Raw genomic sequence first — 57671 nt, 5'->3', positions numbered from 1 at the left:
GCGCGCAGGCCGTCATCGTCACTACCGGAACTTTCCTCAATGGGCTGATCCATTGCGGCGAGCAAACATATCCTGCCGGACGCAGTGGTGAACCACCATCGCAGCTTCTGGGCGAATCGCTCAAGCTGTTGGGTCTGCGCGGATGCAGGCTTAAGACCGGGACGCCGCCGCGCCTCGATGGCCGTAGCATTGACTGGGCGCGCTTTGAAGTGCAACCGGGCGACGCCGATCCCACGCCTTTCAGCTTCCGCACAAAGAGAATCACGCAGAAGCAGGTGCCCTGTTATATCGCGTTCACCACGGCGGAGACGCACCGCATCATCGCTGAGAACGTTCATCGCTCGCCCATGTATTCCGGACAGATCCAGAGCATTGGCCCACGGTATTGTCCAAGCATTGAAGACAAGATCGTCAAATTTCCGGACAAGACCACGCACCAACTTTTTCTAGAGCCGGAAGGCCTGAACACACATGAGATTTATGTCAACGGCATGAGCACATCCCTGCCGATTGACGTGCAACTTGCGATTGTCAAATCAATTCCCGGTCTGGAAAAGGCGGAGATGCTGCGGCCGGGATATGCCATCGAATACGACTCTATTGATCCAACCGAGCTTGAGCGCACGCTGGAAACCAAGAAGATCGATCGCCTATTCCTTGCCGGACAGATCAATGGGACCTCCGGCTATGAGGAAGCGGCCTGCCAGGGGCTGATGGCAGGTATCAATGCACCGTTGAAGATCAAAGGCGAGCCGCCGCTGGTGCTGGACCGCACAGAAGCCTACACGGCCATCCTGATTGACGACCTCATCAGCAAAGGGACCAACGAGCCTTACCGGATGTTCACTTCACGCGCAGAGTTCCGGCTGCATTTGCGCATTGATAATGCTGACCGTCGCCTCACGCCGCATGGCCGCCGCATCGGCCTGATCAACGACCAGGCATGGGCAGATTATCAGGCCAAGGAGAATCGCGCACAAAAGCTTGCGGCGTTGCTTGAAAAGACGCGCGTCAGCGGCGAGATGCTGGAGAAGATCGGCCGGACGCAGCAGGAGAGGGTGGCCGTGCTTGCATCGAAATTGAATGAGATTGAGGGTGAGGCCGAATCAATGGAGGTCTCTCCAACTGCTGCAAACGGAAATAATCTTTCTAGCGCGCTCGGGTCGACGCTGGCGCAATTGCTGAAACGGCCAGAGATTGTGATTGAAGACCTGGCGGGCGTAGTGGCGGAAGTCTATACGGAGTATTTTGTCGAGATCGCGTTGTTAACTGAAACCGAAAATCCATCACGGAGACACGGAGACACGGAGGAAAACCGGTCTGAAAATGGTCCTGATTCACGGCCGAAACTCTCCACGGCCGCGCGCAATGAAATGAAGACCGTCGAGACGGAAATCAAATACGCCGGTTATCTTGACCAGCAACGTAAGTCCATTGAGCGACTGAAGAAGGCCGAGCAGCGGGTCATTCCTGACTGGTTCGATTACGGCAAGGTGAGCGGCCTTTCGCGAGAGATGAATGAGAAACTCCAGCGCGTCCGTCCCCGCACACTGGGCCACGCCTCGCGCATTCCCGGGGTAACCCCGGCTGCGGTTTCGCTCATTCATGTCTATATTGAAATTCAGGGCAAGCGGTTTGCGCAGGCCCAACAGAACCCCAGCTAAGTTATGGCGACGGGAAAGAAAAGCAATCCGATCGATCCTGAAGTGCGCATTGGCCATGTGCACTTGAAAGTCGCTAACCTGGAACGCGCCATAGGATTTTACAGGGACGTGCTTGGGTTTGAGCTGATGCAACGTATGGGCGACCAGGCTGCATTCCTCTCGGCCGGCGGCTATCACCATCACATTGCTCTCAACACGTGGGAGAGCCTCGATGGTCCGCCTCCTCCGTTCGGCACAACCGGCCTTTACCATCACGCCATCGTCTATCCCAGTCGGGCGGCATTGGCAGACGCGCTGCGGCGCTTGATCGCAGCCGGAATCGGCCTTGAAGGCGCTGCCGATCACGGCGTAAGCCAATCGCTTTACCTGCGCGATCCTGACGGGAATGGAGTGGAATTGTACGTTGATCGTCCTAGAGAGACATGGCCACGCACGCCGGATGGCAAGCTGGCCATGTACACGCGACACCTGGATCTGAGAGGGCTGCTGGCGGAATTGCCGGCCAACGAGGCAAACGAGCTTCCAACAACCAGAGACCTTTAACCAAGTTGCCGGTCTACGACTGCGAATCCCATCCCGCATTCTGGAAAAATCCGGCGCGGTTCAGAACATCCTTTGAGTAGTTCCTACCGGTGGTGAAAAAATCCACGTCATGGCTTTCACTTATCGCGGTGAGAACGTTTCCTGCGCCGCAGTTATAAGCAGCAATCGCTGCCTGAAGCAGGTCGCGCCCGGTAAGGGACGTTTTTCTTCCCAGCAGATCCAGATTTGATTTCAACACGCTACAGCCAGTATTGATATTGGCTTCAGGGTCTTGCCAGTTGCCGTTGCGGGCAAAGGGAAAAGCATCAAAATCAATCTGCATCAACCCGCGGCCATATCCTCCCCCGTCGGGTGGTAATGCGCCTGTCCGGAATGCGGTAGGAAACCTGCGCGGCCCAAAGTCTCCCGTGCCCGCCGGCCCGGGTGAGCGATTGATAAGGCCCCACCTTGATTCACGCGAACCAATACCGCCGATCACAACCGGATCGACACGGTATTCTGCTGGCGCACAATGAAATGAAGACCGATTCCTGATTGGTTTGACTACGGCAAAGTCAGCGGTCTTTCGCGCGAGATGAATGAAAAGTTGCAACGAGTCCGCCCACGCACGCTCGGCCACGCGTCGCGCATTCCAGGCGTAACGCCGGCTGCGGTTTCGCTGATCAACGTCTACATTGAGATACAGGCGAAGCGCTTTGCTTCTTCGCAAAGCCTGGGATAATTCAAGTTAGTCCATCGAAAAGCTCACTGACTTGACTTTATTATTACAGCATCACTCATCGTCGTGACATGCATCACTTTCGGGACCACTCCACAGTACGAAGATAAGTAAGCCGCCAGCTGAGCAATCACTGAAGCGCGGCGGAACACAATGAAACGTTGGCCAAACGTTGAAAACTAGAACCCCATGGATCCCCGATGCTCCCATTCTCATCTCACAAGCGGCGACGGCCGCACCTCTAGCGTCGCATTCCGACGCCGGTCCGGCCAATATTGAAGACGCAATTGCCGAGGTGTTGAAATGGGATTACACCGTGCAGTTCGCGCACAATTTTGCGTTGCGGGACGAGTTGTATTTAGACGTTATCTTCAACGCAGATCCAGCCGGGCCCAACATGGAACAGCTGGCGGCGAACAGCGGGCTTCTACTGGAGCACTTTTTTATCGAGCTGCCCGACGAGATAGAAATGATGCGGCTGTCCGGGCGAAACCAATCCGGTGGTCCCCCGTCGCAATGGCCAGTTGTCACCGTGCAGGATCAAGTCTGGGATCACCAAAGCGACTCGCCGGCTGACCACGTTCTCAAGGATGAGAAAGAATGGTGGCAAGTCAGCCACTGCTTTGAGAATGTCGAGGATCCTCTCTCGTTTTTTGGCCACATGACCTTGATATGGCGCAACCTGGACTTCCGCCAGAGGCGGACCGCCAATTTGAGCTTGTTTGTAAAACAGATCGTGAAGATCGTTGCTGACGGCGAGACCAAGGAGTCTATCTATCAATCACATGTAAGTCGTTTTTTAAGTCCGGTAGCTCCACTGTTGCAATGCGGACAGACCCGAGCGCTGACACCAGCTGCCACTCTCGCGCAAACGCTGCAAGACATATTCAAGGTTATTGCACCGACTCAGGAGTTAGACTGCCATCTGAGAGTTGTACTTCTGTATGAGCACCAACTGGCCGGTCCCGTACTTCCAGTCGTGATGCCGGTGTCGCTGGTGGACTGGATTCCAATCGATCCCAGTTCAGTACCGGCAATAGCGTCGATGATCGCACAGAAAGCGGCAGCTTGGTACAAGGTGACTGCGCCTTCAACTGCCGGTGCGGCGTTGACCATGCGACTGACGCTGTTCGGAACCTTCGGGCACCAGCAGCTTCCACTTGTCCAAATAGATGCGATATCCATCCTCGGCGTCCCCAAGGAGCCAGAGTGGTGGAACGGCCCGGCCTAGGAAGGCACTTGACTACGAGGAGTTGAGGAATGCGATTTGGGGAAAGTCGCACTCCCAAAGTTTATCGAGATTTCTTTTGCTTCAGGGTTCAATAAAAATCCGAGTTATTCCGCGTAATCCGCGATAAGCGTCCCGCTGCTATAGGAGTTCCTTGCGCTCAGGGGACAAAACATGAGAGCTCACAGCGGAATATTCGCATGCTTCTTCGGCGGATTCTTGTCGCGCTTGTTCTGGAGCATTTCCAGCGCGTCAATCAGCTTTTTACGCGTTTCCTGCGGACGAATCACGGCGTCAATATAGCCGCGTTCGGCGGCAACGTAAGGGCTGGCAAAGCGGTCGCGGAATTCTTCAATCTTTTCATTGCGCGCCCTGGCAATGACTTCAGCTTTTTCTTTCTCTGATTTCGCTGAAAGCGCCGCGCGCTCCAGCTCGCGCTTGTACACAATGTTGACCGCTCCTTCTGCTCCCATCACCGCGATTTCCGCCGTGGGCCACGCATAATTCACGTCCGTACGGATGTGCTTGGATGACATGACGCAATATGCGCCGCCATAAGCTTTGCGCGTGATTATGGTGATCTTGGGGACCGTGGCTTCAGCAAAGGCAAACAACAACTTTGCGCCGTGGCGGATGATGCCGCCGTACTCCTGCTGCGTCCCGGGGAGAAATCCGGGGACATCTTCAAATGTGATCAGCGGAATGTTAAAGGCATCGCAAAAGCGCACAAACCGCGCGCCTTTTACTGACGCATTGATATCGAGCACGCCAGCCAGAAACGCGGGTTGATTGGCTACGATCCCCACGGAACGGCCATTCAGGCGGGCGAATCCCACGACGATGTTTTTTGCGTAGTGCTCATGCACTTCAAAGAAGTAACCGTCATCCACCACGCGCGTGATCACATCTTTCATGTCATAAGGCTGGCTGGATTCAACCGGGACCACGGTCTGCAGCTCGGAATCCGCACGGTCAATGGGATCGGTGCATTCGCGGCGGGGCGGATCGTCGAGATTATTGGAAGGAATAAACCCGAACAGTTCGCGCACCATCGAGAGACATTCGGCATCGTCATGCGCCATAAAATGCGCCACGCCGGAAGTTTCATTGTGCGTTCCCGCGCCGCCAAGCTCGTCTTTAGTGACCTCTTCATGCGTCACGGTCTTAATCACGTCCGGGCCGGTCACGAACATATAAGAAGTTTTGTCCACCATCAGGATGAAATCTGTAATGGCAGGCGAATACACCGCTCCGCCTGCGCACGGGCCCATGATGGCGGAAATTTGCGGGATCACGCCGCTGGCCAGCGTGTTGCGCAGAAAAATATCGGCATAGCCGGCCAGAGACATCACACCTTCCTGAATGCGCGCGCCGCCGGAATCATTCAGCCCGATCACCGGCGCGCCAACCTTCATCGCGGTGTCCATGATCTTTACGATCTTGCCGGCATTGGCCGCTGAAAGCGATCCGCCGAACACGGTGAAATCCTGGGCAAAAACAAATACCAGCCGGCCTTCAATGCGGCCATAGCCGGTAACAAAGCCGTCACCATACACTTTGTTCTGCTCCATGCCAAAGTCCGTGCAGCTGTGCGTGACCATCTTGTCGAATTCCTCAAAGGTGCCTTCATCCAGCAGGAATTCAATGCGCTCACGCGCGGACATCTTGCCTTCTTTGTGCTGGCGCTCCTGTCGTTCCTTGCCGCCCCCGGCTTCAGCCAGCGAATCACGGCGCTTAAGCTCTTCAATCTTCTGTTCCAGGTCCATGAGATGGAATTATAGGGGAAACCCCAACCTTGAAGTATTTCTGATCATGCGACATCCAATGAATTAGCGAAAAAGTTACTGATCGGTTCCGGAACAAAGCAGAGTAGAATCGCGAAGATCAGGAGGGCCGTCCATGCCTTCATCGCAGAAGCCTTCACCCACATTTCGGCTTGGGCCGGGAATTGTTTTGACCATTCTTGCAATGATCGCCGTTCCCGCGGCCATAACGCTCAACAGAGTTCGCGATGCGGGTTCCATCACGATCACCAGCGCTGATCCTACACCGCAAGGGTATACATGGAGTTTGCTGCTGTTTGTTGTTCCGATTATCGTGATCGCCGGCTGGCTCTTTCCACAGGAACGCATCAGGCTTCCCAAGAGTGCTTTTTGGAGAACGATTTCAATCCTGGTTCCGCTTGGCTTCGCTCTGGATTTTTTCTTTGCTCATAAGTTCTTTGTGTTTCCCAATCGCCATGCCACGCTGGGAATTGGCGCACCCGCATTGGGCGGTCCGGTACCGATTGAAGAATACCTGTTCTACTTCTCAGGTTTCATCGCCATCCTTCTGATCTACATTTGGCTCGACGAGTTCTGGCTTGCTGCTTACAACATTCCCGACTACGCGGAGGAAGCAAAAGGGAAATCGAGGCTGCTGGTGTTTCATCCAACCTCGGCTGTATTGGGTGCGCTGCTGGTGGGGACTGCCATTCTTTACAAAAAGATGTTTTCACCGGAACCTGTCGGTTTCCCTGGTTATCTGACCGTGCTGATTGCAGGCGGGCTCATTCCGGCAGTAGGTTTCTATCCGACGGTGAAAGCATCCATCAACTGGCGCGCTTTTAGTCTGGTGCTGTTATACGTTCTGCTGGTTAGCCTGGTTTGGGAAGCCACGCTGGCTCTGCCATACGGTTGGTGGGGATATCAACCGAAGCAGATGCTTGGCTTGTCGGTAAAGGCGTGGTCGAACCTGCCTCTTGAAGCCGTTTGCGTCTGGATTGCGGTGACTTACGGCACCACAATTACGTTTGAAGTAGTAAAACTCTGGTTGGCTTCCCAAAAGCCAGCCAGGGAAGCGTTCTTCGGCGCCAGAAAAATCCGGCCAAAAGCAGAAGCCGCATCAGCCAGATAGGTGGCACATAGATTGGCGGTTCACAGGTAAAGGCAGCCATCACAAGAGCGCATCGCGCCATTACTACAGTGTGTTGCCTGGCTCCCAGCGCCAGCGTTTCTTCTTGGCTTCCCACCACAAGGCGGAATCCATTATTTGCGACTCCAGGGCCTTGATGACAAAGATGGGCGGCTTCTTTTTGCTGATGAGCATTCGCCCGACTTCAAACGTATCAAACGGAACGTTGATCAGGACGAACTTTGCTTTTGGCGTTGCAGCATGCCAGGCTTCTTTGCCGCTGCCAAATATCACCAGGAAATGATGCGTGTGCCCCGGATCAGCGCTAAACGTGGATGTAATTTTGGGATTTCCAAAGCCGAAATAAGCGTGGTAAGGGTCGGCCACATCGTATTTGAAAGCAAAAGAATCGGGCAGCGGATCTTTGCTATCGGCCACGATCGCGACATCTTCGACGCCATCGCCGTCAAAATCCGCCGTGATCAGCGGCGGAGAAAACTTTGCCGGAAGCGTAAACGTATCGCCGAACTGCTGCTTTACGATCGCGGCAAGCTGCGTTTGATCGGCGCTGGCTGCCGGGGCCTTCGGTGCAGCCGGCTGGCTGGTCTGCGGCGATTGCGCAGCCGCGACGCACGCGGCCAGCAGCAGGAATTTGCCCAGAAACTTCATGAGCAAAGTCTATCGCTTTTCAGCACCGAATGCGCCGCGAATTAGCTGTTTGAATCCTGCTCGCCAATAGCTGCCAGGCGCTGTTTGCGGCTCATCCACGCCTGCCAGATGGTCATTGTGGTTCCAGTCGCCAGCGCGGCAAAGAGCAGCACCACTACCGGTAGAGGAAGGTAAAAGTACATGCTAAGAATCCAGAGAACGAGTAATGCCAATGTGATTAACATGATTTTCCAGGTTCCTAAGATGCGCCATTTGAGGACGGCGCATCTTTCCAGCTATGTAGGATGGAGAATGCAAGCTGCGAGTTAGCCCGCAACTCCGGTCTTATTCGATTTTTATCTGCAAACGCACGTTGACTATCTTTTGCGGATCTCAATCTGTTCAATCATCTTCCACGCCCGCTTGTGTCCAAGGACCTTCACCACCGTATCGGCAATAAACTGATGGACAGGCCTCAAAGAGCATCTTCCTACCCAAACAACCTAGTCTAGGTCGTTAAGACCACGTCCTAAGGTTGGCCGGCATCTAAAAACGGGTGCTCCACAGGAGATTCAATTTGATGCGCTGCAAAATTACACCTCTTTTCCTCTTGGTTTTTCTTGCGGTAATGGTTGGATGCGGAGGTGTAAACCACGTAGGCGGCCCACCCACACCCACGCCCAGCACGACGGCCATCCCTGCGGCAGACCATGTTTTTCTGGTTGTGCTGGAGAACCACGCAGCTGCCCAGGTGATCGGCAATTCATCAATGCCGTTCCTGAATTCTTTGGCCACAGCGCATTCGCATGCGGCAAATTATTTTGCCAACACGCATCCTTCAATCGGCAATTACTTCATGCTGACCACGGGAAATGTTGAGACCAACGACGATTCCTTTCCCGGCGCCATTAGCTCAGACAATGTTGCACAAGCTCTGACCAGCGCGGGCAAGACCTGGAAGGCCTACATGCAGAGCCTGCCTTCACCCGGCTATACCGGTGGTGACGTATATCCCTATTTCAAGCACCACAATCCATTTGCGTACATGCAGAGCGTCCTGGGATCCCAGACCGCTAACCTTGTTCCTGTCACCCAGCTTTCAGCAGACGCCGCTGCGGGCACGCTTCCAAGTTTTGCTTTCATCGCGCCCAACGCGGAAAACGACGCACATGATTGCCCAAGCGGTGGCCCGCTTTGTACCGATGATGCGAAGCTTTCCGCCGCCGATAGCTGGCTCAGCAACAACATCGGCCCTTTGATCAATTCACCCGCTCTGGCTAACAGCGTGTTCATTATTGTCTTTGATGAATCGCTGGCCATTGACGTGATCAATGGCGGCGGCAACGTGGCCTGGGTAATAGCGGGTTCGCATGTAAAAACGGGCTTTAAGTCCACCAGGTTCTATCAACACCAAAGCACTTTGCGGCTGGTCCTGGATCTTTTGCGCGTAACGGACCATCCCGGCAATTCGGCCACGGCGGCCACGATGGAGGAATTCTTCCAGTAAAAACTCATTCCACCCCCTTCCGGCTTCGCCCTTCTGGGCTGGGCAGGCCACGGTTTCACCCTCGATTGTTTGCAGCAACGCCAAAGAACTGTTCTCTGCACCTCGGCTTTACCGATGCGGCTTTGGCTGTTCACAAATTTTCAAAGATCGTATCTTGACCTGCCGCCTCGGCGGCTTTCACTTGACACTTTTGGGCGGTTTCAGCCTGGTGCAATCCGAAAAGGTCTGATCCGAGAAGCCGGAACCCAAAAAGCAAAAAGTTACTTTCTGGTTAACTTTCCATCCTCCCCTACCCCCTCCCCTGATATCCCACCCCATCGGCACTAACATACTTGACACAGTGCCGAATTTTGTCACAAGATATTTCCAGCCGTGACAGGGTTTTCGCTATTTTTTTGTTGCTGACTCTCTGTGGGTGCGCTACAAGAGAGACGGGCCACGCCGATGTTATCAGCATCGACGCAGCCCTAACCACAAATCACCTTCCTAGAAAGGCGAATCCATGGCTGTCTCTAAGCGTACCAAAAAGCAAGCCTACAGGCGCGTTCTGGCCTTCCCGCAAGCCAAAGGCAAGATCATTGAGCGCGTCGAACTGGACGTTACCCCCGAATACTTCCTCATTGACATCCGTTTCAAGGACAAGACCGCTCTTACCTTCGATCTTGAGCCGTATGTCATGGTCTACCCTGAATTTGCGAATTGGGGCACCGGAGAATACAAACCGCTCAAACGCTGGCGACCTGTTCACAGCAGATCGTCGCGCTGAAAATCTGTCCAACATCAAACCAGAACCCGCCGAAAGGCGGGTTTCTCCGTCTGCGCTTGCTTATGGAGGCAATGGCGGGGATGATTATGGCCGCAGAGTGTGGAGCCTCTGGGACATTATGAATGAATTTAATGTTGCTGATCTAGTGGATTTGTTTGAGCGTATGCTGCTCCTCGAAACCGACTTTGTTAGATATGGTGAGGTTGTAGGAGCGGAGCCGGATGAAGGAGAGGTAAACACGGCGCTTTCGATATTGACAGAAGCACAAAAATATTGCGAAGCCGAAAGATTTGAAGCTGCGCATGAAATTATCAATCGAACAGTGGTCGGCTTTGAGTTCCGCAAGAGAGATTATTCCGCTATGTCTACGGAATTGAGACACGCGCGAGAAGCGATTGTGGATGAAATAACAAAGATCACCTTTGTTATGGTGGATACAAAGCGCGCACCGTGCCCTGGATACACCGAATTGCTGGGGCTGGAAGTCATTAACGCATTCCCGCACACGATAGAGGACATCATGGAAGCGTCAAGCTGTTTGATTGCCGATTGCAATACTGCCGCCGTGTTTCATTTGATGCGGGTAGTCGAATGGGGATTAAGGGCACTCTGTGTTCATCTAGGTCTGCGTCGAGTGCGCCGACACACAAAAACGGGCCGGATAAAATACACTCCAATCCCCTATACCGACTGGGAAACGATGCTTAATCAGCTACAGGATAAGGTTGACTCTAAGATCAATAAGATGAAACGAGGCAAGCGCAAACAGGCGGCACAAGAATTTTACTATCCGGTATTGCAGGACATTCGCGGCATTCGCGATGCGTGGCGAAATCATGTGATGCATACGCGAGCTATTTATATCAAGGAAGAAGCTGATGCCATTCTTGCCCACGTCAAAAGACTGATGGCACTTTTAGCCGGTAAGCTTTCCGAGGTCAAAGAGCAATGAAAGAAAAGACTGAATTTGAAAAATTCTCAAGCCTAACGAAACGCCTCTTGTCAGTCCCGAAAGCAGAGATCGACAAGAGGCACAAGAAATGGGAACAGAAAAAGGACCGAAAACAGAAGGCTAAGAAAACCAGCGGACGCGGCGTTTCCCGCGATTCTGGCGGCGATACTTAGTTGGCTTGCGCCCCGAATTGCGTCGCACGGCCAATCAGTTGTTCGTAGGTTACGCGCTTGCCTAGCAGGTTATCAGTGACCATTGCGAAACGGTCAAAGTCAGAGATGAATTTCTTTTTGGTCGCACGATTGTTGTAACGAAATACCTGCTCATCGAGGTAACGGAAAAGATGGAACGGCTCAACGGAAATATAGGTGCCTTTCAATCCGCGTTTTACGAGGCTCCAGAAGTTCTCCAGCCCATTAGTGTGTACCTGCCCGTTAACGTACTCTTTGGCATGGTCAACAATTCCGTGAGCGTATTCCTTATCCAACCCCCAATAGGAATGACAATCATCGGTAGACAGGCAAGAACCAAACTCGACGTTATCTTTTACCAGAGCATGAAGAGTGTGACGCTCTCTGTTCTCAAGAATCTGAGTTCTGACTTTGCCCTCACGCTCCAAAATACCGCCGACGATAACTTTATTGGCACCACCTTTTGGCATTCCGGGCTGAGTCATTTTGGCGCGTTGTTTCTTGTGCATGAAGCGGGCCTTACCGCCGATGAAGGTTTCGTCAACTTCGACGTGCCCTTGAAATTTTCCCGCATCTTCATCCTGCATTGCGAGTCTGATTCTGTGAAGCATGAACCATGCGGTTTTTTGAGTCACGCCGATTGCACGGTGAATCTCGTAAGAGGAAACGCCATTCTTGCAGTTGGCAACCATCCATGCAGCGGTGAGCCACTTGTCGAGGCCAATGGGACTGTCCTCAAATATGGTTCCTACCTTAATGCTGAATTGTTTCTTGGGGTGTTTGGTTTTGCACTCCCAAATGCGGCGAGTCGGAATGAATTTAACATCCTTGCTTCCGCAAGTTGGACAGACAACACCATCGGGCCAACGCTGCGCCACAAGATGATTCAGGCAGTTGTCGAGATCGGCGTAGAAGATGATTGCGGCTTGCAGGGTCATAGGCTGTTTCATAGCAAGACCAGAATACCGGAAACTTGTTACTGTGTCAAGTATATTAATGCCCACCCCATCCCAGTTTGGCGTAGGTTTATCCCACTCGCCTCCGGGGAATCCATCCCAATCGGAGAATCCGGTGGCGAACCGATGAAAATTTACCACTTTACAAACATCCATGCGGCATATTAACCCTCTTGAGCCTGCGAATCAATTGCGAAACAGGTCATTGTTCTTTTTCGCGTGAGCTGGATGGGTATGGTTCGCTGCCTACTGCGGCTTCGCCTAAAAGCTGAGGCACACCATTGCCCTAAGATGGAAGCTTGGTGGAGGCGTCGCTTCAACATGAAGCGAAGGCGACTGCGCACAGCGGAGCGACCCACGTCGTACTGCTCAAGCATCGCTGTAGAACGATTCGCACCAACAACATTGATCAAGTCAAACGGAGGTGAAGCACGCGTTCAGGCTTTCATGCCTGCGGGAAGCGTTCCCGGTCCACATCCATTTCACCCCCACGACGCGCTATCCTGAGGCAAGCCACGCCGAACTGCAAAATGTTTCAACACGGTTTACGCGCAGCCGAAGGATCGGCTCCGCTGCGTCATAAGGGCGTCCAGGACTGCTCGGGTCAGGATGGCGCATTCATGGAGAATAGCGATTGTGATTCGCAACCATAGAACCGCTTTCCATCGTAACACTTCTATTCAGCAGCTCGTCTTTCGACACATTAAAACACGACAGAGAGCATTATCGAATCTCTTTAATTGCATCCTGCCGGAAATGTGCGGTGCTGGTAGTGGGCTTCATGGCCGCAGTATAATCCTTTTTGTGCGGCTGTGGCGGAACTGGCAGACGCGGTGGCTTGCTAAGTGCTCAACATCCATTTTGAGCGTTTAGCCAAGTCACTGGGGAAACCCGTCCGGGTTCGATTCCCGGTAGCCGCACCTCATAACTTCACTTCTAGCTCTCGTAGCATGTCCCATACTTTGATGCATTCGACACCGAATTTGCGGCACACGTCAGGAATTAGTACTCTCTCTGCCTTGTCATCTGTGCCGCTTTCCTGAGTTACAATTTTTCCACCATAGCCCATAGCGAATGCAATAATCCATGGATCAGCAAATTTTACAAAGTCTAAAGCGAAAGGCATCTTGTATCGTCCGCTCTTGAATAAGTGTTCATTTACTTTTCTCAGAGCAGCATACACATCCCCGTTCGGTTCAATGTGCAAGTGGTTTTTCTTCCTAGCCGCCATCCATCGCGCTAAATTATCCTCCACGCGGACATTTTCGACTATCTCTTTAAACACGTAACGAGGGCATCCAACATCACCACGTTTTAGTGCGCCATCCATCCATGCCCAAAAGCTTGTATGAATATCAAACGCATACATTGTGTCTTTCGATGTTATAAATACGCTTGAGTCAATCCAATAGCGTGGCACGTGCGATTTTAAGCAGAATGGAATTTTGTTAGGTACGACTCAACAGTGGAAGCCCTTACGCCTAGAAGATGCGCTGCGCGTACAAAGGGAATACGCCCCGCTTTAGCGGCTATTGCTACTTCCTTGGTGAAAGCATGTCCATTTCTCATTAAGAAAAGATTCCAATTCCAAAAGTGTGCTCTGCCCTCCTCCTCTCGCAAGTCTTTAGTTTCAGCCTTCTTGGACTTCCCATATTCTTTTTTTGCAATACGTGTAAATTCCTCTTTTGTAATCTTGCTAAGATCACTTGCTCTGCGAAGCGCAACGATTCTGCTTACCCGGTATTCGACGGAAATATTGTGAATATTTGTTTCAGTGGATGCCGAACGGTCCCAAGAAAATGTATCTTTGGGCAGCAGGACCTCCGCAGCAATGGCATTGCACTTCTGCTCAATCGCAACCTTGAAATCTGCTAACGCTTTTGTTGGATCAGGATTAGATATCCCGCTCGCACCTAGCCAGACGTGTGCTAATTCATGGGTTAAAGTGAAAATTTGAGCTGCTTTTGCATCTCTGTAGTTGATAAATATCAATGGCGCGTACGGATCACTGAGAGCGAACCCGCGAAACTCCTCAACTCGAAGTTTACGAGTGTGCTCATATCCAACAATCCCATTTCGCATTACCAGAATTCCACGTTGTTCTGCTCTGTGTATAAGCTTCGCCAGAAATTCTTTCCAGCTCTCGCATTCCTGCCTTAATGCTGCGTCAATCTTCAGTGTGTCCCTAATGTCTTGTGCTATGACTTCGGTTGTGTCCAGTGCGGTGAAACTTCCCACAAACGGCAATGGACGATTCCGGTACTCACGGCGCACGTACTCGCTATACCACTCCTGGCGTACTACGGCACCATTAACCGTGTCCAAAAACTCCGCGCTGGGCTTTGTGCGTCGTTTGCCGCTTACAGTGCGAAAGTCAACTACAGGAATGCTCTCGTCCGGCGGCTCGGACAAGAAAAGAATTGGCAGCGGTATTTTTAATTTGCTTGCGAGTGTCTCTGCCTGAGCCAATGTAGGAAGTTCAGGATCTACTTCGCGTTCCCACGCCATCAACTTTTCCAATGGGACAAAATTGTGGCTCAGTTGCTCAAGGGTAAGGCCGACACGTTGACGTGCCCATTTCATCAGCGCCGGACTTATAGGGGCATGGCTCAAGCTACCTTCTGGAAACCGTCCATAATATACTCTCCTGGGCGGTTGGCATACGTATAATGTGCCACTTTCAAAAGCAGGTGTTACCAGCACCTTATTTTGAAAGCAGTAGATTAAAACCAAAAGGTTTTGAAATGTTCAACGCTCCGGTGAATGTAATCCTTGCGCACTCCCTACAGGGATAAGTCCACCCAGAACGCCCCCACCCTTTTGGCCCCCCGCTAGAACCCCATAAACAGCATCTTTTTCGGCGCTTTCTTTTGCGCAAACGGCCGGTTGAGAAATTCCACCATCGGCGCCATCACGGCAAATCGTTTTGCCAGCTCGGGCACTACGCGCGGCGTGGTAAGCACGCTGACCGGGAGCGTGGACTCCAGATACCATTGCTTCCTCCGCAGCAGGCTCTCTGCCGCATGGTCCACGGGAAAGCCCTTGGGCATGCGGCTCAACTGTTCGCCTTGGAGCTCGCCCACAAGTTTTCGCAATTGCTTGTCCTTGAGGATCTCCGCAAATTCCTCATGGTTCTGTTGCAGCAATGTGCGATACGCCAGCAGCTCGTCGCGGTCAGGCCCCCATACACCGCCGAAAGCCAGCAATTCTTTTTCCGTGAAATGCAGATAGAACACCGCGCCCTCGCGCTTGACCGCGCTGTTGCGCGGGAAAATGGCGGCAATATGCGTTTTGTACGGCGTCTTGTCCGGAGAAAAACGCGTGTCCCGATAAATGCGGTAAACGGCCTTTGCCGGTGGCGTGACGTACGTCGGCGCAAAGCGGGCCATCTCTTCATTCAGGCACCCGACAAATTCCAGCATCGGCGCTTTAATCAGCGCTTCATACTTCTCTTTGCGCGGCTGGAACCATTCGCGACGGTTATTGCGTTTGAGCGCACGCAGGAATGAAAGAGCATCAGGGGAGAAACCAGGGAAACGGGACATTAACTAATTTTAAATCAGCCACAACCGCAATGCGCTCTAGTGTGGTGTCTCAGAAATAGCTTCACAACACCAGGAACTCATATTCAAGCAAAATGTTTATCTCTGTCATCCTGAGCGCAGCGCCTCCAGGATATTCAACGGATTTAAGCTGACGGGCGCGGAGTCGAAGGACCCCGAGGATTTTTCTTCCATCCATACAGCATCAGGGAGTTCTCACAATACCTCGCCTGCTCTTAAGCACGATCCATGGTTTTCTTAAGCTCAGCCTTTGCTCCTCAGACACCACACTGGCGGCGATAAAAAGCGCTGAAGCCCGCAGAAAACACCCCCCACTAATTTCAGGTATTTGCCGTTACCAGAATCACTGCCAGCCCGTCATAACCTTTGCAGCCCACCGTCTGTATCACGGTGGTGGTCACGCGTTTTTCCGCGGCCAGGGCTTCGTTGAATTTCCTGATGCCCTGTACGTTCTCGTCGGTGCTGGCTGGATCAGCTACAGCGCCTTTGCGAATTACGTTGTCGGCAAGAATCAGTGTGCCCGGCCGCGACAGCTTGAGACACCATTGCAGATAGTCGGCATAGCCGGGTTTGTCGGCGTCAATAAAGATCAGGTCAAATGGTCCGCGGCCTTCACTCAACAATTTTTGCAATGAATCTGTCGCCGCGCCCACCCGAATTTCGACTACGTTCGCCAGTTCCGCGCGCGCGATGTTGGCGCGAGCAATCTCCGCTCGCTTGGGGTCGATCTCCAGCGAGATCAGGCGGCCTTCGGGCTGCAGCGCGCGACCGAGCCAGATCGTGCTGTATCCGCCCAGCGTGCCCAGTTCCAGGATTTTGCTTGCTCGCTGCACTCTGGCCAGCATGTGCAGGAGCTTGCCTTGCGCGGGAGACACGTTGATAGTCGGCAAACCGGCCGCTTTGCTCGAATCAAGCGCGGCTTCCAGGGCGAAATCCGTCGCGATAAAAAGATCGGCGATGTAGGTGTCAACCGTTGTCCATATATCTTGAGCCATAAGTGAACACTCTCATTCTTTTCGCACGCCACACCTTCGCCAATTTGGCGGACTGGAATGGACGTGAACTGGAAATTTAGGCAAGGCACGATGGAGTGCCGATATCGTCATCATCCTTGCCGGATGCAGCGTGAATTGCCGTTACACGCCATCTAACCGCCGCGAGATCCTCGAGTCAGGAATCCTTTCCACGCGAGTGGTGGGCCAGGCCATCAGCCAGGCAGTTAAGCCGCGGTTTCTGGGTTTCCCCTTCCTATGGCTTCCACAACACTGATGGATCAATCTGCGCGATTGTCGTCCTTCCGGTCAGCGCCATGGCGGATTTTAACTCCGAGCGAAGGATCCCAATGACGCGGGCGACGCCATCCGCTCCGGCCGCAGCCACACCGTGCAGATAGGGCCGCCCAATCAAGATAGCCTTGGCGCCCATGGCCAATGCCTTGAGTATGTCGGTGCCCCTGCGGATTCCTCCATCTACCATCAATGGAAGCCTGCCCTGCAGTTTCTCCGCAATCCGCGGAAGCGCGTCGGCGGTGGCGGGCAACGTGTCCAGGTTGCGTGCGCCGTGATTAGAAACAATGATTCCGGCGGCGCCCGTATCCACGGCACGCAGAGCGTCTTCAGGATTGATCACGCCTTTCAGCCACACCGGCGTTTTGGCGATGGAGCACATCCATTCAATTTCCTTCCAGGTGAGCTTCCCATTCGGCACCAGACTGAAGGCATAATCCGGCGAATGACGGTGAATCTCACTGCCAATATTGATGTTCGGCAGATTGAAATTCGGCGGCATCCGGAAATAAGCGCGTTCTTCCCGGTTACGAGTGCCGATTACCGGCGTGTCCACCGTGATCACGATTGCCTTGCAGCCCGCCGCTTCGGCGCGTTGAATGAGGCTCTGATTGAAAGTCCGGTCCGGCCTGGTGTATAGCTGGAACCATACCGGCTGAGTTGCGGCCCGGCACATGTTTTCCACTGACTCGGTGGCAAACGTGCTCGTCACCACGGTTACCTTTCCTTGGTTCGCGCCCGCCACGACAGCCATCTCGCCCTTCCGGTGCCAGAGTCTGTGGATGGCGGCAGGAGCAAGCAAAATCGGCACATCCAATGACTGGCCTGCAATCTGCGTCGTGAGATCAATCTCCGAAACATCAACCAGCATGTTAGGGTTCAATCGAATTCGTGCCCACTGCTCGCTGTTGGCGCGTAAGGTAATTTCGTCGCCCGCCCCTCCCGTCAGGTAAGCATGGGCGATATGCGCCATGCGCTTTTCACTCAGCGCTTCCATGTCCGCAAGGGTCCGGACTTTCTCCAGCATCCTCCGCTCAAACGCGTCGCTGATGGCGCCGAAGCGCATCTTGTAAATCCTGGATCGTCTCATCGCAGATCATTCTCCTCGACGCCGAAGCTGCATTCTCTTTGTCTCTTGATTACTATGCACACTAAATCATTGCGCGCTGTAGCCGCCATCAATCGTAAGCACGCTGCCGGTTGTCCACGCCGATTCGTCGCTGGCCAGGAAGACCGCTGCGCTTGCTGCCTCCGCAGGCTGGCCAAAGCGGCCCATGGGATGCAAGGCCACGCGCTGCTTGCGCGCGTTTTCGTCCGTGCTGAACCTGGCTACCATCTCCGTCTCAACGATTCCCGGCGCGATGCAGTTCACTCGTATCTTTTCCGCCGCATGGTCCAGCGCCATCGCCTTCGTCATGGCCATCACCGCGCCCTTCGATGCGGAATACGCCACGCGGTTCCGCGCTCCCACCATGCTCAGCACTGAACCAATATTCACAATTGACCCGCCACCGGCCACGCGCATGTGTGGCAGCACCGCGCGTGAAAGCAACCACAGGCCTTTCACATTAATGTCAAAGGTCTGGTCAAAATCTTGTTCTGTGAGCGACTCCGCCGCTCCCGGCAGTAGCACCGCCGCATTATTCACGAGCACGTTGATCTGTCTAAACCTCTCCAGCGTCGCGGACACCAGTTTCTTTACATCGCCGGCACTGCTCACATCGGCCCTCACCGCCAAACAATCGCCGGCGATCTCCATAGCCGCACGATCAAGCTTCTTACTGTCCCGCCCAGCGATTACCACTTTTGCACCTTCGCGCACAAACGCCTGCGCAATGGCTTTTCCAATGCCGCTGCCTCCGCCGGTGATGATCGCAACTTTGCCCGCTAATCGCATGGTGGGATTTTACGCTGCTCACACATACGTTAAATCTTTACTCGCGTGTACACTCAGGCCAAATCAACTGATCTCGCCGGTGCAGTTCTAACCAGCAGATTCGAAAATGAACGGGAGAAGAGTGCCAGAAGTATCGCGGCCGTCCACAGAAAATAAGCATAATCAGGCCGCATGCTTTGATAAAAGAAAACAATCCAACACGCCGGAAGCATGAGCAGAAGAGCGGACCGAATCACATTGGCCAGCCTGCGATGCCGTCCATTAAGCAGTAAGATCACCGCGGCCACAAAAATGAGATTGATCCATCCGCTTAGAAGCGTGGCAACGTACCCTAGCGGACGCTCGTGCAGCAACTTGCCCCCATCATCGCTCCACGGCATGAGGATCGCCATCTCCGCGCAAGAATAGCCGGAGACTTCCGTACCACTGATGAAAGCCGACCTGCAAACCACGGCGGTTCCCAAAAAAGAACCCGCGAATAATGCCATCGCAACCGCCAACACGATCCGGTTTCTTCTCACTGCAATTTCTCTCCTTACATACGAACCGAAATCCTCTCGGCTGGTCCGCTATCTCCTCACGCCTTTCACATCGCGCCCGTTCTGGTGCAGCACAAGATTCACCTCGCCTTTTTCGTTCTTCACGAATTCTATTTGCGCATCCACCAGCTTCAGGAAGAACATGGTTTCTGATTCGGCGAACATCGGCACCTTTCCCTGGTTCGTACCTTGTGAAATCAACTGGCCATCCTCCAGTGTGATGGCAAGGCTGAATTTGGGCGTTAGTTCATACGTCCCCACATACTGTTTCAAAATTTCCTGCGATACCTTGATCTCTTTTCTCTCCGTAGGCAGCACTACCTTCTCGCCATGCGCCACTTTCACCAGATTTCTCGCAATTTGCTCCGCAAAGGGTCCATTCAGATTGGCCAGCACCGCCACTACCAGCTTGTCGTCGGGAAAATAACCCAAAAACGTATTAAAGCCCTGGATTCCGCCATCATGCGCGATCATCTTATGTCCATTATTGGTTGATACACCCAGCCCAAAAGCATAGTCCTGCTTGAAAGGCGTAGTCATCTTGGCCAGCGATTCAGGCTTTAACACCTTGCAGCCGAACAGGCCCTGTTCCCAGCGCAGCAGGTCTTCAGTGGTGGAATAAAGCGCCCCGGCGGAAAACGGAATACTCATGTGGACGAATCCGGCGTTCACAGGGCCGCTCTTGCCCGGCGCATAACCTGCGGCCCGATGGGCGATGATCGCGGAATTTGAATCGTAGCCTGAATCCTTCATTCCCAGCGGCGTGAAGATATTCTGCTGCACAAAGTCGCTGTAACTCTGTCCGCTGATCTTTTCAATGAGGTAACCGAGCAAGACGTATCCGGAGTTCGAATAGTTCCACTTCGTTCCCGGCTCAAATTCCAGGGGCTTGTCGCGAAACCATTCCACAAGCTTTTCCGGCGTCATGGCCTGCGCCTCACGAGATTCGTAGTCAGGAAAGCCGGTGAAGCTCGGGATGCCCGACGTATGCGTCAGCAGATGAAAGATCGTTATCTTGTCCCAGGCCGCCGGTGCGTCCGGCATGTATTTCTTAACAGGATCTTCCACCTTCAGCTTGCCGCGCTCTTCCAGCAGCAAGATCGACGCAGCGGTGAACTGCTTGGTAAGCGATCCCAGACGGAACTTTGTGGTGGGCGTGTTCGGGACGCCCCACTCTAGGTTGGCGAATCCGTATCCCTTGTCGAGCAAGACCTTGCCGTCCTGGGCCACCAGCACCGATCCCATAAATTTGCTGGGCACGTAGGACTGTACGATCTGTTCCATCCGCGCGACGTCGGCTGTCGGTGTTTTATCTTGCGCCAGACAGGAAGCGGTAAGAACCACGGCCAGGATGATGGGTCGAAACATGCAACTTCTCCAATCGAAGGATGGGAAACGGCCAATTATAGCTGGCGCGCCACATTACGAGTTGGGCCCAGCATAGAAGCGATTCTGCGCAACTCGGTTGTTCCCAGAGTAGGTATGATCTTGCCATGGCATTGACCGAAACAATGTTCACGCGCTGTCTCGTGAGTATTTTGGTTTTGCTCGGATCGGCTGCGGGACAGCAGATGGCGGTCGGCCTGGGCTCGCCTAACACGCGAGATTCAATGAGCTATGCCGACGCAAAGGTCTCTCTGCGGTCGTTTGAGGAAGCGAACTTTGTCGCGGTGGCTGATCGTATCGTATGCGCGGTTGCGGCGCGCGGTTCTGTGGAAACGGTGATCGGTGAAGTCCACGAGCAAGGGACACTGGGCGTGAGCGGCGCAGAGAATTCCGTAGTGGTAAAAGTGCCGGTGTCGCTTGAAGAGATGCGGTACATGATGGCGCTGCTTGGCCGCTTTGCCCATCAGAAGTTCGTGGTTGCATTCATTCCGGAAGCCGCCGTCGCTTCGCGGACAAAGCCGGCAGAGATGGTTCGGCTGCGCGTTCCGCAAAAGATCCCGCGTGTACGCATGGAGCAAGTCCTGGATGAGACCGGAGTTCCAGCCGCACGCTGCTCGATGAGCATCGAGTGCTCGTTTTTTGCCGGAAGGCACTTCCGATGCAGCGGTCCGGAAGGCCGCTCATAGGCTCGGAGCGAAGATTGAGGTCGAACGTGGAACCGGAGTGATTTTCGGTGACGATGACCGCAGTAAGGCTTCATCCGCCTATGACCGGATAATTGCCGAGTACGAATCGACCCATCCCGATAAGGCGCTGTCGTCAAAATTGTGGTCACGTGAATGGCGCGACGCGGACTCGCGGACGTGTAGGGCGGCTGAGTAAGGTCCTTTAAATCCCCAGTAGCGGTGGTTTGCATTGGCTGTCGCGCTATTCTCACATGTGCGTCGTTTGACGGGGATAGCTATTAGAACGGGAAAACTGCTACACCTCAGTGCCTTAGGGGGCGGTGCGAGGGATTGGGGGGGTGAAAACCGCGATAAAATTGCGCTCACCGTATGCTGGTTTACACCGAATCGAGTACGAGGCGGTACATCCTGTAATCCTCGCCCGTGTCATACCAATTGGGAAAGACACCAAGAAGGGCGGCTCCGAACTGGACGTTTAGTGCCTGACTTCCTCCCGGACGTGCATGGCCATAAACAAGCTCAAACCCCTTACCTGCGACTACCCCTAGCCAGTGAGCTTTGAGAATTTTCCCGAAACCCTGCTTTTGAAAAGAGGGGAGGATCGTATTTGAGTAGCAGTAAATTCCTGCCCGTTTTTCTGTATCAGTTAATTCAGTCAAGCCCTCGATTGGTTCATCGAGATTTGCGAGAGGAATGCCATAGGACTCTCCAGCAAGTTCTTCACCTATAAACATCCACACAAACAGTGCTCCCCGCGTAGCCCGTAGCTCCTGTTTCTCTTCGAAGTCGTAACGCAGATTCTCGTGATACACAGATTCAAATGCCATCGTTTGGTCGAGTCGAACATCGTACTTAAATGTGATAACGCCCAACATCAATCAAGCACTCCTTTTTTTTTTGGCCTTAGTCGTGCCTTTTTTCCCGTTAGAAATAACCATCAGTAGAGATGCCTTGCTTTGCGGAACCCTTTCCACTCCCACGATAAGTGGGCCCCCAATCCCTGTAGATCGGGAAAAAGCATGCGATGGTTGACGCCAATGTCGTCGAGCTCGCAGCGAATGCTATCCAATTTCTCATGTGCGAGCACGATATACGCCAGTCTAGGTGTTTTCTCGCGCTCGTTCTTTGTTCGGTCCATAGCCTTGACAAGGTCTTTCTCCTTGCCGAACAAGAGGAATCGAGCTGCCTGATTAGCGAGTCGTCGGTCGATGCTCGGAGGTTCGATGGCGATTGGCCAGCGCTTCCGAACCCGTTCTCGATTGCAGGCATCTTCAAGATCAGGAAGAAACGGTTCGGTTTCCTTCCAGCCCGGCAAGCTAGGGCCACTGAGTCCACTAAAATGCAAGTTGTTCCAACGCCAGGGGTCAAAAATCCAGACCGCAGCGTCTTGATTCTTGACATCGTCCTTTATCGACTCGTCTGCAATCGCAAAATAGAGCGCCGCTAGCGGGTTTCCAGTCCAATCCAACAATCTTGTCGGCGCACCGTAATGTTGCATCAAGAAGTACCATTCCCACTTCGTGCGGTTCAGATTTGTTGTCGCTAGTTGTAAGCCGTGGCCCTCAAACTCAAGCCTAATCTCAGATTCTAAAGCCTCAGCATATTCATGACGATAGATTCGAGGCCGGAGATCCCACTTTGCAGACCGTTGACCTCGAAACCAAAGTGGCATACTGTCCCCTTTGGATTCCACTTTTCCTTTTCTCCACGTCTTCTGGACTTTCTTCACTTCCTCCATGTAGTCGCCAAGCTCTCGACATGGAAAACGGGCGTTGACGGCTCCTGAAGGCATAAGTGATCCAAAATGAACTTACATGATAGCTGAAGTCTATCTGGGACGATCATTCCTCTTTCTTCGGCGAACTTTCGGGAAACGCTGTTTGGGGACTCATCCCCGAAGACTTGTGTTTCCACCGCAGTCCGCATTCGGATAAGTGTTGTGCGGCGCACGGGCTTTCCATCGCGAAGCGCTTCGATAGTGTGCTGTCTGAATCCAGTTTTGCGCATGAGTTCGCGAACACCACGATTTGCAATCCAGGTGTTAGGGGGCGGGCAGATGCGAGTGCCGCTCGCCCCCCAGCGGCCCCATACTAATCCTCAGTATCTCCAGTGATCCGTATTCTGTCATTGGAGTAAGAGTTTTCTAGGTAAGCCGACTGAATGGCAAACTGTTCGAGTATCTCCAATTCGACTTGTTTAATCTCGTCATTGCTGTCTAAGGAATCCAACAACATGCGTATCCGCAAGAACTCATCTACCAAGCCGTATGAGCCATCCTCGGTTCGCGCAAGAATGTTGTGGTCAACAAACCACTGAATCGTATCTGTACCAACAGTTTCAAGTGCAACGGTTTGATCGATTTTAGTTGGAAAGCCAGATGAGCCTCGGGCGAACAGTTCCAGAAGACCGTCAAGCCTACCCTCGATTTCGAGCATGTGGAGGGTAGACTCATACACCTGACTTCGATCCTCGTAGCATACCCTTCTAAGTGAATTGACCAAGTCTTTTGCGTCAATGATACCGTCAGGGTCCTCATTTTCATGCTCGACCAAATGAGAGCCTAGTAGTTGCAAGATATGAGGATGACCCCCTGAGAGAGATACGACACGCCCAATTACGTTCGGATGGATGCGCAGCCTTATACCATCTTTCTCTGCCCGTTGTGCGACCACGGTCAACTTGGTGTGCAGAAGGTCTTGGCTGTCTGAATCGGAGAGAGACTTGAGACGAATTGTCTTATAGAAAAACCTGCGAATTCCCTCATCTTCTGCTACCATCGCTTGGAAATAAGGACTAACCCCCGCTAAAACGAATCGCACAGAATCAATGCCTTGATGTTGTATATCATTTGAAATAGATCTGACCAATCTGGCCAAGGCAACGGGACATTTATCAGCTTCATCAACGCATAAAAGAAGAACATGGTCTGAGCCGAGAATTTTCAACAATGTTTCACGCTCAATAATATTCAATAAGGCTGCAAGATGCTGGCCATCGGAAAAATTCTTATATATTTCCTGGGTTTTTCGTTCATATTCAACCCCCAAGCCGAACTTCGGTATGCCCAATGCGACTTTAAAGGATACGGATTTTTGCTTCTCATCAATATCAACAAATTTGTGAAGGAGAATGCGCGCAGCATCATCAACAGTCTGGATACCCCTGTGTCCCGTAGCCAGTACCGATTTTGCTTTCTTGCCAGTCGCAAATCCCTCCATTGCCAATACAACCCGCGACAACAAGGATGATTTTCCAATTCCTATTGGCCCGTCCAAAACTACTGACCCCATTTGCAGCGATCTCTCCAATATGGTGATCTCATCGAATCTTCCGAAAAACTCGTTTGGCTTGGACGCAATTCTCGTGGGAGTAAACGGATTGACAAGCATATTTGGGGAGTTTACCTCTAATCTCTATGTTTGGGCACTCTTAATCTTTTAGAGTTTGCCGCTTCAAATTTCGGGGAAGCAGTACCGTCGCTTGCATCCGCGTCAAAGTAGTTCGTCGCACTGGTTTCCCGTCGCGAATCGCTTCTATCGTGTGTTGGCTAAATCCCGTTCTCCGCATAAGTTCGCGAACACCCAGGTCGCTGACTTTAGCTTGTAAGTTCGTATCAGCAGCAACCTTGCCGGAGGGAAGATATTCGACGGGTGAAAATGTCAGCAGGCTTGGGTTTTCGTCCTCCGTCCACCGCCTATCGGTTTCTTTTCCGACATAGCGCAACTGGCCTGCGATAATAGATGAGCGTTTCAATAGTCCCCGCGTATCAGCGACGGATGCCGTGCTATCAGGGGCAAGAGACTTTGCCTCAGGATGGCAAAGATAGAGTCTAAGTACATATTCAAAAGTTTGAGGAATCAACTTGTCTAGCTTATTGCTCTGCTTTTCTGCAAGCTGATAACGTGCTCCGTCAAGAACGTTGATGCATTCCGCCTGTATCCAGTGCCTTCGATTTTTTGTGAATGCTGTTATCAATGTGCAATTGTCTCTATCCAAATTTGCTGGATAACCGGCAACCGCATCGATCAAGGGACAAAACAGAAAATTGTAAGGTCGCGTCAGCTGATTAAACCTACCGAGCACATTCGGCGTGCTTACAACAATTCGCATCATTGCAGGCAGATCAACCCAGCGAGGCGCGGAACTTCGCAAACCAAGTTCCTTGCACAACATCCATTTCCAAGCCTCGAATGTCCAGTGCGGATCATCCTTCCCTTTTTTCTCTATTGGCGGATAAAGATAGCCTAAGCCGTGAGCCTTTGGTTCGATTATGGTGAGCTGAGATTTGGATTGCTGATAAAGAACGTACCGTTTGGCAGAAATCGCGTAACCCATAAGTTTGCGAAGCTGGCCTGACGAATCAAAATTAATATCCTCGATCTTTAGAAGGTGCGGGACAACGTGAGGATGATACGGATTGAGCAACCTGAACCTATTTGCAATTTGCTCAATAGCTTTTCGCGAAAGGGCTTTGACCGCGTCTTTACCATTCGGCAAACTGTGCCTTCCCCCTAAACAAGGAACGAAGCTGCCCTGATTTGATCCAACGATGCACAGTGAATCGGTGTCGCAAAAGAGGTGTGCTCCTCCCTCGTTTATTACAGATTTTTCAAGCATTCCCAAAAGCAACCGACCACCCGCAGTGATTAGCGCCGCAAGGGGCGGGAAGTACCATCGACCGTGTTTTTCAATAACCTGTGATGATTGCTCAAACGACTGTTCACCGGAAAAAACTTTAATTTTGACTGGCTTCGCCGATTTCTCTGGATTGATTTCCACGAATAGACCGTAACTTCCGGCATTGGCAAGAACTTTTAAGAAGTCAGCCTGCGCTTTGTTGCCTTTTTGGCGTTCGCGTTCCTCTACAACATAGCGAAAGAAATCATTTCGTCTCGGGTCTATTGCGAGAGTTCCCCGCAATCTTATTGTCTTTAGTCCGGGCTGTTTGCCTATCGGCTTTATCCGAATCGCTCTTTCGATATGTGGCACCTTGCCGCTCAGAATTGCTGACTTGACGACATCAGGACCCGCAAACCAGATCGGCTGATTTGAGGTAAGTTCGTTTATGCCGATGTTTTGCGTTACGTTGTTATACGCCGTCCGAATTGGCAGGATGTCTTTATCTGGCCGGACAAGCGCAAAAAAAGATAACTTTTTCCACGTATCAGGATTGAAAAGATCATCTAATTTTACGGCGCTAACAAATCTCCGCACATCTTCGGTTGCGTCGTCGAACGATATGCTCTTAGCGGTTAACACTCTCCAGTTTCCAAGGAGCGTATTTACGGTCGGATATTGGCTTTTGAAATCTGTATGAATCACCGGAACGGGAGTCCTCCGCACCCGGCATTCCGCTCTACCGCCATAGTATGCTTGCATCGCAATGCCCAGGACTTTGTTCGATACGGCGAATTTTTCTTTTGGTGGAATAATTCCCATTCCGTCCAAGTAAGCTTTAGCTATTGAGGCGGGAGAATAAGCTTTGTCAGGCCACAGGTGTTCCAACGGATGCAGATCGAATTCTTTTTTCAATTCATTCAGCGCGGTATGGGTTGCTCGTACATCTCCCCGACAATAATCGATTTCGGCAGGCATAATTTTTCCGCTTGGTTCGTGCGCAATTTTTCCGGGGATTTCTAACCGTTGACACAAAGCCTCTAAGCCCATGGCTTCGCCAAATAATGCAAGGGAAACAGTGTGCAGATCGAGAAACCTACCTGGGGGCCATTCCTCTGGATGTTCGGAACGAAGCAAAGCTATGAAAGGTGCGTCAACTCGAATCCGGGGCCGGTTTGGATTGGGCTCACTTTGACCTGTCTTGCGAGAGATGCGCTCTGACATGATAAGCGACCACCCGCCGTTACGGGCTCTTGCCCAGCCAAGAGCGAGACGAGACAGGTCAAATGGTATGTTCAATCCAACAATCATCCCGCCAGCGGCCAAGGTTTTCCAAAATACTCTTTCTATAAATTTCCAGCGCGGATAGATTTTCAAGTCCAGCTTTGGAGGAAAACTTTTTATCTCGATACCCGCGAAGCTTTTCTTTGCATAAGCTTCCAAAATTTCCCGCTCGCGGTTACTGATGTTTTCCTTGTGAAATATTCCTTCTTCGCAGCAGAGATACTTTTCTTCAATCAAATTGCAGAGTCTATAGACTCCGAATATCAATTGTTGTTCTGTATCAATCGTTGTCTCAGTATCGAGGACGAGAATTCGAGCTGGCCATTTTGAATCTTGACCGCTCTTTCCGGGTTTGATCGACGTTTTTCTTGGGCCAATCGTGTGTGCTCTCAGAAATAGGTCATGGTTTGCGGACATTTATTTTTTTTTTTGCTGTTCTGCTGTTCCAATTCCAAAATCATCCAATTGAAAACCAAAATGGCCCGCCGTACGCGCTGTAACCGTTCTTGTGGATCGGATGTATAACCCATTTCAACTTCCTGACAGACGAAGCATCTCGGTCATGCGGCCGTGATGAATCCGGCAAAGCGGGACAGTAATCCAAGGAATGTGAAATTGGCCTCCAACGTGATGACGTTCCACTTGCGCAGTGCTTCCGCAGAGAGCGCAATGCAGCCGCTTGCGCGCCGCTTGCACCTTGCAAGTTGGCAATCCGCTCCTCATTACCTGCCAGCGATTGATGCGTAGAGCTGATCGAATTGGAGCGCACCCGCCTGCGCAAGGGATGAAAGAACGGCGGTATCGGTAACCAGTTCAACTCTTTGGCCTCGAATTCCGACCACCTTTCCCTGAAATTGTTTGAGCTTTGAGACATCACCTTTTCTTAAGTAGCGAGCAACTGCGTTTTGATATTCAGCAATTTCCGTTGCTGCTTTGCTGCCCGAAACAGTGACAGTAGTTTGCCCGGATGCAGTGGGAATCTGAAGGTCACGCCGTAATCGATCACTCTTGGTGGCGCGGTAACGACCACCGGGACGATCCTGACGAACAGCACTGCCCACGTAACGAAGGACAGTCGCAGGTTTGATGTGCTCCAGTCGGGAAGCTTCCGCCAGCGAGAGTTTCTCTCGCCGCATGAGAGCAAGCGTTGCAATAGCCCGTTCGCGAGCATGTCCTTCGCGTTTATTGCTGGTTTTAGGTTTGCTGGATTTCTGCATGGAGCGAATTATACGGTCATCTCTGCCTGGGCTCGCTTATGCATGATCCCATGTAACTATATGTTGATAAACATTTTACGCAATATAGACCGTCAGCTTTGAGGAATTTGTCGTACAATTAAGACGAGATTTAGCGTATTTTACGCATAAATGCCAAATCACAAGACAGTAGCGATAAGACGCAAAAAAACTCTTGACACGTTTCGTACAAAACGCGGGAGAGGACGCATTGCACGTATGCGTCCCTCTGAGATTTTTGGGCGAGCCGGTAACTTTCAGTTCATCTTTAATCAAGTGTGGGAGCGGCTCTGGCCGCTGCTCTCACATGCGCAAAGCGAGGCAGAAGTAATAGGGGCGTTTCAGAAAGGCGCGAGTCCCTATGATGGGCAATTCCTTCCCTGGGTTGGGAAACTTGCGTTCCAAGTCCTGCGCGAACCAAAATTTCCAAAAAGACGGTCGGCCCAAATTGATTTCTTTGCAGAGTCACTCGCTGCGGTTGGCGTTGTCACTCCGCGCCGCTCGCGTGATATTTGTGCGCAAGAGAGGGCAAAGGAAAGGCGCGCGCAACTTGCGCACCATATCATCAGGTACGAGTTTTTCATCGAGTGTTCTTGCAGTTACAAAGGGCAATCTCACGATCATGCGTGTCCCGATTGTGGAGCGAAAATTGTTTTCGAGACAGACTCAATTCCAATTTCCGCATTCATGGCATGAATAAGCGGGCCTATCGCCTGTTACCAGCAGACGACAAGCCCTAACCACCAACAGGAGAGTAAGCTCCCATGGCAGCTACAAAAACCCTATCGCAATTTGTATCGACTCGCAATTCTTGCGAGTCGGATGCCAGCCTCAACATCGCTCAGACTACAATAGCGCCCCGCTCTGGCGTGGTGACTCTAGCCGGATATGGCATACACGTTGGGCTAGATCGTGGGCATCTGCTCGTCAAAGATGGCATTGGCTCAGATCGACGTGCAATGCGATTTCCACGTGTAGGCCACCGACTTCGCCGTCTTGTTGTGATTGGCTCTGACGGAATGGTCTCGTTAGCTGCTCTCCGTTGGCTGGCAGATCAGGACGCAGCTTTCGTCATGCTTGACCGTGACGGCTCTGTCTTGGCCACGACCGGCCCTGTCCGTCCATCAGATGCAAAGCTTCGGCGTGCCCAAGCTCTCGCTCACTCATCGGGAAGTGCATTGAGAATTGCCCGCGAGCTGATTGGCAAAAAGCTGCTTGGGCAGGAAACTGTCGTTCGCGACAAATTGCTTGACGACACTACAGCAAAGAAAATCGCTCATCTACGGATTGCATTAGACGCAGCAGAGGAAATTTCGTCGATTCGGCTGATAGAGTCTCAAGCCGCTCTCGCGTACTGGACAGCATGGAGCAACTTGCCTATTTTCTTCCCCAAAAATGTTCTTGCTCGTGTTCCTGAGCATTGGCGAACGTTTGGAAGCCGGCATTCTCCGCTGACTGGTTCGCCCCGACTTGCCGCTAATCCACCAAATGCGATGCTGAATTATCTTTACGCAGTGCTAGAAACCGAAGCCCGATTGGCGGTAGCTGCTTTGGGCCTTGATCCTGGCCTTGGGGTGCTCCATGTTGACACGCCAGCTCGTGACAGCCTTGCCTGTGATGTCATGGAGCCTGTTCGGCCCTTGGTCGATTCGTACTTGCTGGATTGGATTACTCGCGAGCCCCTGAGTCGAGAATGGTTTTTTGAGCAGCGTGACGGCAATTGTCGTTTGATGGCACCTTTCGCCATTCGCCTTAGCGAGACTGCGCCGACCTGGGGACGTGCTGTTGCACCATTTGCGGAGTGGGTTGCTAGATCCTTTTGGTTACACACGCGCAACAAGCCTCTATTGCCGCCAACCCGCCTTACTCAGCAGGCGAGAAGAGAAGCCAAGGGCCAATTTTATGATCTACCTGTCAAACGTGCGCCACGACCCCAACACGTCTGTGCTACTTGCGGCAAACCGATTGAGCCCCGGCATGAGCATTGTCGTGATTGCTTGGTCCCGCTTTCGACTGAATCTCTAAAGCAAGCCGCGAATGCCGGAAGGATGGCCGCGCAAAGCGACGAAGCACAAAGACGACGTGCCGAAACGCACCGGAAGCACATCCTTGCGCAAAGCGCCTGGTCGCCGTCCAGTCAACCTGCATGGCTCACTGATAAGGTTTATTCCGAACAGATACTGCCAAAGTTCGGCAATCTCACAAACAAGATGATTGCAGAGACGCTTGGCGTTTCAATGCCCTACGCCGCTGATGTTCGCAAGGGGAAACGGCATCCGCATCCGAGACACTGGCAGACGCTGGCGGAACTGGTTGGCGTTTCCGGGAACTTGTGAGCAATTCGGCTCTCTTAATCAGTATTTCATCCTAATGAGATAATCAAACGCGCATGTCGAAGATCACCAAATTATCCCTTGCATGGGACGGATTGGTCGCGAACCTCAGTAGGGCAATAGAAAGTTGGAATCCTCCAAGCTTTCACAAGGAAACGGAGTACCGAGATTCGCTGGCTGCCCACCTAAAGGAATGCGCTCCCGATGCCCGAATCGAAATTGAATATCGACATCTTGGAACTACAACAGACATTTATTTCAAAGTTGACGGTATGTTTGGGACGCACAGGGCATTCATTGAACTGAAACGCAATCTGACGCAGAAATCTGAACTGGACAGGCTCATTGGGCAAACCGAGCACCTGAAACCTCGAAAGAACAATGTAATCATAATCATCCTTTGCGGTGACACTGCCCCAGCGCTGCTGGACAGATTGAAAGAACAGTACAAACCTCATCTCGGCTGGAATATCCGAATAATAGAAAAGCCAAACTCGGAGCGAGCCTCCAGCTGTGACTCGGCCTCTTGAGTTTTTTTTTCGAACGCAATGCAGATCAGTTGACATTGCATCCTATATCTGTGAAACTTCCACAGAATGACTAGATTTTCCACGAATCAGGCCGCTAAGAAGCTTGGGATTACTGGTACCAGCTTGGAACGCTATATTGCTGCCAAGAAGGTTCCGGCACCAAAACCAACGAAAATTGGAAAGTGGAATGTGCGCGCTTGGACTGAGGAAGACATTGAACGGGTCCGGGCCTTGCTGCCGAAGATTGCCAACGGGAGGAAGACCCGACACCAGAAACAACGCAAGAAAACAACGGGACGCAAGTCCAAACCTTAAACAGTCGGGCAACGTCCGGTGCGCGAACACCGAACGCGCCCTAACCACAGTTCACCTGCCGGAGGCAGGTAAAGCATGGCTGACCTTGACGTTACCAAAAAAACAGAGATTTATCACATTCTGTACCAGCTCAACTCCTCATTCGCGGCAATCGTGGGACACTGCGACACGTTGCAGCGAACCGGAGTTTTCAGTTCCAAATCTATCCGAGTGTTTCAAGGATTCGCCCAAGAATTACAAGCAGAATGTAATCAGGAATTCTTAGAGACCCTGCACCAAATCGAACTTGACGACTGGAACCGTTTCGGCAAAGTGCGTCTAGCGGAAGAAAAACGTCTCAGAGACCCTGACGACGTTTTCATTCATGCGCGAGACCGGAAGGAAGAATTGGCCCGACAAAGACGTAAACGTAGTCGCAAGTGATGAATCAAGAACGTGCTGCAAAACAGAAAAGATATACCTGGTATCAGGATAAGGGCATTTTCTCGATGCCCTTATCTTTTTGCAGGGGAAGCTTGTGGCGTTCGCAATAACGTTGAATAAACTTCAGAACTCTGCCTTGAGCGACTGCGGGTATGCCGGTCATTTTCTGAATTTCTGTGTAGCTGAGAATTCGCTGCATGCGTGCCGCATAAACTAGCAACGGCCAAATCTGCGCTGCTTGCTCGTGTCTTTCCATAGCTATTGGCGGTACTGACTTCGAGCCTTTTCCTTGATCTATACACTAGACAAAGTTTTAACCTTTTATGGCAGAGATCGATTATGCTTTTAATTTGACCGCCCTTGGTGGGCCTAGCCGAAGGATCAGTTCGAGGAGAGCCGGAAAAGACGGACGCAAGGGATATAATCCCGTCATCATGGGCTACGAAAAGATGGAGCGCAGAGTACCCTGTCCATGCGGCAAAGGTATACAAGTTGTGGAGTGGGAAGAACATGACACCTGGAGCCGGGGCGACGAGTTTGGTACGTACCGGCTAGAGTGCGAGGAGTGCGCAGCGCGGTACGCTTATTACTGGCACACGGGGCATGGGCAGGTTTGGATTCTCAACGAGGACAGTCTGAAGTTGAGCAGCATGGAATCGGAGGCGAAGGCGGAACGGGAGAAACTTCACAAACTTATCGTTGAGCGATACGAGGAGCAGTTCGTGTCACACGTGCAGGGTCTTCGCAATAGAACGGAGATGAAATACGCGCTCGGAGCGGGCACGGGATTCTTCAAGAACGCGAAGAACAATCCGTCATACGTGGAGGGGGTAGCCCGCAAGTCGATTAGAGATAGGCCACGTGAGTCCTTCGCTCGGCTCCGCGTAGAGGATACCGAAGTCAACGGCCTGATGACCAAGATCGACACTCTGAACAAAGAAATCTTTGAGTTTAAGAGGCAAATGAAAAAGATACCTGTACCGGACAGGCGGGGCAATATTCCCAAGATGTCGAGCTAGGCTGCTGATGGTCCCAACCGCTCCTCCCCCGCTCCCCTAAGGGCCCCAGGTGTAGCAGTTTTCCCGTTCTAATAGCTATCCCCGTGCGTCGTTTGACCCTTCCTTTCCTGCTTCGCTAGACTGAAAGATCAATCTGCCATGGCCGAAAGCGGCTGTGCCACATCAATATCTATGGCCCAAAATATCCAAGTCACGCTTCCTGACGGAAGCAAAAAAGAAGTTCCCAGCGGCACCACGCCCCTTGATATCGCCCGCTCCATCAGTCCACGGCTGGCGGATGCAGCGCTGGTCGCGAAGGTGAAGCGTTCGGCTGTCGGCACTCAGCTTTCAGCCACTGAGTCTTCAGAATCCAAAGCGCCCGGCAGCATGCATGCGCCTGCCGCCAAAGATGGCTGGCAGTTTGCCGACCTGAGCAAGCCGCTGGAAGAAGACGTTGACCTGCGCCTGCTTACGGACCGCGATCCCGACGCGCTGTACGTTTACCGGCATTCGTCCGCCCATTTGCTGGCGACGGCGGTGCTGGAGCTTTTCCCTGAAACCAAGCTGGGCCACGGCCCGCCGACCGACACCGGCTTCTTCTATGACTTCTTCCGTCCAACGCCTTTTACTCCGGAAGACTTGGAAAAGATCGAGAAGCGCATGGGCGAAGTGGCCGCGCGCGACGAAAAGTTTGAGCGTGAATTTATCCCGCGCAATGAAGGGCTGGCGCGCTTCCGCGCTGAAGGCGACTTCATGAAGGTCCACTTCATTGAGCAGTTCACCAAACAGGGCGAACCCATTTCCACGTATCGCAACGGCAAGTTCGTGGACTTCTGCCGCGGGCCGCATGTCCCTTCCACCGGCAGGATCAAGGCTTTCAAGCTCACCAGCATCGCCGGCGCTTACTGGCTGGGCGACGAAAAGAACCCGCAGCTCCAGCGCATCTATGGCACCTCGTTCTTCAACAAGAAGGACCTGGAGCAGCACCTGCATGCTATTGAAGAAGCCAAAAAGCGCGACCATCGCGTGCTGGGCAAGCAGCTTGACCTGTTCAGCATTCAGGAGCTGGCCGGGCCGGGACTGATTTTCTGGCATCCCAAGGGCGGCCTCATCCGCAAGGAAATGGAAGACTGGATGCGTGATGAATATCTGAAGCGCGGGTACTCTCTGGTTTATACGCCGCATGTTTTCCGCGTGAACCTGTGGAAGACCAGCGGACATGAGGGTTATTACGCACAGAATATGTTCACGCCCATGGAGCTGGACGACGCGGAATACCGCATGAAACCGATGAACTGTCCCGGGCACATTCTCATCTATGCGGACTCGCTCAAGTCGTATCGCGACCTGCCGGTGCGTCTGGGCGAGCTTGGGACGGTGTATCGCTATGAGCGTTCTGGCGTAATGCATGGCTTGCTGCGCGTGCGCGGCTTTACCCAGGATGACGCCCACATCTTCTGCACTCCAGAACAGATTGAAGACGAGATTGCCGGCTGCATTGAGTTTGCGCTGGCGGTGCTCAAAACGTTCGGTTTCAATGAATATCAGGTCGAGCTCAGCATATGGGACCCCACTGACAAGAAGAGCTTCGTCGGCGGCGAGGAGAACTGGAACCGTGCCATCAACTCGCTGGAAAAAGTCCTGAAGCAGCTGAACATTCCTTACAAGACCATTGTGGGAGAAGCGGCTTTCTACGGGCCTAAGATCGATATCAAGCTGGTGGACGCCATCGGCCGCCTGTGGCAGCTATCCACGGTGCAGTTTGACTTTAACCTGCCGGAGCGCTTCAAGCTGGAATATGTTGCGGAAGATGGATCGCGTAAACAGCCGGTCATGGTGCATCGCGCGCTGTTTGGATCAGTGGAGCGTTTCTTCGGCGTGCTGATTGAGCATTACGCGGGAGCGTTCCCGGTGTGGCTGTCGCCCATACAGGTGGGGATTGTTCCCATCAGTGAGCGCCACTCTGAATATGGCCGGAAACTTGAGCAGCAATTAAAAGACGCCGGCATACGCGCGTTCATGGATGATCGCGCGGAAAAGATGAATGCAAGAATTCGCGACCTCACGTCGCAGAAGATTCCGTTTCTGCTGATCGTTGGCGACAAGGAAGCCGAAGCGGGCACGGTCAACGTGCGCCTCCGCGGGCAGATGCAGGCGGAAGGCACCATGCCGGCAGAACAGTTTGTGGAACGCGTCAAGAAATTGATTGCGGAGAAATCGGTAAGTCTGACCTAGCCGCAAATGGAGGCTGTTGAATCTTAGGCGGGAGAACCTACGGCTTCTCTGCTGCCACCGGTTGGATCTTATCCAGAGGAATAAAATCCGTCGGATAGACGCCGGTATAGCAGGACGAACAATAGGTCGTCTTCTCGCCTTCAGCGCAGGCTGCACGCAATCCTTCCAGCGATAAATACGCCAGCGAGTCAGCGCCAATGTAGTCGCGGATTTCTTCCAGCGACTTGTTCGACGCAATGAGCTGGCCCTTCGATGGCGTGTCCACGCCGTAATAGCACGGAGAAATCGTCGGCGGGCAGGAGATTCGCACGTGTACTTCCTTTGCGCCGGCATCGCGCACCATGCGGACAATCTTGCGGCTGGTAGTGCCGCGGACTATGGAATCGTCCACCAGAATTATCCGCTTGCCGGTGAGCAGACTGCGGATAGGATTCAGCTTGAGCTTTACGCCAAAGTCGCGCACGCGCTGCTCCGGCTCAATGAAGGTGCGTCCCACATAATGGTTGCGGATCAACCCAAAGCGGAATGGCAGCAGCGACTCAGAGGAATATCCCAGCGCTGCGGCCACGCCGGAGTCCGGCACGGGCACAACAAGATCGGCTTCTACCGGCGATTCCTTCGCCAACTGCCGTCCCATGGCTTCACGGCTCGCCTGCACGGATCGACCGAAAACCACGCTATCTGGGCGCGAGAAATATACATGCTCAAAGATGCAGGCGGACTGCTTCATCTCTGAAGCAAAATAACGCGAGAAAGTGCCTTCAGGCCCGACGACGACCATTTCTCCAGGCTTGACGTCACGCTCATAGACGGCCCCAATCAGGTCAAACGCGCAAGTCTCAGAGGCGAACACGACTGTATCGCCGGTGGGGCCACCGTTGGGAATGCGTCCCATGGAAAGCGGACGGAAGCCGCGCGGATCGCGAATAGCAAAAACGCGGTCGCGCGTCATCATCACCAGGGAAAACGCGCCTTCAATCCGTCGCAGCGCGTCGCATACGGCTTCCGGCAATGTGTGTTCCTTGGATTGCGCGATCAAATGCACGATAACTTCAGTATCGCTGGTGGTCTGGAAGATGGAGCCTTGCGCTTCCAGCCGTGCGCGGATTTCATTTGCGTTTACAAGGTTGCCATTGTGTGCCAGAGCAATCATGCCCTTGTTGCAGTCCACCATGATGGGCTGCGCGTTGAGCACGGCGGAGTCACCGGCAGTCGAGTAACGCGTGTGTCCGATGGCCAGATTACCCGGCAGCTTCTTGAGGGCATCTTCAGTAAATATTTCCGCTACCTCTCCCATGGCCTTGTGCATGAAGAGACGCTCGCCGTTGGACGACACAACGCCGGCAGACTCCTGTCCGCGGTGCTGCAACTGGTGCAACCCGAGGTACGCCATTGTGGAGGCTTCAAGGTGATTGTGCACCGCCATCACGCCGCATTCGTCTTTGAATTTGTCGCTGCGCTCCACACCGCTCAAGGTTCGTCTCCTGGCTGAATATCTTCAGCGCTTGTTGCTTGGCAGCTCGGCGCGTGGTCGGCCTCGCTGCTTTGTCTATCTGGCCAAGTACTAATTACTAAGTACCAATTACCGCTACCGCCTTTTAGCTTTTCTGCAACACTTCTGGCACCAGATGCTCCGGCGCGTCCACATGCAGTGCCTTCAATAACGCTGTGTCCCAGACCTGCCGCAGATCAGACACCTTTGCGGAGACCGCCTGCCTGCCGTCAATGGATATCACTAATTTTTCAGGAATCGTGCGTCCGATCCGGTCCGCGCGTACGCCCCATTTTACCGCTATTTGTTGGATGATTTCAGCCTTTTTAGGGTCGCAACTTATCACCACTCGGCTAGCAGTTTCTGCGAATAAAACCGCCTCGGTGAAGACACCATTGGAGTTAAGGTCCACCTCCGCGCCGACGTAAGGTGTGGCGGTCCCGGCCTTTGGCTTCACAAAGCTGGCTTCCGCTAGCGCTACAGCCACTCCGCCATCAGAGCAGTCATGCGCCGACTCAATCGCATGGTCAAGGATCAACTCGCGCAGGCACTTCTGTAGCGCGCCTTCCTGCTTCAGGTCGAGCGCGGGCGGTACGCCCCATATCTCTCCCAAGACCTCTTTCGCGTATTCCGATGAGCCAAACTCCGCTTCCGCATTCTTTGTCTCTGCCGATCCGCTCAGCAAAAAAACTTCACGATCCAGCTGTCGGAAGTGGAACGTCATGGCGTCCGTCACGTTCTCCAGCGTTCCCACAATGCCGATGACCGGCGTGGGATAAATCCCTTCACCCAGTGTCTCGTTGTAGAGGCTCACGTTGCCGCCGGTGATGGGCGTTTCCAGCGCGGTACAGGCCTCCGTAAGGCCATCCACTACCTGTGAGAACTGCCACATGATCTGCGGCTTTTCCGGATTGCCAAAGTTCAGGCAGTTCGTCGCCGCTACCGGCGTGGCTCCCGTGCATGAAACGTTGCGTGCCGATTCCGCCACCGCATGCATCGCACCCAGTTTTGGGTCAAGCCAGCACCAGCGTCCGTTGCCGTCCAGCGCCATGGCCAGTGCGCGCTTCGATCCTTTAATCCTCATCAGCCCTGCGTCCGCGCCCGGCCCTTCCACGGTGTTCGATTGCACCATGGAGTCGTACTGCTCAAAAATCCAGCGCTTGGAGCAGATGTTCGGCGCAGCCAACAGCCGCTTCAGATTTTCTGTCAGATCCCTCGCGCTACTCCATTTCACGTTTGAGGGCTTCGTGCGCGATACCGGCGCGGTCCATGGCTCCATCGGCCGGTGATACAGCGGCGCATCGTCGGTCAGCGCGGTGTTGGGAATGTCTGCGACCAGCTTTCCGTGTTCCAGCACGCGCAGCCTGCCGCCACTGGTTACTCTTCCGACAATCACGCCATCGAGCCCCCATTTTTCAAACACCTTCAATACTTCCTGCTCGCGTCCGCTTTCAGCCACCAGCAGCATCCGCTCCTGCGATTCGCTAAGCATGATCTCGTAAGCATTCATGTCGGTTTCGCGCTGCGGCACCATATCGAGTTCAATCTCAATACCAACTCCACCACGCGCTCCCATTTCGCAGGTCGAACAGGTCAGTCCCGCAGCGCCCATATCCTGTATGCCAACGACCGCTCCGGTGTGCATGGCTTCCACGCAGGCTTCCAGCAGCAGCTTTTCCAGAAACGGATCGCCCACCTGCACGTTGGGCCGCTTCTGCTCAGAGCCTTCGCTGAACTCTTCACTCGCCATGGTCGCGCCGTGGATGCCGTCGCGTCCGGTCTTTGCCCCCACGTAAATCACCGGGTTGCCCTCACCCGCGGCTTTGGCGTAAAAGATCTGGTCGCGCCGCACCAGCCCCAGCGCAAACGCATTCACCAGCGGATTTCCCGAATAACACGGCTCAAACTTCGTTTCGCCGCCCAGGTTGGGCACACCAAAACAATTTCCGTATGAAGCTATCCCGCTGACCACGCCTTCCAGCACGGAATGGTTCTTGTGTACCGTCGCCTGATCCATGCCTTTGGTCGTCGCGCCGGAACCAGACGAACCTGAAGTGATCGGCCCAAACCGCAATGAATCCATCACCGCAAAAGGCCGCGCGCCCATGGTAAAGATGTCACGCAGGATTCCGCCCACGCCTGTAGCCGCGCCCTGGAACGGTTCAATGAAAGATGGATGATTGTGGGACTCGATCTTGAACGCGCAGGCCCAACCATCGCCAATATCGATGATGCCTGCGTTCTCTCCCGGCCCCTGCACCACCAGCTTGCTGCGCGTGGGCAGCCGCTTCAAGTGGACGCGCGACGACTTGTACGAGCAGTGCTCGCTCCACATCACGCTGAAAATTCCCAGCTCCGTGAGCGACGGTTCGCGCCCCAGCGAGGCCTTGATCCGTTCATATTCTTCCGGCGTGATGCCGTGATCTTTTATGACTTCAGGAGTAATGGCGGAAGCGTGTGTCGTAGGCATCGGGGTACTTCTATTTTCTCACGGCTTCAGCTCCGCAGGTACCAGGAACAGCGGCAACTTGCGTCTCCGGAGCGCCAGAAGAGGATCCGATCCGCATTTATCCACATTCATCCGCGGTGGGACTCTCCTGATCAGTGTCATCAGTGTTCATTAACGGTAAGGTTTTTGATTTTCTTATCTATTACACTGATTTGGAATGAAGCATGTCATCATCGGCACCGCCGGACACATCGACCACGGCAAGACCGCGCTGGTCAAGGCCCTCACAGGCATTGATGCCGACCGTCTGGAGGAAGAGAAGCGCCGCGGCATAACCATTGATCTCGGCTTCGCTCACCTGGAGCTCGCCGCACCCAGCGGAGAGAAGATTCGTTTGGGCTTCATAGACGTTCCGGGGCACGAGCGCTTTGTCCGCAACATGCTCGCCGGCGTCGGAGGAATTGACCTCGTCCTCATGGTCATTGCCGCCGACGAATCCATCAAGCCGCAGACCTGCGAGCATTTTGAAATCTGCCGCCTGCTCTCCATCCCACGCGGCATCACCGTGATCACCAAAGCGGACATGGTCGATGAAGACACGCTCAGCGTCGTGCGCATGGAGATTGAAGACTTCGTGCGCGGATCGTTTCTCGATGTGAGCCGGTCACCGGTCGTCGCTGTGAGCGCGCTCAAAGGAACCGGTCTGGACGAACTGAAGCGCGAGATCATTCGTCTTGCCGCTGACGTTCCCGCCCGCGATACCGAAGCGCTCTTTCGCTTGCCTATTGACCGTGTCTTCACCATGAAGGGCTTTGGCGCAGTCGTGACCGGCACACTCATCGCCGGCAAGGTAAAAAAGGAAGAAGAAGTTGAGGTCTTCCCTTCGCGCAAGCGTGCGCGCGTGCGCGGCGTGCAAGTGCATGGCAGCAGCGCAGAGCAAGCCATTGCCGGCCAGCGAACCGCGCTCAACCTCGCGGGTGTACAGATGGAAGAACTGGCGCGTGGCATGACGCTGGCTGCGCCCGGCGTCTTCGAGCCCACACAAAGATTTGAGGTCCAGATATCTCTTCTCAAAGACGCCAAGCCGCTCAAGAACCGCGCGCGTGTTCACTTCCATGCGTTTACCTCAGAGACGATCGCCGAGGTCGCTCTGCATGTCATAACCGAACTCAAGCCCGGCGCTTCGGCCTTCGCTCAGCTCCGCGCTGCCGAACCTCTCTTGCTGCTGCCCGGCGACCGCGCCATCCTGCGTCAGTTTTCGCCGGTCGTCACAATTGGCGGAGCTGTGGTGCTGGACGCATTCCCGTTGTCACGCCAGAAACAGGATGCCGTCCAACGTTTCTTGCAGATACTTTCTTCCGGCAATCGACAGGAGGCCGTGCTGGCGCGCATTGCGCGGCGCGGACATGAAGGTCTTTCACTGGCTGCGGCAGTGCGTGAGACCGGATTGAAGCAATCAGTCCTGCAGCCTGCGATCGCCGCGCTGGCACAGCAAAAACAAATTATCCAGGTCGGAGACTTCCTGCTCTCCGGCGAAGCCATGCACAAAACCCGGGAGAAACTTGTCGCCACGCTCGAAGCGTTTCACAAAGCCAATCCGCTGGTCGGCGGCATCAGCAAAGAAGAGCTGCGCGAGAAGTTGGGCCTTCACCAGACCGTAATGGAAGCCATGCTCGCCCAGCTCACGCGCGACAAGAAAGCTGAAGTCGCAGGCGAGCAGGTCCGGCTCGCCGGCCGTGGCGTGGAGTTGAAAGACGAAGAGGCAAAAGCCAAGCAGCAGATTGAAAGGGCCTTTGCCGATGCCGGCCTGAAAGTGCCGCTGATGAAAGAAGTGCTCGACAGACTTCCCATCGACAAGGCGCGAGCTCAAAAGCTCGTCACTCTTCTGCTCCGCGACCGCGTGTTGATCAAGCTGGCTGACGACCTGGTATTTCATCACACTGCCTTACAAGGCTTGCGCCAGCTCATGGCCGCGCAGAAAGCCAAGACGCCCAAGATCGACGTTGGGGCCTTTAAAGACCTTATCGGCGTAACCCGCAAATACGCCATTCCTCTGCTTGAATACCTTGACCAGCAGCGCGTTACCCGCCGCGTGGGCGACGAACGCGTAATTCTATAATGGCATAGTCAAAACCTAAAGCAGACATGCGACAATTTTGCCAATTTATTGTCGCATGTGTCGCACGTATGCTATCCTTCGTCCATGGAATTGATGTCCAAGCGTGAAGCGGCCGAGCTGCTGGGTGTTTCCACCCGAGGAATTGAGCGGGCGGTTCGTCGCGGCCACTTGAACGTGGTCTACCACGACAGCAAACATGGCAAAAAAGCCTGGTTTTCCCCCGGAGATCTGGAGCGCTATCGGCAGCAACAGCAGGCGCGCGGTCCAGTGGGATTCATGACCGGCTCCGGTGGCGGCCCTACCATTGGCACTGTGATCCCGAGGGTCGAGATGCAGCCGCGACCGCCCGCAGAACTGTCACGGCGAACCATGGCAAAGACGGTCCCGATTATCGACCGCCTGACGTTGATGATCGCTGAAGCGGCGCAACTCTCCGGTTTGCCGCGCAAGTTTCTGATAGAGAGCGTTCGTTCAGGAGCTCTGAAGTCCGTAAAAATCGGTCGCATCGCTTTTATCAAACGCAGCGACTTGAATGAGTTTGTGCGATGCCTCTGAAATTTTTGCCGCGGACTTCTTGGATCTTCGCGGACAAGAACTCGTGCGTATCAAAGTTCAACCAGGGTCCAAGGCGCGAAGCCGTGAGGCTGGATAGTAAAAGAAGTACGAGGGCTTCGGAAGGAACGGCACCATGAAGATTCTTCTCATCGGCGGCAGCGGTTTTATTGGTCCATCAACAGTCACAGCCCTGCAGAACGGCGGACACAACCTAACTATTTTTCATCGCGGCAAGACCAGTGCTCCGCAAGGCACAGAAGAAATTCTTGGCGATCGCCAGTTTCTGCAGGACCATCAGCCTGAGTTCCGCCAACAGAAGTTTGATGTTGTCGTCGATTTCGTTCTCAGCTCCGGCCGCCAGGCTCAGCAACTCATGGACACTTTCCGCGGCATTGCCAGCCGCGTCGTCGCGCTCAGCAGCATGGACGTATATCGCGCCTGGGGAATCTTTTATCGCTCGGAAGCCGGCGGCTTGCAGGAATTACCGCTGACCGAGGACTCTGATCTCCGGACAAGCCGCGTCAAATATCCGCCTGATGCGCTCAAGAGGGCGCAAGCCATTTACGGCTGGATGGATGCCGAGTATGACAAGATTCCCGTTGAACAGGCCGTGGTGAGCGACGAGAAACTGCCCGGCACAATTCTGCGTTTGCCGATGATCTACGGCCCGGGCGATCCGGTGCAGCGCTTCCATCCGATATTGAAGCGCATTGACGATGGCCGAAAGCAAATCATCTTTGCCGACGATGTTGCGCCGTTGCGCACACCTCGCGGCTATGTTGAAGATGTTGGCGCCTCTATCGCGTTGGCAGCCACATCTTCGCAGGCTGCTGGTCGCGTTTACAACGTTTGCGAAACAGAATCTTTCGGCGAGCTCGATTGGGCGCGAAAGATTGCGGCCGCAACAGGATGGCAAGGTGAGTTCATCGTCGTGCCGCATGACCGCACACCGAAACATCTGCTCTGGCCCGGAAACACCTCGCAGCATATCGTGGTGTCATCCGATCGAATCCGCAAAGAACTGGGCTACCGCGAAGTCGTCCCGCGCGAAGAAGCAATTCGCCGTACTATTGAATGGGACCGGGCAAATCCGTCGGCAGCACCTCTCGCGCAATTCGATTATGTCGCTGAGGACGCGGCGCTGGCGCAGTTCAAAGCCACGGCGTGAGAGAAGGCGGCAATCAGGGAATCAAGACGGGCCATCACAACACCGACGTAGACTTGCGGCTAAGTACCAAATGCTAAGTACCGTTCCTTTGCGCCCTTCGCGTCCTTTGCGGTAACTTCTAAATAATGCTTTCCATCCGCAAAGCCACGGCCCATGACGCGCCTCTGATTCTCAACTTTATCCGCCGGCTCGCGGAGTATGAGCGCGAACCGGACGCGGTTGTCGCGACAGAGGCAGACTTAATCCGCGACGGTTTTGGCTCGGAACCCAAGTTCCGCTGTCTGATTGCGGAATGGGACGGCGCTCCGGCCGGCTTCGCGCTTTTTCATTACAACTACTCCACATGGCGCGGCCACGCGGGACTCTACCTGGAAGACCTTTTTGTCCTGGTGGAGATGCGCGGCAAAGGCATTGGCAAAGCCCTCCTCCAGCGTCTGGCCCAGATCGCCCTGGAAGAAAGCTGCTACGGTTTACGCTGGATGGTATTGGAGTGGAACGACCCCGCGTTGAAGTTTTATGAATCGCTGGGAGCAGAACTATTAGGTGAATGGGAGACCATGCTGCTGCGCGGCAAGCCGCTGCAGCGGCTTGCCGGTGTCAGCGTCTAGCGATTCGCTCGCGAATCGCGGGCCTTCAGGCAGACGTTCATCGCGATAGCGATGAAACCTTCGGAGACACGCAATCAGTGACTACCAAAATCAAAATCATTGGCGCGGGACTGGCAGGCTGTGAAGCCGCGTGGCAATGCGCGCGGCGCGGCCTTGAAGTCGAGTTGTACGAGATGCGTCCGGTCAAATCCACCCCCGCGCACCAGACAGATAAGTTCGCCGAACTCGTCTGTTCCAACTCGCTCAAGTCAGAAAGCGAGAATACAGCGCCCTGGCTCCTGAAAGAAGAAATGCGGCGCATGGATTCTCTGCTGTTGCGAATCGCGAAGGAAACCAGCGTTCCCGCCGGGCACGCTCTTGCGGTCGATCGAGAGACATTTGCGGCCAAAGTCACAGAAGCAATCTCTTCCGAGCCTAATATCAAAATCATCCGCCAGGAAGTTGCGCAGATCAATGAATCCGACGGGCTCACTATCGTCGCCACCGGGCCGCTCACATCAGATGCGCTCTCGCTGGAGATTGCGCGCCTTTCCGGCAGCGATCATCTTTTCTTTTACGACTCCATCAGTCCCATTGTTGAAGCCGACTCCATTGACATGAGCAAGGTTTACATGGCGGCGCGCTATGGCAAAGGCACTGCGGACTACATCAACTGTCCGTTTACAAAAGACGAGTACAACCGTTTTATTGATGCGCTCACCTCGGCTGAAATGGTGGAAGGGCATGACTGGGAGAACCTGAATTATTTTGAGGGCTGTTTACCGATTGAAGAGATTGGCCGCCGCGGCCGCGATACGCTGCGCTTTGGTCCTATGAAGCCGGTCGGGCTCGACGATCCCAAGACCGGCAAGTGGCCGTATGCCGTAGTGCAGCTGCGCCAGGAAAACCTGCGTGCCGACTCTTACAATCTGGTCGGCTTCCAGAACCACCTGAAGTTCGGCGATCAGGCGCGCGTCTTGCGGCTGATCCCCGGCCTTGAGAATGCAAAGTTCCTGCGCTATGGACAGATCCATCGCAACACATACATCAACGCGCCCATGCTACTTACAGAATTATTGAACCTGAAGCAGCATCCCAACGTATTCTTGAGTGGGCAGATTTCCGGAGTGGAAGGCTACACGGAGTCGATTGCCATGGGCATGCTGACGGGAATAAACGTAGCTCGCATCGCGCAGGGACTCACTGCGGTTCCGCCACCGCGCGAGACAGCGCTGGGCTCGCTGGTGCATTACATCTGCCATGCGGAAAGCAAAAGTTTTCAGCCGGCCAACATCACGTTTGATCTGCTGCCGCAGTTGGATGAAGCCACGCGACGCCGTGTGCGCGACAAGAAACAACGTCACAAAATGGTTTGTGAAAAAGCGCTGGGGAGTCTAGCGTCATGGCTCCAAGAGATCACAATGCACTCTACGGTAAATGCTTATGAATCGTCTATCCGCCATTGATGCGTTTGCGCCGGCTTTTGCGCGCGTGCGCGCCATGCTCTTCCATCCCTTCCGCCTCGGTACATGGTTAAAGATGGGTCTGATCGGCCTGCTGGGCGGTGGTGCAATTGTTTCCAGCGGTGGCTCCAATTTTCGCGCGCCGGTCATGCCCCGCAATCTGCCGCATGGTGACCTTCCTCCCAATGCTGAAGACATTCTGCGCGCCATCCGCTCTATCCATCTCGCTGACTATTTCCATGTTATTGTCATCGTAATCGGCGTAATTGTTGCCTTCGCGTTGATTTTTCTTTACCTGTTCTGCCGCTTCCGTTTCATTCTGTTCGATTCGGTGGTTGCCGGGCAGCCAGAAATCGAGCGCGGATGGCTAAAATATGAGTCTCAGGCCAATCGTTATTTCGGATTCTGGCTGGCATTCCGGCTGGTCACGTGGGGAGCGCTATTCCTGATTGTGGGCGTACCCTTGTGGAAGGCTTACAAAAGCGGCATTTTCAGCGGTGATAACTCTCTGCCCATTTTCTTTGCGATGATTGCCTCCGTGGCGCTGGGCGCGCTTATCGTTGGCATCGCTTTCGCAATCATCTCCACGCTGGCCAAGGATTTTGTGATGCCGGTGATGGCGCTCGATGATCTTTCTGTTGGCGACGCATGGTCCGCGGTGTGGCGCGTGGCAGCTTCTGAGCCGGGAGCTTGGGCCGGCTACATGGGGATGAAACTGCTTTGCGCGATTGGGAGTTCCATCGCGCTTACCATCGCTTTCTTCATTGCCGCGATCCCTGCGTTTATCCTGATCGGTATTCCAGTTGGTATTTTGGCATTGCTCGGAGTATTGGCTTTCAAGGCCATCGGCGCGGTGTTTGGGATCATTATCTTTTGCGTTGCCGTCCTGCTGGCCGCTGCCGGGTTTATTTGCCTGCTGCTGATTCTTACCGCGCCAATCTCTGTCTTCTTTACATCGTATGCGCTTTACTTCTTTGGCGGACGTTATCCCAAACTGGCAGCATTGCTATCGCCACAGCCTATTCCGCCCGCGCCGATCTCCCCGATAGCTGGCACGCAACCGGTACCACAAGGGCCATAATCACCGAACGGTTATTCAGTGCGCAGGGACTTCCTAGTGAGCCATAAATCACGATGCTTGCTTTATCGGCGCTTTGATTTCTTCTTCGGTCCCAGCTCAACTTTCGTCCTGGGGCGGTTCTTGATCCATATGGGCGTGCCTACAAAGCCGAACTTCTGGCGGATCTGGTTCTGCAGAAAGCGTTCGTAGGAAAAGTGCAGTTTCACGTCTTTATCTGTAAAAAGAATGAACGTAGGCGGGGAAGCGTAAGCCTGCGTCATGTAAAAGATCTTTACCTGCTGGCGGTGCGGGACGGACGCGCGGGTAAAGTCCACTGACTCCAGGAATTTGTTCATCTGGGAAGTGCCGATGCGCTTGCGTCTCTCTCTAGACACCAGTTCAAGGGCGCGGAAAATCTTGTCAATGTTCTTGCCCGCCGCCGCAGAGACAAAGACCATAGGCGCATAGTCCAGAAACTTCAAGGCTCGACGTGCCTGCTTTTCATAAAGATCGCGATCTGCAGGGGGGCGACCATCCTTACGCCCAGGTCCAACCAGGTCCCATTTGTTCACAATCACAATCACTGACCTGCCGCTTTCATGCGCATATCCACCGATAGTAGCGTCCAGGCCTGTCACACCTTCCACCGCGTCAATCACCAGCAGCGCGACGTCAGCGGCCTCAAGGTGTTTGCGGGCCATTACCACAGAAAGTTTTTCCGCCATCAGGTGTGTCTTGCCTTTGCGGCGGATTCCAGCGGTGTCAATAAACCTGTAGGTGTGGCCGTCTTTTTCAATCAGCTCGTCAATGGCATCACGCGTGGTGCCCGCAATCGGTGAAACGATAGCGCGCGAACTGCCAGTGAGTATGTTGAGCAACGTGGATTTGCCCACGTTGGGATGGCCTATGATCGCTACCTTTGTCTCTTTTTTCTCTTCTTCGGAAGCCTCACGCTCGGAAGTTTCTGCCGCAGATCCTTCCTCGACATCTTCGGCCGGCACATTCTTTGCGCCATGGCGATCATGTTCCGGCTCATTTGGCGCCATCACGACCGGCACAACCTCCATAATCGCGTCCATTAATTCCATGGTGCCCAGGCCATGTTCGGCGGCAATGGGAAAGACCTCACGGATACCCAGCGTCCTGAAGTTCTGCGCGGCAGCTTCCTGCTTCGGCGAGTCAACTTTGTTCACGGCCAGAAAAAGCGGTTTGCCCAGGCGCTGCAGCAGTCGGGCCAACTCCATGTCGGGTGACGCCAGCTCCGTGCGCGCGTCCACCACCATCACAACCGCATTGGATTCTTCCAGCGCCACCCTGGCCTGGCGGAATATCTCCGCGGGAATCAAGGCTTTGTCGTCCGGAACAATCCCGCCGGTATCTACCATGCGCAGCAGACGGCCGTCCCAGTTGACTTCACTATAGAGGCGGTCGCGCGTGATGCCGGGTTCGTCGCCTACAATGGCGCGGCGTGATCCCGTGAGCCGGTTGAAAAGCGTGGACTTGCCCACGTTGGGCCGGCCAACGATGGCTACGAGCGGTGGTTTCAATTTGCTTTTAGTCTCTGACAATACTGCTCCACGTCCGAATCTAATTTTGTGGCTCCGGAGCGCCAATTGCTAACCGATAATTGCTGTTCCCGGCTATTATAAAAACACGCTCGCCATGGCCTCTTCCTACCAGCCCGAAACCGCCGCCATTCCCGCACGACGGCTGCCCACGCTGCATGAGTTCTTTGCCCCGGGAGGATTGCTCAGCAAGGCGCACCCCAATTATGAATTCCGTCGCGGCCAGTTGCAGATGGCGGAAGCGGTGGAAAAAGCCCTGGTGGAGCATCGTCACCTTATCGTGGAAGCCGGCACGGGAACAGGCAAGACTCTGGCCTACCTTTTGCCGGTGATCCGCAGCGGCAAGCGCGTGATTATTTCCACCGGCACCAAGAACCTGCAGGAACAGCTCTTCTTCAAGGATATCCCATTCCTGGAGCAACATCTGGGGAAGCTGCGCGTTTGCTACATGAAAGGCCGCAACAATTATCTTTGCCGCCAGAAACTTTACGATCTTACCAACCAGCCAGTCTTGAATGGACTGCAGGAGATTGAGCAGTATCGGCAGATCGCCAAATGGGAAGAGACGACGGAGAGCGGGGATCGCGCCGAGCTGAAGAGTATTCCGGACAGCGCGCAGTTGTGGCAGAAACTTGACGCGCGCACGGAGCGCTGCACTGGGCAGAAATGCCAGCAGTGGGACCGCTGCTTTATCACGGAGATGCACCGCCGCGCCGCGGAGAGTGACATCATCATTGTGAACCACCATCTCTTTTTTGCCGATCTCTCGCTGCGCCAGTCGGGTGGCCCGGATGCCGGAGTTCTGCCGGACTTCTCGGCCGTGATCTTTGATGAAGCGCACGAACTGGAAGACGTTGCAGGAAGCTACTTTGGCGTGAGCGTCAGCAACCTGCGTTTTGAGGAACTGGCGCGCGATATTGAAGCCACGCTGCAACATAAGAAAGCCATTTCGCCGGGAGTAATTACTGCGCTCGCCAAGTTGCGTGAGCGGTCACGATTTTTCTTTGGCTTGCTGCCGGCCGGCGAAGGGCGATCAGCCTTCACCAACCGTGATGAATTCCTGGAAAAGCATGGCGATGACTATGACGCGGTAATGCAATCTTTGGGACGTGTGCTGGCGGAGCTTGAGTTGCTGCCGCAAAAGCCGGAAGAAGTTTTTGGCTTTTCTCGCCGTACACAGGAGTTGCAGGCCCAGCTTGCGTTCATTCTGGAGTCAACGGACAAGAACACAGTCTTTTGGATTGAGTACCGAGGTGAGGGCCGTCGCACCCGTGGCGGGCAGACGCACATTGTGCTCCAGGCAACGCCCATTGACGTTTCGCAGATCCTGAAGCAAACGCTTTTTGAGAATCTGGAAACCGCTGTCCTGACTTCCGCCACACTGGCCGTTGCCGGCAATCCTGATCGCGGGAACTTTGATTATGTCCGGCAGCGTGTGGGGCTGGAGCATGCGCGTGAAATGGTGGTAACGTCCCACTTTGACTATGCGAAGCAGGCGATTCTTTATGTTCCTCCGGACATGCCTGATCCACGTTCGCCCCAGTTCGGGCGTTCAGCCGCTGAGAAAATCCGCCGTCTTCTCGATATCACGCAGGGCCGCGCCTTCTGTCTTTTCACCAGCTACGCGCAGATGAATGATATCCATGACCGTCTGCTCGGCGAGCTTCCATTCCCTATGTTGTTGCAAGGCTCAGCGCCCAAGAACGCGCTACTGGAAGAATTTCGTCTCACGCCGAACGCGGTGTTGTTTGCCACCTCGTCATTCTGGCAGGGGGTTGACGTGCAAGGTGAACAGCTTAGCTGCGTGATCATTGACCGGCTGCCGTTCGCGGTGCCGAATGATCCTGTTGTCGCAGCACGCATCAGCGCCATTAACGGCGCTGGAGGCAACGCATTTTTTGAATATCAGGTCCCGGCGGCGGTGATCTCGCTGAAGCAGGGCTTTGGCCGCCTGATCCGCTCGGTAAAAGATCGAGGCGTGCTTGCGCTATTGGACAACCGCTTGCTGAAGCAACGCTACGGCCGCACTTTTATTGATAGCCTTCCCGCCTATAAGAAGACGAAAGACCTGGCGGACGTGGACCAATTCTTCTCCGGCGCAAGCGAAAGAAATGCTTCCGACCTGAAATAGCGATTGCAACAAGATTGGACCGGCAATTGACCGATCCAGAGAGTTGCAGCTTGAGCGTCGAAGTTTGGCAGACTTATTCTTTCACCACGCGCGGTCCCGCTTCCGGGTATTCCTCCAATACTTCGATCACGATTTCACGAACTGCAAACTCTTCATGCGTAGCATGGGAAGAGATTGTGATGCTGTTTAGTACCACCTTGCCGGCTTCAATATCGTCCGCCAGTTTTCGTAATGCGATCACGGTTTTGTTGTCGTTCAGTCCAAAAGCATGCTTTCCCGCTCGGTCGGCACACTCGGCTGCGCTGATATTTGTCCTGCTTTGGATCGGCATGAGTCAATGTCCCTTCCACCTTAGGAACGGATGAGTTCCACGACCTTTGCTTTGAATTTGACGTAAATCTGCTTCTGCAAGTTCCTTGCCAATACCCCGTTGCCAAAATAGCTGAAGAACGGGATTGCAGGCAGGTAATAAAACGTATCCGACTGAGTCAAGATCAAGCCCATATTCTGCAACACCTTGGCGCAGCATCCACTACGAGTCAGAGTTTTCAGAAGCGCACGCGTGCTCGACTGTAAGGGTTTATAGACGGACGGCTCCGGTCTCAAAAAGACCCTGGTGCTGTGGCAATTTCGGTACGCCCCCCGGCATAAGTGCCTAGGCTGGTTGGTCGCTTCACGGAATAGTGCTAATTGACGCAGGCAGCTTTTCGCGGTCAAACCTGGCATTTACAATGGAGAGTGGGTCTGAGCACGCAGCCCACCTAAGGGGAGCGGATGTACGAGGTTACAGTCGAAGATTCATTTGCCGCGGGACATTACCTGCGCGATTACAAAGGGAAATGCGAGAACCCGCACGGGCACAATTACAAAGTGCGCGTCACGCTGACGGGGCCAACTCTGGATAAAGCCGGCCTGCTGCTGGATTTTAAGGACTTAAAAGAGGTCATGAAGCATGTGATCGACCGGCTGGACCACCAGATGCTGAATGAGATCGAGCCATTCATTGCGCTCAACCCTTCGGCGGAAAACCTGGCAAAATATTTTTACGATCAGACAAATGGCCGGCTGAAATCGCTTACCAGCGGCCGGGTTGCGGTGAAGGACGTCACCATCTGGGAAACTGATACCACGACCGCGCGCTATTCGGAATGAACTTTGGAACACAGCCGCCCTAGGCTGTGTTCTTCCAACACATGCAGATCATCGAAATCTATCGTTCAATTCAGGGGGAATCGTCTTTCGCGGGCGTGCCGTGTATCTTTGTCCGGCTGGCCGCGTGTAACCTGCGCTGCTCCTGGTGCGATAGCGAATATACGTTCACCGGCGGCAGCAAGATGTCTGCGGAGCAAATAGAACAAGAAGTTCTAAAGCTCTCGCCCGCAGGCTTGGTTGAGTTCACCGGCGGCGAGCCCATGCTGCAGGAGCGCGAACTTGTCCCGTTGATGGAGCGCCTGCTCGCTCACGGATACACCGTTTTGTTGGAAACCAGCGGCGAGCGTCCGCTGGAGCGTGTGCCGCCCGCGGTCCACAAAATTGTGGACGTGAAGTGTCCTGGATCAGGCGAAGGCGGAACGTTTCGCATGAGCAATCTGGCCTCCCTCACCGCGGGAGACGAAGTCAAGTTCGTATTAGCCGATCATACAGACTATGAGTTCGCGCGAGACTTCATTCGCCAGCATGGGTTAGAACATAAAGTAGGGACGGTCCTATTTTCGCCGGTGTTTCTTAAGAGCCCAAGCACGGAGCGTAACACGTCCAATTGCCAGCTTGATCCCAGAGTTTTGGCGGAGTGGATTTTGGCAGACGGACTCAATGTGCGCCTGGGTCTGCAGATGCACAAATTCATCTGGGAACCCGCGACCAAGGGCGTCTGAACGGCTGCAACCCAGCATGAACACTGAAGTTTTGCGATAATTAAGAAATAAAGTGGGGCAGCTATTCTGGCTGCCGGGTCATCTGAAAAGTAGGCATCCGCACATCAGGGGATTTATTTTGGCAGGCGAAAAACCGCGCTCGGTGGTGTTGTTGAGTGGAGGCATGGACTCATGTGTCTGCGCCGCGCTTGCCGCACGAGATAGTGAGGCAGCCGCACTGCATGTGAATTACGGGCAGCGCACAGCGGAGCGTGAGCGTTGGGCCTTTGAGCGAATCTGCGATCATCTGGGCATCAAGCGCCGGTTGGCAATTAGAAATGAGGCGCTGGGCATCATCGGTGGATCGGCTCTTACGGATGAGAACATTGAAGTGCCGGAAGCAGGCGACGAAATTGGCGCCCAGATTCCCGTGACCTATGTTCCTTTCCGCAACGCCCATTTTCTTGCGGCTGCCGTAAGCTGGGCGGAAGTGCTGGGAGCGGAAAAGATTTATATTGGCGCGGTGGAGCAGGATAGTTCGGGATATCCTGATTGCCGTCCTGAATATTATCGGGCATTCAACGCAGTGATAAAAGCCGGCACCGCGGAAGGCAAGATCCAGGTCGTCACTCCGCTGATCGCCCTGCGCAAGGTTGAGATCGTGCGGCTGGGGATGGAACTGGGCGCTCCGTTTGATTTGACCTGGTCCTGTTATAGCCGCGAAGATAAAGCTTGCGGCGTGTGTGAGAGTTGCGTGCTGCGGCGGCGCGCTTTTGCTGAAGCTGAAACACACGACCCGATTGCTTATTTGCCACCGGAGCATTTGCAAAAAGTGGCAGGCCGTTAAATTTAAGATTCAAGTTGAAGCCGGAGGCTCGACACAAATGAAAACCAAGCTAACGTATGCAGTAATGACGACCCTGCTTTTTCTGGCAGCCGCTGCAACCGCCTGGTCCCAGGCCACTGCAGGTAAAGTCCAGGGAACCATTACCGATGGCGGCAAGCCGGTAGCCAATGCGGACGTAGTATTGACCAACCTTGCCACCGGGCGAACCTTCAAGATGAAGAGCGACAAGAATGGACAGATCTCGGGAGTCGGAATTCCGTTTGGTGATTACAACGAGGAAGTCACTGCTGGCGAAAAGCGCTTCAAGGGACAGGTCCGGATTCAGGGCGAGGGTGGCGCGATCGATAACATCTCAGTGGAACTCACTTCCGGCAAGCCGGGTACGGGGCCCAGCAAAGAAGAGCTGGAAAAGATGAAGACCGAGCGGGACAAGGCAATCAATGAAAATGCCCTGATTGCGCAGTTGAACCCCGCCTTGCAAGCCAAAGACTGGGCGACCGCTGAACCAATCCTGACCAAATTAATCGCAATGAATCCCAATCGCTGGGACTACCAGCAGGCACTGGGCAATGCGCAATTCAGTGAAGGCAAGTTCGACGAGGCTGTGGCAACGTTCGAGAAAGCCATACCGATTGCGGAAAATGCCACCAAGACTGATCCCAAAGCTGATCCGGCAAAAACCAAAGCCGGCGTGGCGCAAATGCTCACCAGCGAAGGCAACGCTTATTTGAAGTTGAAAAAGAATGACAAGGCGATTGATGCCTATACCAAAGCTGCGGCCATGGATCCCAATCCCGCAACCGCATACTTTAATATCTGTGCTACGCAATACAACACCGGCAATACGCAAGGCGCTTTGGCCGCGTGCGACAAGGCAATCGCCGCCGATCCAACCCGGGCAGACGCCTATTTCATCAAGGGATCGCTTATGGTGGGCGAGAGCAAGCTGGATAAGGACGGCAAACTCCAGGCTACTCCGGGAACCTCGGAGGCCTTGAATAAGTATCTGGAGCTTGCTCCTGACGGTCCGCATGCAAATGACGTGAAAGCCATGTTGCAGGCCATTGGCGCCAAGATAGAGACGAGTTACCACGAGAAAAAGAAAAAGTAAGAGTAAGAGCCCTAAACTGGAATTGCAGGAAATAACACAGGCCATCGCGACGAAAAAAGTTGACGTGCTTTGCGTCCAAATACAAATGGGGTTCAAACGAAGTACTCTGGAGGAAACAACCACGATGAAGCGGAATGCTATTGTTCTTGCGCTGGGCGCTCTGTTGTTTGCTGTGGGATTTTTGCCGGCACGCTCGCAAACGGTTGGCGCACAGGCAGAAGGCAAAGTCACCCAGGATGGGAAGCCCCTGGCCAATGCTCCTGTGGTATTCACAAACACCGATACGGGAAAGACCTACAAATCCAAGACTAACAAGAACGGCGAATTCCAAATGCTGGGCGTTCCCTACGGACCTTATGAAGTGAACGTGCTGAACGAGAAAGGGGAAAAACTATCGTCAGACCGGACCGCGCTGGGCACGGGCAACACAAGCAGCCGCAATATCATTGAAATCAATGCCAGCAAGGAACCTATAACAGACAATAAGTTTGGCCTCGCTCAACCCGCTGGCCCCAAGCTCACCAAGGAGCAACTCGCCAAAATCCAGGCGGACAACAAGAAGATCGCGGGCCTGAATTCTCTGATCAGTGACGCGCAAAAAGCGCTGCAGGCGCAGGATTGGCCCAAGGCGGAAAATGCGCTCAAGCAATTGGTTGCCGCCGCGCCCGATAGCAGCCGCTGGGACTTCTATATGGCCCTGGGAGATGCGCAGAGCAAATCAAACAAACCGGCTGAAGCGGTTCAAACCTATGATAAGGGCGTGCAGGTAGCGCAATCTCTGATCTCCGGTTCGGCACCGGCTGATCCAAAAGTTCCGAGCTTGAATCCCACCGCTGCCCGGCAAGGCGCGGGCCGCATGTTGACCGCGCAAGGCAATGACTACATGAAATTGCAGAAGCCGGACGAAGCCATTGCGGCTTTGAAGAAAGCCACAGAAATTGATCCCTCTTCCGCGCTGTACAGCTATAACCTTTGCGGGGTAGAGTTCAACGCGCAAAAGTTTGCCGACGCCAAAACCGCCTGCAACAAATATCTCCAACTTGAACCCATCGGTCCTCATGCTGACGAGGTCAAAACCTTCTTGGCACAGATGCCGGCGAAATAAGATACAACGAATAACATGATTGACGAAACGGCCCGCGCGCGGGCCGTTTTGTTTTTGGATAAAATTCACTTTTGCTCCTATGTCTCAGGCCTTCACAATTCGTCCTGCGATCTCTGCAGATATCCCGGTCTTGCGCGAGTTAATTGACGCTTCAGTGCGGTGCTTGCAGTCCGGGGATTACTCGCTGGCGCAAATTGACAGCGCGCTAAGAACGGTGTTTGGCGTTGACAGCCAGCTTATTGGAGACAGCACTTATCTGGTGGTTGAAGCCTTCCCTGTGGCATCTGACAGGGAGCAGCAGCCCATCATCGTCGCCTGCGGCGGCTGGAGCAAACGCAAAACGCTTTATGGGGGCGACCGCTGGCGAGATCGCCAGGATGACATGCTTAATCCGAAAACCGATGCCGCGAAAATTCGCGCATTTTTTATTCATCCCAACTGGGCGCGTCAGGGCATTGGCACTCTGCTGCTGGATGCCTGCGAATCGGCTGCCCGTGCGGCGGGGTTCAAGCGGTTTGAAATGGGAGCCACGCTGACAGGAGCAAAACTTTTTGAGCAAAGAGGCTATGTCGCTATGGAGCGTCTGCAGGTTCCGCTGGAAGGCGACATTACGCTCCCGGTAATTCACATGGTGAAGGAAACTGCCGTTTAGCGGGCGAGCCCGTTGCATCAGGAGCGGTGCGATTTGCCGTTCGGGAAGAATCTTTGGCGGTTGGAGCGCAGCGACAGGAATAACGATGTAAACTTGTCTGCCAAAATGAATGGCCATTCAGTAAGCGGATAAGCATTGGCGAGCCCTCGCCGGCATCGTGTCGTGAGCCGTTACAAGTAATACGTAGGAGGACCTGTGGACCTGAATCTTAGCCCCGATGAAATCAAATTTCGCGATGAGTTGCGCACATGGCTTTCCGCCAACGCACCCACGGATTGGGACGAGCGCCGGGAAGAGTCGATGGAGTCGCGCTTTGAATACCTAAAGCGCTGGCAGCGCAAACTCTATGAGGGCGGCTGGGCGGGAATCTCATGGCCCAAAGAATACGGCGGCCGCGGCGCCAGCCTGATGGAGCAGGTGATCTTCTGGCAGGAGATGGCGATGGCCCAGGCGCCGCCTTTAGCAAATGTTCTGGGGTTGGGAATCATCGGTCCGACGATCATCGCGTTTGGCACTGAAGCGCAGAAGAAACGTCACCTGGCCAAGATATTGAGCGCGGAAGAAATCTGGTGCCAGGGATTCTCCGAGCCTGACGCAGGTTCTGACCTGGCCAATGTGCGCTGTGAAGCAAAGCTCGATGGCGACCATTACGTGGTGAACGGCCAGAAAGTGTGGAACAGCTATGGCTGGGCCGCGCACTGGTGCGAGCTGGTGGTGCGCACCGATCCAAATGTCCCTAAGCACAAGGGGCTGACTGTTTTGCTGGTGGATATGAAGACGCCGGGAGTTGAAGTGCGTCCTCTGCGCCAGATGACCGGCGAAACGGAATTCAACGAGCTTTTCTTCCATGACGTGCGCATCCCTGTTACGAATGTGGTTGGCAAGGTGAATGAAGGCTGGGGTGTGGCCATGGGAACGCTCATGCACGAGCGCGGCACGTTTGGAGCAGGTCTGCAAATTACGTATCGCCGGAATATGGAGCGGCTGATCGACCTGGCAAAGACTACGGAACGCAATGGCCGACCGGCGTCAGAAGACCCGGTCATCAGGCAGAAGCTGGCGCAATGCTATGCCGAAATTGAAATCATGCGCTGCAACCAAATGCGCGCCTTCAGCCGCATCAATGCCACCGGCGTGCCCGGACCTGAAGGGTCGATCCAGAAGATTTTCTGGAGCGAGCTGAACCAGCGCTTCCAGCAGGTCGCGCAGGAAGTGATGGGGCCATACGGACAACTTGAGGCCGGCGACGAACACGCCATCGATAACGGCATGTGGGCTTATGGTTATTTGAGGTCGCGCGGCAACACGATTGAAGCGGGCACGTCAGAGATCCAGCGCAATATTATTGGACACTTTGTGCTGGGCTTGCCGAAAAGCTACTAGCGCATAGCAATCAACATTCAGCAATCAGCCAACATTTTCACCGCAAAGGACACGAAGGGCGCAAAAGGAATACAAAAGGGAGTACGAAGATGCAATTTGGACTAAGCGAAAGCCAGCAGATTCTGAAAGACACGGCGCGGAAGTTTTTTGCCGGTGAAAGTCCCATCGCGGCGGTGCGCAAGGCCATGGAGACGGAAACAGCCTATGACGCCGCGTTGTGGACCAAGCTCGCGGAGCAGGGATTTACCGGAATCATTGCGCCGGAAGAATTTGGCGGCATGGGTCTGGGGAAAGTAGAGTTGATCCTGCTGATGGAAGAAGCAGGCTATGCGCTGCTGCCGGGACCGTTTTTCTCAACGGTGGCGCTGGCGGGAACGGTGATTGATGCTTGTGGGTCGCCCGAACAAAAGAAGAAGTACCTGGGAAGCATCGCGTCGGGGCAGGCGCGTGCAACGGTCGCGTTGGTGGAAGCCGCAGGCAGTTGGGATACACAGGGCTTAAAGATCAGCTCTGCCGGCAATAAGCTTACAGGAACAAAACTGTTTGTCACTGACGTGGCCGTTGCTGACTTTATCGTGGTGGTCTCTCGGGACGGTGTTTTCGTGGTCGATGCCAAAGCTCCCGGCCTTCATCTGGAGCCGATGAAAGGCATGGACCTGGCCAGAAAGATTTACTCGGTGGAATTCAAAGACACACCGGCAGAAGCGCTGGGTAATCCCCGGGGGCTGGCTGGCGCGCT

Annotated in this window: 52 protein-coding genes and 1 tRNA gene (2 of these 53 cut by a window edge); 30 read left to right on the top strand and 23 right to left on the bottom strand. The window is 53.8% G+C overall.

Features of this window, described 5'->3' with window-relative positions; genetic code table 11:
* Positions 1–1664: the 3' portion of a tRNA uridine-5-carboxymethylaminomethyl(34) synthesis enzyme MnmG gene (mnmG, locus tag LAO76_18555; protein MBZ5492924.1), read on the top strand. It extends 586 nt beyond the left edge of the window; 1664 of the gene's 2250 nt are visible here — the last part of the coding sequence; its start codon lies beyond the left edge, outside the window; it ends in the stop codon at positions 1662–1664.
* Positions 1665–1667: 3 nt separating this feature from the next.
* A complete protein-coding gene (locus LAO76_18550; GenBank protein ID MBZ5492923.1) occupies positions 1668–2207 on the top strand; it encodes a VOC family protein in 540 nt (179 codons plus the stop codon).
* Positions 2208–2220: 13 nt separating this feature from the next.
* Here the strand turns inward: LAO76_18550 and LAO76_18545 are convergent, their stop codons facing one another.
* A complete protein-coding gene (locus LAO76_18545) occupies positions 2221–2826 on the bottom strand; it encodes a transglycosylase SLT domain-containing protein (protein MBZ5492922.1) in 606 nt (201 codons plus the stop codon).
* On the opposite strand from LAO76_18545, the gene LAO76_18540 reads away from it, so the two are divergent.
* Together LAO76_18540 and LAO76_18535 are read left to right on the top strand one after the other, a co-directional pair.
* Positions 2734–2928, top strand: coding sequence for a hypothetical protein (locus tag LAO76_18540; GenBank protein ID MBZ5492921.1), 195 nt, complete (start codon positions 2734–2736; stop codon positions 2926–2928). The two genes, LAO76_18545 and LAO76_18540, sit on opposite strands and share 93 nt — an antisense overlap.
* A gap of 169 nt (positions 2929–3097) precedes the next feature.
* Positions 3098–4156 (top strand): hypothetical protein, encoded by a 1059-nt coding sequence (locus LAO76_18535; GenBank protein ID MBZ5492920.1) that lies wholly within the window; start codon positions 3098–3100, stop codon positions 4154–4156.
* A gap of 179 nt (positions 4157–4335) precedes the next feature.
* Here LAO76_18535 and LAO76_18530 read toward each other — a convergent pair whose 3' ends face one another.
* Positions 4336–5919, bottom strand: a complete 1584-nt coding sequence (locus LAO76_18530; protein ID MBZ5492919.1) for an acyl-CoA carboxylase subunit beta — start codon at positions 5917–5919, stop codon at positions 4336–4338.
* Positions 5920–6052: 133 nt separating this feature from the next.
* On the opposite strand from LAO76_18530, the gene LAO76_18525 reads away from it, so the two are divergent.
* The gene (locus LAO76_18525) at positions 6053–7048 is read left to right on the top strand and encodes a hypothetical protein (protein MBZ5492918.1); all 996 of its coding nucleotides are present in this window, start codon (positions 6053–6055) and stop codon (positions 7046–7048) included.
* 63 nt (positions 7049–7111) lie between these two features.
* Here the strand turns inward: LAO76_18525 and LAO76_18520 are convergent, their stop codons facing one another.
* Both LAO76_18520 and LAO76_18515 read right to left on the bottom strand, forming a co-directional pair.
* Positions 7112–7714, bottom strand: a complete 603-nt coding sequence (locus LAO76_18520) for a hypothetical protein (GenBank protein ID MBZ5492917.1) — start codon at positions 7712–7714, stop codon at positions 7112–7114.
* Between the two features lie 41 nt (positions 7715–7755).
* Positions 7756–7896, bottom strand: coding sequence for a hypothetical protein (locus LAO76_18515; GenBank protein ID MBZ5492916.1), 141 nt, complete (start codon positions 7894–7896; stop codon positions 7756–7758).
* Between the two features lie 377 nt (positions 7897–8273).
* On the opposite strand from LAO76_18515, the gene LAO76_18510 reads away from it, so the two are divergent.
* The 3 genes from LAO76_18510 (at position 8274) to LAO76_18500 (ending at position 10918) form a co-directional block, all read left to right on the top strand.
* Positions 8274–9200, top strand: a complete 927-nt coding sequence (locus tag LAO76_18510; protein MBZ5492915.1) for an alkaline phosphatase family protein — start codon at positions 8274–8276, stop codon at positions 9198–9200.
* A gap of 502 nt (positions 9201–9702) precedes the next feature.
* Positions 9703–9966, top strand: coding sequence for a hypothetical protein (locus tag LAO76_18505; protein ID MBZ5492914.1), 264 nt, complete (start codon positions 9703–9705; stop codon positions 9964–9966).
* Between the two features lie 118 nt (positions 9967–10084).
* Positions 10085–10918 carry a hypothetical protein gene (locus LAO76_18500; GenBank protein ID MBZ5492913.1) on the top strand — a complete coding sequence of 278 codons (834 nt, stop codon included), beginning with the start codon at positions 10085–10087 and terminating at the stop codon, positions 10916–10918.
* Between the two features lie 169 nt (positions 10919–11087).
* Here the strand turns inward: LAO76_18500 and LAO76_18495 are convergent, their stop codons facing one another.
* On the bottom strand, positions 11088–12059 hold the full coding sequence (locus LAO76_18495) for an IS1595 family transposase (GenBank protein MBZ5492912.1): 972 nt from the start codon (positions 12057–12059) through the stop codon (positions 11088–11090).
* A gap of 812 nt (positions 12060–12871) precedes the next feature.
* On the opposite strand from LAO76_18495, the gene LAO76_18490 reads away from it, so the two are divergent.
* Positions 12872–12985, top strand: a tRNA-OTHER gene (locus LAO76_18490).
* 2 nt (positions 12986–12987) lie between these two features.
* Here LAO76_18490 and LAO76_18485 read toward each other — a convergent pair.
* The 8 genes from LAO76_18485 to LAO76_18450 form a co-directional block, all read right to left on the bottom strand.
* Positions 12988–13485, bottom strand: coding sequence for a DUF4411 family protein (locus LAO76_18485; protein MBZ5492911.1), 498 nt, complete (start codon positions 13483–13485; stop codon positions 12988–12990).
* 8 nt (positions 13486–13493) lie between these two features.
* Entirely contained in the window at positions 13494–14648 is a 1155-nt protein-coding gene (locus LAO76_18480) for an ImmA/IrrE family metallo-endopeptidase (GenBank protein MBZ5492910.1), read from the bottom strand.
* 248 nt (positions 14649–14896) lie between these two features.
* Entirely contained in the window at positions 14897–15610 is a 714-nt protein-coding gene (locus LAO76_18475) for a DUF2461 domain-containing protein (GenBank protein ID MBZ5492909.1), read from the bottom strand.
* Between the two features lie 338 nt (positions 15611–15948).
* Entirely contained in the window at positions 15949–16623 is a 675-nt protein-coding gene (locus LAO76_18470; GenBank protein MBZ5492908.1) for an O-methyltransferase, read from the bottom strand.
* Between the two features lie 253 nt (positions 16624–16876).
* A complete protein-coding gene (locus LAO76_18465) occupies positions 16877–17941 on the bottom strand; it encodes an alpha-hydroxy-acid oxidizing protein (GenBank protein ID MBZ5492907.1) in 1065 nt (354 codons plus the stop codon).
* Positions 17942–18070: 129 nt separating this feature from the next.
* The gene (locus LAO76_18460) at positions 18071–18811 is read right to left on the bottom strand and encodes a glucose 1-dehydrogenase (protein ID MBZ5492906.1); all 741 of its coding nucleotides are present in this window, start codon (positions 18809–18811) and stop codon (positions 18071–18073) included.
* Positions 18812–18864: 53 nt separating this feature from the next.
* Positions 18865–19332 (bottom strand): hypothetical protein, encoded by a 468-nt coding sequence (locus LAO76_18455; GenBank protein ID MBZ5492905.1) that lies wholly within the window; start codon positions 19330–19332, stop codon positions 18865–18867.
* Between the two features lie 48 nt (positions 19333–19380).
* The gene (locus LAO76_18450) at positions 19381–20718 is read right to left on the bottom strand and encodes a serine hydrolase (GenBank protein MBZ5492904.1); all 1338 of its coding nucleotides are present in this window, start codon (positions 20716–20718) and stop codon (positions 19381–19383) included.
* Between the two features lie 125 nt (positions 20719–20843).
* Between LAO76_18450 and LAO76_18445 the strand changes: the two genes are divergently transcribed.
* Positions 20844–21422 carry a hypothetical protein gene (locus LAO76_18445; GenBank protein MBZ5492903.1) on the top strand — a complete coding sequence of 193 codons (579 nt, stop codon included), beginning with the start codon at positions 20844–20846 and terminating at the stop codon, positions 21420–21422.
* Between the two features lie 377 nt (positions 21423–21799).
* Here LAO76_18445 and LAO76_18440 read toward each other — a convergent pair whose 3' ends face one another.
* The 5 genes from LAO76_18440 to LAO76_18420 all read right to left on the bottom strand — a co-directional run bounded on the left by LAO76_18440 (position 21800) and on the right by LAO76_18420 (position 28540).
* Positions 21800–22297 (bottom strand): hypothetical protein, encoded by a 498-nt coding sequence (locus tag LAO76_18440; protein ID MBZ5492902.1) that lies wholly within the window; start codon positions 22295–22297, stop codon positions 21800–21802.
* A gap of 62 nt (positions 22298–22359) precedes the next feature.
* Positions 22360–23214: an FRG domain-containing protein gene (locus LAO76_18435; GenBank protein ID MBZ5492901.1), complete on the bottom strand. Its 855-nt coding sequence runs from the start codon at positions 23212–23214 to the stop codon at positions 22360–22362.
* Positions 23215–23512: 298 nt separating this feature from the next.
* The gene (locus LAO76_18430) at positions 23513–24712 is read right to left on the bottom strand and encodes a hypothetical protein (GenBank protein MBZ5492900.1); all 1200 of its coding nucleotides are present in this window, start codon (positions 24710–24712) and stop codon (positions 23513–23515) included.
* 139 nt (positions 24713–24851) lie between these two features.
* The gene (locus tag LAO76_18425) at positions 24852–27740 is read right to left on the bottom strand and encodes a hypothetical protein (protein ID MBZ5492899.1); all 2889 of its coding nucleotides are present in this window, start codon (positions 27738–27740) and stop codon (positions 24852–24854) included.
* 305 nt (positions 27741–28045) lie between these two features.
* Entirely contained in the window at positions 28046–28540 is a 495-nt protein-coding gene (locus tag LAO76_18420; GenBank protein MBZ5492898.1) for a hypothetical protein, read from the bottom strand.
* Positions 28541–29322: 782 nt separating this feature from the next.
* On the opposite strand from LAO76_18420, the gene cas1 reads away from it, so the two are divergent.
* From cas1 to thrS, 5 genes are all read left to right on the top strand, one after another.
* Positions 29323–30894, top strand: a complete 1572-nt coding sequence (cas1, locus tag LAO76_18415) for a CRISPR-associated endonuclease Cas1 (GenBank protein MBZ5492897.1) — start codon at positions 29323–29325, stop codon at positions 30892–30894.
* 53 nt (positions 30895–30947) lie between these two features.
* Complete coding sequence (locus LAO76_18410; protein ID MBZ5492896.1) at positions 30948–31421, top strand: hypothetical protein; 474 nt, start codon at positions 30948–30950, stop codon at positions 31419–31421.
* A gap of 390 nt (positions 31422–31811) precedes the next feature.
* Complete coding sequence (locus tag LAO76_18405; protein ID MBZ5492895.1) at positions 31812–32159, top strand: hypothetical protein; 348 nt, start codon at positions 31812–31814, stop codon at positions 32157–32159.
* Between the two features lie 323 nt (positions 32160–32482).
* Positions 32483–33178 (top strand): hypothetical protein, encoded by a 696-nt coding sequence (locus LAO76_18400; protein ID MBZ5492894.1) that lies wholly within the window; start codon positions 32483–32485, stop codon positions 33176–33178.
* Positions 33179–33349: 171 nt separating this feature from the next.
* Positions 33350–35392 (top strand): threonine--tRNA ligase, encoded by a 2043-nt coding sequence (gene thrS, locus LAO76_18395; protein ID MBZ5492893.1) that lies wholly within the window; start codon positions 33350–33352, stop codon positions 35390–35392.
* Between the two features lie 37 nt (positions 35393–35429).
* Here the strand turns inward: thrS and purF are convergent, their stop codons facing one another.
* Together purF and purL are read right to left on the bottom strand one after the other, a co-directional pair.
* The gene (gene purF, locus LAO76_18390) at positions 35430–36818 is read right to left on the bottom strand and encodes an amidophosphoribosyltransferase (protein ID MBZ5492892.1); all 1389 of its coding nucleotides are present in this window, start codon (positions 36816–36818) and stop codon (positions 35430–35432) included.
* A gap of 172 nt (positions 36819–36990) precedes the next feature.
* On the bottom strand, positions 36991–39354 hold the full coding sequence (gene purL, locus LAO76_18385; GenBank protein MBZ5492891.1) for a phosphoribosylformylglycinamidine synthase subunit PurL: 2364 nt from the start codon (positions 39352–39354) through the stop codon (positions 36991–36993).
* Between the two features lie 196 nt (positions 39355–39550).
* Between purL and selB the strand changes: the two genes are divergently transcribed.
* From selB to LAO76_18355, 6 genes are all read left to right on the top strand, one after another.
* Positions 39551–41452 carry a selenocysteine-specific translation elongation factor gene (gene selB / locus LAO76_18380; GenBank protein ID MBZ5492890.1) on the top strand — a complete coding sequence of 634 codons (1902 nt, stop codon included), beginning with the start codon at positions 39551–39553 and terminating at the stop codon, positions 41450–41452.
* 93 nt (positions 41453–41545) lie between these two features.
* Positions 41546–42007, top strand: a complete 462-nt coding sequence (locus tag LAO76_18375; protein ID MBZ5492889.1) for a helix-turn-helix domain-containing protein — start codon at positions 41546–41548, stop codon at positions 42005–42007.
* 133 nt (positions 42008–42140) lie between these two features.
* On the top strand, positions 42141–43175 hold the full coding sequence (locus LAO76_18370) for an NAD-dependent epimerase/dehydratase family protein (GenBank protein MBZ5492888.1): 1035 nt from the start codon (positions 42141–42143) through the stop codon (positions 43173–43175).
* Between the two features lie 125 nt (positions 43176–43300).
* Positions 43301–43783 (top strand): GNAT family N-acetyltransferase, encoded by a 483-nt coding sequence (locus tag LAO76_18365; GenBank protein ID MBZ5492887.1) that lies wholly within the window; start codon positions 43301–43303, stop codon positions 43781–43783.
* 77 nt (positions 43784–43860) lie between these two features.
* Entirely contained in the window at positions 43861–45228 is a 1368-nt protein-coding gene (gene trmFO / locus LAO76_18360) for a methylenetetrahydrofolate--tRNA-(uracil(54)-C(5))-methyltransferase (FADH(2)-oxidizing) TrmFO (protein MBZ5492886.1), read from the top strand.
* Positions 45206–46306 carry a hypothetical protein gene (locus tag LAO76_18355; protein ID MBZ5492885.1) on the top strand — a complete coding sequence of 367 codons (1101 nt, stop codon included), beginning with the start codon at positions 45206–45208 and terminating at the stop codon, positions 46304–46306. Before trmFO ends, LAO76_18355 begins: the two co-directional genes overlap by 23 nt.
* Positions 46307–46368: 62 nt before the next feature.
* Here the strand turns inward: LAO76_18355 and der are convergent, their stop codons facing one another.
* Positions 46369–47898 (bottom strand): ribosome biogenesis GTPase Der, encoded by a 1530-nt coding sequence (gene der, locus LAO76_18350; protein ID MBZ5492884.1) that lies wholly within the window; start codon positions 47896–47898, stop codon positions 46369–46371.
* 49 nt (positions 47899–47947) lie between these two features.
* On the opposite strand from der, the gene LAO76_18345 reads away from it, so the two are divergent.
* On the top strand, positions 47948–49981 hold the full coding sequence (locus LAO76_18345) for an ATP-dependent DNA helicase (protein MBZ5492883.1): 2034 nt from the start codon (positions 47948–47950) through the stop codon (positions 49979–49981).
* A gap of 73 nt (positions 49982–50054) precedes the next feature.
* Here the strand turns inward: LAO76_18345 and LAO76_18340 are convergent, their stop codons facing one another.
* Together LAO76_18340 and LAO76_18335 are read right to left on the bottom strand one after the other, a co-directional pair.
* Positions 50055–50312: a hypothetical protein gene (locus tag LAO76_18340; GenBank protein ID MBZ5492882.1), complete on the bottom strand. Its 258-nt coding sequence runs from the start codon at positions 50310–50312 to the stop codon at positions 50055–50057.
* A gap of 20 nt (positions 50313–50332) precedes the next feature.
* A complete protein-coding gene (locus tag LAO76_18335) occupies positions 50333–50485 on the bottom strand; it encodes a hypothetical protein (GenBank protein ID MBZ5492881.1) in 153 nt (50 codons plus the stop codon).
* Between the two features lie 270 nt (positions 50486–50755).
* Here LAO76_18335 and queD point away from each other — a divergent pair, with 270 nt between their 5' ends.
* The 8 genes from queD to LAO76_18295 all read left to right on the top strand — a co-directional run.
* Positions 50756–51133, top strand: a complete 378-nt coding sequence (gene queD / locus LAO76_18330; GenBank protein MBZ5492880.1) for a 6-carboxytetrahydropterin synthase QueD — start codon at positions 50756–50758, stop codon at positions 51131–51133.
* A 41-nt stretch (positions 51134–51174) separates the two neighbouring features.
* On the top strand, positions 51175–51855 hold the full coding sequence (locus LAO76_18325; GenBank protein ID MBZ5492879.1) for a radical SAM protein: 681 nt from the start codon (positions 51175–51177) through the stop codon (positions 51853–51855).
* A 118-nt stretch (positions 51856–51973) separates the two neighbouring features.
* On the top strand, positions 51974–52681 hold the full coding sequence (gene queC / locus LAO76_18320; protein MBZ5492878.1) for a 7-cyano-7-deazaguanine synthase QueC: 708 nt from the start codon (positions 51974–51976) through the stop codon (positions 52679–52681).
* Positions 52682–52718: 37 nt separating this feature from the next.
* Positions 52719–53792, top strand: a complete 1074-nt coding sequence (locus LAO76_18315) for a tetratricopeptide repeat protein (GenBank protein MBZ5492877.1) — start codon at positions 52719–52721, stop codon at positions 53790–53792.
* A gap of 124 nt (positions 53793–53916) precedes the next feature.
* The gene (locus tag LAO76_18310) at positions 53917–54897 is read left to right on the top strand and encodes a tetratricopeptide repeat protein (GenBank protein ID MBZ5492876.1); all 981 of its coding nucleotides are present in this window, start codon (positions 53917–53919) and stop codon (positions 54895–54897) included.
* Between the two features lie 79 nt (positions 54898–54976).
* Positions 54977–55549, top strand: a complete 573-nt coding sequence (locus tag LAO76_18305) for a GNAT family N-acetyltransferase (GenBank protein MBZ5492875.1) — start codon at positions 54977–54979, stop codon at positions 55547–55549.
* A 195-nt stretch (positions 55550–55744) separates the two neighbouring features.
* Positions 55745–56932: an acyl-CoA dehydrogenase gene (locus LAO76_18300; GenBank protein MBZ5492874.1), complete on the top strand. Its 1188-nt coding sequence runs from the start codon at positions 55745–55747 to the stop codon at positions 56930–56932.
* 89 nt (positions 56933–57021) lie between these two features.
* Positions 57022–57671, top strand: the 5' portion of a protein-coding gene (locus LAO76_18295) for an acyl-CoA/acyl-ACP dehydrogenase (GenBank protein MBZ5492873.1). It continues 484 nt past the right edge of the window; only the first 650 of its 1134 coding nucleotides appear in the window; its start codon is at positions 57022–57024; its stop codon lies beyond the right edge, outside the window.

The organism is Terriglobia bacterium, assembly GCA_020072645.1.
In the GTDB taxonomy this organism is placed as follows: Bacteria; Acidobacteriota; Terriglobia; order Terriglobales; family Acidobacteriaceae; genus Angelobacter.
The sequence above is the reverse complement of the archived record's forward strand: the minus strand, read 5'-3'. Positions and strand labels throughout refer to the sequence as shown.

Coding starts and splice junctions, on each gene's coding strand:
- LAO76_18550 (MBZ5492923.1), top strand. CDS start 1,668: ATGGCGACGGGAAAGAAAAGCAATCCGATCGATCCTGAAGTGCGCATT.
- LAO76_18530 (MBZ5492919.1), bottom strand. CDS start 5,919: ATGGACCTGGAACAGAAGATTGAAGAGCTTAAGCGCCGTGATTCGCTG.
- LAO76_18525 (MBZ5492918.1), top strand. CDS start 6,053: ATGCCTTCATCGCAGAAGCCTTCACCCACATTTCGGCTTGGGCCGGGA.
- LAO76_18520 (MBZ5492917.1), bottom strand. CDS start 7,714: ATGAAGTTTCTGGGCAAATTCCTGCTGCTGGCCGCGTGCGTCGCGGCT.
- LAO76_18515 (MBZ5492916.1), bottom strand. CDS start 7,896: ATGTACTTTTACCTTCCTCTACCGGTAGTGGTGCTGCTCTTTGCCGCG.
- LAO76_18510 (MBZ5492915.1), top strand. CDS start 8,274: ATGCGCTGCAAAATTACACCTCTTTTCCTCTTGGTTTTTCTTGCGGTA.
- LAO76_18505 (MBZ5492914.1), top strand. CDS start 9,703: ATGGCTGTCTCTAAGCGTACCAAAAAGCAAGCCTACAGGCGCGTTCTG.
- LAO76_18500 (MBZ5492913.1), top strand. CDS start 10,085: ATGAATGAATTTAATGTTGCTGATCTAGTGGATTTGTTTGAGCGTATG.
- LAO76_18495 (MBZ5492912.1), bottom strand. CDS start 12,059: ATGAAACAGCCTATGACCCTGCAAGCCGCAATCATCTTCTACGCCGAT.
- LAO76_18480 (MBZ5492910.1), bottom strand. CDS start 14,648: ATGAAATGGGCACGTCAACGTGTCGGCCTTACCCTTGAGCAACTGAGC.
- LAO76_18475 (MBZ5492909.1), bottom strand. CDS start 15,610: ATGTCCCGTTTCCCTGGTTTCTCCCCTGATGCTCTTTCATTCCTGCGT.
- LAO76_18470 (MBZ5492908.1), bottom strand. CDS start 16,623: ATGGCTCAAGATATATGGACAACGGTTGACACCTACATCGCCGATCTT.
- LAO76_18465 (MBZ5492907.1), bottom strand. CDS start 17,941: ATGCTGGAGAAAGTCCGGACCCTTGCGGACATGGAAGCGCTGAGTGAA.
- LAO76_18460 (MBZ5492906.1), bottom strand. CDS start 18,811: ATGCGATTAGCGGGCAAAGTTGCGATCATCACCGGCGGAGGCAGCGGC.
- LAO76_18450 (MBZ5492904.1), bottom strand. CDS start 20,718: ATGTTTCGACCCATCATCCTGGCCGTGGTTCTTACCGCTTCCTGTCTG.
- LAO76_18445 (MBZ5492903.1), top strand. CDS start 20,844: ATGGCATTGACCGAAACAATGTTCACGCGCTGTCTCGTGAGTATTTTG.
- LAO76_18440 (MBZ5492902.1), bottom strand. CDS start 22,297: ATGTTGGGCGTTATCACATTTAAGTACGATGTTCGACTCGACCAAACG.
- LAO76_18435 (MBZ5492901.1), bottom strand. CDS start 23,214: ATGCCTTCAGGAGCCGTCAACGCCCGTTTTCCATGTCGAGAGCTTGGC.
- LAO76_18430 (MBZ5492900.1), bottom strand. CDS start 24,712: ATGGGGTCAGTAGTTTTGGACGGGCCAATAGGAATTGGAAAATCATCC.
- LAO76_18425 (MBZ5492899.1), bottom strand. CDS start 27,740: ATGTCCGCAAACCATGACCTATTTCTGAGAGCACACACGATTGGCCCA.
- LAO76_18420 (MBZ5492898.1), bottom strand. CDS start 28,540: ATGCAGAAATCCAGCAAACCTAAAACCAGCAATAAACGCGAAGGACAT.
- cas1 (MBZ5492897.1), top strand. CDS start 29,323: ATGGCAGCTACAAAAACCCTATCGCAATTTGTATCGACTCGCAATTCT.
- LAO76_18410 (MBZ5492896.1), top strand. CDS start 30,948: ATGTCGAAGATCACCAAATTATCCCTTGCATGGGACGGATTGGTCGCG.
- LAO76_18405 (MBZ5492895.1), top strand. CDS start 31,812: ATGGCTGACCTTGACGTTACCAAAAAAACAGAGATTTATCACATTCTG.
- LAO76_18400 (MBZ5492894.1), top strand. CDS start 32,483: ATGGCAGAGATCGATTATGCTTTTAATTTGACCGCCCTTGGTGGGCCT.
- thrS (MBZ5492893.1), top strand. CDS start 33,350: ATGGCCCAAAATATCCAAGTCACGCTTCCTGACGGAAGCAAAAAAGAA.
- purF (MBZ5492892.1), bottom strand. CDS start 36,818: ATGGCGGTGCACAATCACCTTGAAGCCTCCACAATGGCGTACCTCGGG.
- purL (MBZ5492891.1), bottom strand. CDS start 39,354: ATGCCTACGACACACGCTTCCGCCATTACTCCTGAAGTCATAAAAGAT.
- selB (MBZ5492890.1), top strand. CDS start 39,551: ATGAAGCATGTCATCATCGGCACCGCCGGACACATCGACCACGGCAAG.
- LAO76_18375 (MBZ5492889.1), top strand. CDS start 41,546: ATGTCCAAGCGTGAAGCGGCCGAGCTGCTGGGTGTTTCCACCCGAGGA.
- LAO76_18370 (MBZ5492888.1), top strand. CDS start 42,141: ATGAAGATTCTTCTCATCGGCGGCAGCGGTTTTATTGGTCCATCAACA.
- LAO76_18365 (MBZ5492887.1), top strand. CDS start 43,301: ATGCTTTCCATCCGCAAAGCCACGGCCCATGACGCGCCTCTGATTCTC.
- LAO76_18355 (MBZ5492885.1), top strand. CDS start 45,206: ATGAATCGTCTATCCGCCATTGATGCGTTTGCGCCGGCTTTTGCGCGC.
- LAO76_18345 (MBZ5492883.1), top strand. CDS start 47,948: ATGGCCTCTTCCTACCAGCCCGAAACCGCCGCCATTCCCGCACGACGG.
- LAO76_18340 (MBZ5492882.1), bottom strand. CDS start 50,312: ATGCCGATCCAAAGCAGGACAAATATCAGCGCAGCCGAGTGTGCCGAC.
- LAO76_18335 (MBZ5492881.1), bottom strand. CDS start 50,485: ATGGGCTTGATCTTGACTCAGTCGGATACGTTTTATTACCTGCCTGCA.
- queD (MBZ5492880.1), top strand. CDS start 50,756: ATGTACGAGGTTACAGTCGAAGATTCATTTGCCGCGGGACATTACCTG.
- LAO76_18325 (MBZ5492879.1), top strand. CDS start 51,175: ATGCAGATCATCGAAATCTATCGTTCAATTCAGGGGGAATCGTCTTTC.
- LAO76_18315 (MBZ5492877.1), top strand. CDS start 52,719: ATGAAAACCAAGCTAACGTATGCAGTAATGACGACCCTGCTTTTTCTG.
- LAO76_18310 (MBZ5492876.1), top strand. CDS start 53,917: ATGAAGCGGAATGCTATTGTTCTTGCGCTGGGCGCTCTGTTGTTTGCT.
- LAO76_18305 (MBZ5492875.1), top strand. CDS start 54,977: ATGTCTCAGGCCTTCACAATTCGTCCTGCGATCTCTGCAGATATCCCG.